The organism is Streptomyces sp. Je 1-4 4N24, from assembly GCF_026239515.1.
GTDB classification, from domain to species: Bacteria; Actinomycetota; Actinomycetes; order Streptomycetales; family Streptomycetaceae; genus Streptomyces; species Streptomyces nigrescens.
This window is the reverse complement of record NZ_CP110836.1, coordinates 6,792,065-6,849,735: the sequence shown is the minus strand read 5'-3', so window position 1 is coordinate 6,849,735 and position 57,671 is coordinate 6,792,065. Positions and strand designations below refer to the sequence as shown.

Below are 57,671 nucleotides of genomic sequence, written 5' to 3'. Positions count from 1 at the left end.
ATGGGTGCTGACGCCGAGCACCACCCGCTGGGCCTCCGCGGTGGAGAGCACCGCGGTGCACCACAGATGGGTCGACAGCAGCAGTCCGGCATAGCCGGCCGTGACCGGGCTGCGGGAGACATAGGTGCCCAGAGCTCGGGCCGCACGGCGCATCACGGGGTGATCAAAGCAGAGTGCTTTCGCAGGGAACAAGATCCATGACGCGTCGGGCGACGACCGGGGCCGGGCCCCTGCCGAACAGGCCGGTACCGGCCGCAACTCGGCGCGGTGCGGGCCGGGTTGCGGGCGGGGCGGCCGGGGGCGGCGCGGGTGCCCGCGCCGCCCCGGCCCGCTTCGCGGCTCAGTGCGCCGCCGACTCCCAGTCCTTGCCGGAGCCGACCGAGACGTCCAGCGGAGCGCTCAGTTCGACCGCTGCGGCCATTTCGCGGCGGACCAGTTCCTCGACCTTCTTGCGTTCGCCGGGGGCCACCTCGACGACGATTTCGTCATGGACCTGGAGCAGCAGCCGGGACTCCAGCTCCGCGGCCCGCAGCGCCGCGTCGACCCGCAGCATCGCGATCTTGACGATATCGGCGGCGGTGCCCTGGATCGGGGCGTTCAGCGCCATCCGCTCGGCCATTTCGCGGCGCTGACGGTTGTCGCTGTTGAGGTCGGGGAGGTAGCGGCGGCGGCCGAGCATAGTCTCCGTGTAGCCGGTGGCGCGGGCCTCCTCCACTACGCGCTGGAGGTAGTCGCGCACCCCGCCGAACCGCTCGAAGAAGTTGTCCATCAGCTTGCGGGCCTCATCGGGCTGGATGCCCAGCTGCTGGGAGAGGCCGAAGGCCGACAGACCGTACGCCAGGCCGTAGGACATCGCCTTGATCTTGCGGCGCATCTCCGGGTCGACCTTGGTCTTGTCGACCGAGAAGACATGGGAGGCGACGGTGGTGTGCAGGTCCTCACCCGAGGTGAACGCCTCGATCAGGCCCTCGTCCTCGGAGAGATGGGCCATCACGCGCAGCTCGATCTGGCTGTAGTCGGCGGTCAGCAGCGATTCGAAGCCCTCGCCGACGACGAAGCCGCGGCGGATCGCCCGGCCCTCGTCCGTGCGCACCGGGATGTTCTGCAGATTGGGGTCCGTGGAGGACAGCCGGCCGGTGGCCGCCACGGTCTGGTTGAAGGTGGTGTGGATCCGGCCGTCGGCGGCGATGGTCTTGATCAGGCCCTCGACGGTGGTGCGCAGCTTGGCCTGCTCACGGTGCCGGAGCATGATCACCGGGAGCTCGTTGTCGGTCTGCGCGGCCAGCCAGGCGAGCGCATCGGCGTCGGTGGTGTAACCCGTCTTGGTCTTCTTGGTCTTGGGCAGGCCCAGCTCGCCGAAGAGGACCTCCTGCAGCTGCTTGGGCGAGCCCAGGTTGAACTCATGGCCCGCGGCGGCGTGCGCCTCCTTGACGGCCTGCTGGACGGCGCCCGCGAACTGCTGCTCCATGCGCTCCAGCCAGCCCCGGTCCGCGGCGATCCCGGCCCGCTCCATCCGGGCCAGCAGCCGGCTGGTCGGCAGCTCCACATTCCCCAGCAGCTCGGCCGCGCCGACCTCCGCCAGCTTCGCCTCGAACGCCGTCCCCAGGTCGAGGACCGTGCGGGCCTGCGCCATCAGGGCCTCGGCCTCGGCCTGCTCGTCCGCGCCGAACGCCAGCTGGCCGTCCCCGGCCGCGGCCGGGGCGAGATCGCGCCCCAGGTACTCGATGGACAGTGCGTCCAGCGCGAAGGAGCGGCGGCCCGGCTTGACCAGATAGGCGGCCAGCGCGGTGTCCATGGTGACGCCGTCGATGCGCCAGCCGTGCTCGCCGAAGACCCGCATCAGGCCCTTGGCGTTGTGCATCACCTTGGGGCGGTCGGCGTCCGCGCTCCAGGCGGCGAAGGCCTGCTCGTCGGCCTCGTCGAGCTGGGACGGGTCGAACCAGGCCGCCGGGCCGTCGGGAGCGGCCAGCGCCACCTCGGCGACGCTGCCGCTGCCCAGCGTCCACACATCGACCGTGGCCACTCCCAGGGGGCCCGTGCCGTGTTCGGTCAGCCACGGAGCGAGTTCGCCCGTGCCGATGACCGTGCCGTCCACCTCGACACCGGCGGCGGGGGCGGCCTCGTCGGCGGCCTCCTCGGCGCCCGGGTCGACGGCGTGCAGCCGGTCCCGCAGGCCCTGGTTGCGGATCTCCAGTGCGTTGAGGAACACCGTGAGCGCCTCACGGTCGTATGCCTCGCGGGTCAGCTCCGCCGGGCCGCACGGCAGCTCGACGTCGCGCACCATCTCCGTCAGCCGGCGGTTGAGCTTCACCGCCTCCAGGTGCTCGCGGAGGTTGGCACCCGCCTTGCCCTTGACCTCGTCGGCGCGCTCCACCAGCTCCGCGAACGAACCGAACTGGTTGATCCACTTCGTGGCGGTCTTCTCGCCGACGCCGGGGATGCCGGGGAGGTTGTCGGACGGGTCACCGCGCAGCGCGGCGAAGTCGGGGTACTGGGCGGGGGTCAGGCCGTACTTCTCGAAGACCTTCTCCGGGGTGAAGCGCGTCAGCTCCGAGACGCCCTTGGTGGGGTAGAGGACCGTGACGTCGTCGGAGACCAGCTGGAAGGAGTCGCGGTCGCCGGTGACGATCGAGACCTTGAAGCCCTGGGCGGTGGCCTGCTCGGTGAGCGTGGCGATGACGTCGTCGGCCTCGAAGCCGTCGATGGCGAACCGCTTGACCCGCATCGCGTCGAGCAGCTCGCCGATCAGCTCCACCTGGCCCTTGAACTCGTCGGGCGTCTTGGAACGGTTCGCCTTGTAGTCCGCGAATTCCTCGGACCGCCAGGTCTTGCGGGAGACGTCGAACGCCACCGCGAAATGCGTGGGCGCCTCGTCGCGCAGGGTGTTCGCGAGCATCGACGCGAAGCCGTAGATCGCATTGGTCGGTTGTCCCGTGACGGTCGTGAAATTCTCCACGGGCAGGGCGAAGAACGCCCGGTATGCCATGGAATGCCCGTCCATCAGGAGCAGGCGGGGACGGCCGCCCGCCGCCGCATCGGTCCCGGTCGCTTCGCTCTTCTTCGCTGCCTTTGCTGCCACGCCCCCGATCCTGCCACGCCCCACTGACAATCCCCGCCGCGGCGGCCCCGGCCCCTCCCCGCACACGGCCCCGGCCGCCGCCCGCACCCGCCCCGGGCCGCACCGCACGCCCGGCCGCTCCCTTTGTCCACACCCGGCGATCGCCCCTACACCGCCCCGCCGCGTCCGTGACAGGATCTGATGCGCACCGCAACGATCCGCCGGATTCCGGTGGACGCACCAGCTCACGGCTCAAGGGAGAGCGCCATGGCAGGCAAGCCGCCCGCGTCGGACCCCGTCCAGGACGCGCCCCAGGTCAGCGAACCCCAGCACTCCGCCGTCGGGCTGCCGGCCATTACCCACGCCCTGCGCATCTCCCAGCAGCAGATGGGCGTGCGGCGCACCGCCCTCACCCTGCTGCGCGTCAACCAGCCGAACGGCTTCGACTGCCCCGGCTGCGCCTGGCCCGAGCCGGACAAGCCGCACACCGCCGAGTTCTGCGAGAACGGCGCCAAGGCCGTCGCCGAAGAGGCCACCCTGCGCCGCGTCACCCCGGACTTCTTCGCCGAGCACCCGGTCGCCGACCTCGCGACCCGCAGCGGCTACTGGCTCGGCCAGCAGGGCCGCCTCACCCACCCCATGTACCTCGCCGAGGGCGCCGCCCACTACGAGCCGGTGACCTGGGAGCGGGCCTTCGACATCATCGGCGAGGAGCTGACCGCCCTCGGCTCCCCCGACGAGGCCGTCTTCTACACCTCCGGCCGCACCAGCAACGAAGCCGCCTTCCTCTACCAGCTCTTCGCCCGCGAATTCGGCACCAACAACCTCCCCGACTGCTCCAACATGTGCCACGAGTCGTCGGGCTCCGCCCTGACGGAGACCATCGGCATCGGCAAGGGCAGCGTCCTCCTGGAGGACCTCTACAAGGCCGACCTGATCATCGTCGCCGGCCAGAACCCGGGCACCAACCACCCACGGATGCTCACCGCCCTGGAGAAGGCCAAGGCCGGCGGCACGAAGATCATCTCGATCAATCCGCTGCCCGAGGCCGGACTGGAGCGCTTCAAGAACCCGCAGACCCCCCGCGGGCTGGCCGGCGGCGGCACCGCGCTCACCGACCTCTTCCTCCAGGTGCGCCTCGGCGGCGACCAGGCGCTCTTCCGCGCCCTCAACCGCTGTCTCCTCGACACCGAGGGAGCCCTCGACGAGGACTTCATCCGTGAACACACCCACGGCTTCGAGGAGTTCGCGCGCACGGCCCGCGCCGATGACGACTGGGACGAGACGCTGCGCGCCACCGGCCTGACCCGCGAGGAGATCGACCGCGCGCTCGCCATGGTCCTCGGCTCGCGCCGCACCATCGTGTGCTGGGCGATGGGCCTGACACAGCACAAGCACTCCGTCCCCACCATCCAGGAAGTCGTCAACTTCCTCCTGCTGCGCGGCAACATCGGCCGCCCCGGCGCCGGCGTCTGCCCCGTCCGCGGCCACAGCAACGTCCAGGGCGACCGCACCATGGGCATCTTCGAGCGGCCCGCGCCCGCCTTCCTCGACGCCCTGGAGAAGGAGTTCGGCTTCGCCCCGCCCCGGGAGCACGGCCTCGATGTCGTGCGCGCCATCCGTGCCCTGCGCGACGGGCAGGCCAAGGTGTTCTTCGCGATGGGCGGCAACTTCGTCTCCGCCACCCCCGACACCGACGTCACCGAGGCCGCCATGCGCCGCGCCCGGCTGACCGTCCATGTCTCCACCAAGCTCAACCGCTCGCACGTGATCACCGGCGCCCGCGCGCTGATCCTGCCGACGCTGGGCCGTACGGAACGCGATGTGCAGACCGGGCCGGACGGCAGGCGCACCGAACAGTTCGTGACCGTCGAGGACTCCATGGGCATGGTGCATGCCTCCCGCGGCCGCCTGGAGCCCGCCGGCCCCCAACTGCTGTCCGAGACGGCCATCGTCGCCCGCCTGGCCCGCCGTGTCCTGGGCCCCGGCAGCCGCACCCCCTGGGAGGAGTTCGCGCGGGACTACGCGACGATCCGCGACCGTATCGCCCATGTCATCCCGGGCTTCGAGGACTTCAACACCAGGGTCGCCCGCCCGGGGGGCTTCGCCCTCCCGCACGCCCCCCGGGACAGCCGCAGCTTCCCCACCGCCACCGGGAAGGCCAACTTCACCGCCGCGCCCGTCGAGTACCCCACCGCCCCGGAAGGGCGGCTGCTGCTGCAGACGCTGCGCTCCCACGACCAGTACAACACCACGATCTACGGCCTCGACGACCGCTACCGCGGCATCAAGAACGGCCGCCGGGTGGTGCTCCTCCACCCCGACGACGCCCGCGAACGGGGCCTGGCCGACGGCGCGTACACCGACCTGGTCAGCGAATGGACGGACGGCAGCGAGCGGCGCGCGCCCGGCTTCCGCGTCGTGCACTACCCGACGGCCCGCGGCTGCGCGGCCGCCTACTACCCCGAGACCAATGTGCTCATCCCGCTGGATCACACCGCCGACACCAGCAACACCCCGGCCTCCAAGTCCGTCGTGATCCGCCTGGAGAGCCCCCGCGAGGACTGACCACCCACCGGCAGGCCGGCGGGAACAACCACCCCGCGCTGAGCGCTTGCTCAGGAGCCTGATAGGAACAGGCACGGATCGACGACGATCACGGGTGACGAACGGAGCCGTAGGCATGGGTGAGCGCAGCACGACGAAGTTTCCGCAGGAGATCCTCGACCAGTGGGCCGGCCTCGGCCTCGACCTGCCCTCGTTCTTCTCCGCCGGACACCTCGGCGAGCGGATGAGCGTGCAGGTCACCGAGGCCGCGCCCGAGCGGATCGTCGGCACCATGCCCGTCGAGGGCAACACCCAGCCCTACGGGCTGCTGCACGGCGGCGCCTCGGCCGTCCTCGCCGAGACCCTCGGCTCCGTCGGCGCCATGCTCCACGGCGGCCCCACCAAGCTCGCCGTCGGCGTCGACCTGAACTGCACCCACCACCGCGGCGTCCGCTCCGGACTGGTCACCGGCGTCGCCACCCCCGTACACCGTGGCCGCTCCACCGCCACCTACGAGATCGTGATCACCGACGAACAGGACAAGCGGGTCTGCACCGCCCGACTGACCTGCATGCTGCGCGATGTGGACACCGACGCCTACCGCGGCTGACTCACCCCGGCCGGCGCTCCGCCGGCCGCCGCCACGGCCCCGCCCCCGGTCCCGGGAGCGGGGCCGCACGCATCTCCGTAACGCTGAGTAACCCGGGCGCCCGGGGGTACCCGGCTCAACTCCCGTACCCCCCGCGGGCACCTGCACCACCACACCCGGCGCATCCGCTATCCGGACGCCGCTGCGTCACCACGCGCCCTGATACGCCCGTGGAAGTGCGAGTTCGCCCTCCGCACCGTGTTCGCCCTCCGGTGTAAGGACCATAACGGCATAACGCTCATCGAAGGTCATAACAAGAGCGTCACATCCTGGTCGGCGCCTCTGCCGGTGCGACGAACACCGGCTTAGAGTCACCGCCAGTCACCGCGGCGCCGGGTGTGCGTGCCCCAGCACGACCCCTGTACGTCTCCGTACATCCCGGCGAGCGAAACGGCCATGCGACAGTCGTGGCCGCGCCAGGGAAAGGACTGATCGTGCGTCACCGTTCCTTGCTCATCCTCACCACCGCAGTCACCACCGGCGCCCTCACGCTCTCCGCGTGCGGCTCGCGCGGCGACGACAACCAGAGCGGCGAAGGAAAGTCCACCGTCGTCATCGGCCTCGACGCCCCCACCACCGGCGAGCTCTCCGCCCTGGGCCTGGGCATCCGCAACTCCGCCCAGCTCGCCATCGACACCGCCAACAAGTCCGGCGAGGTCAAGGGCGTCACCTTCAAGCTCGAAGCCCTCGACGACAAGGCCCTCCCCAACGTCGGCCAGCAGAACGCCACCAAGCTCGCGGGCGACAAGGACGTGCTCGGCATCGTCGGCCCGCTCAACTCCGGCGTCGCCCAGTCCATGCAGCAGGTCTCCAAGCAGAACGACCTCACCCTGATCTCGCCGGCGAACACCACGCCCGACCTCACCCAGGGCAAGGACTGGAAGCAGAACAAGCGCGTCCGCCAGTTCCCCACCTACTTCCGCACCGCCACCACCGACGAGGTGCAGGGCGCCTTCGACGGCCAGTACGCGTGGGAAAAGATGAAGGTCAAGAAGGCCTATGTGATCGACGACCAGAAGACCTACGGCGTCGGCCTCGCCTCCTCCTTCAAGGACCAGTTCAGCAAGCTCGGCGGAAAGATCGTCGGCACCGAACACGTCAGCCCCGACGACCGTGACTTCAAGGCCGTCGTCTCCAAGGTCAAGTCCGCCAAGCCCGACGTGGTCTTCTACGGCGGCGAGTACCCCGCCTCCGGCCCGCTCAGCCAGCAGCTCAAGGACGGCGGCGTCACCGTCCCCCTCATGGGCGGCGACGGCATGTACAGCGGCGACTACATCAAGCTCAACAAGAAGGCCCAGGGCGACTACGCCTCCTCCGTCGGCAAGCCCGTCGAGGAGCTCCCCTCCGCCAAGAAGTTCATCGCCGACTACAAGGCAGCCGGCTTCAAGGAGTCCTACGAGGCCTACGGCGGCTCCACCTACGACTCGACCTGGGCCCTCATCCAGGCCGTGAAGAAGGTCGTCGAGGACAACGACGGCAAGCTCCCCGAGGACGCCCGCAAGAAGGTCGTCGACGCGATGAACAAGGTCACCTTCGACGGTGTCACCGGCCCCATCGCCTTCGACAAATACGGCGACACCACCAACACCATGATCACCGCCTACCAGGTGGACAAGGGGAAGTGGGCCTCCCGCTTCAGCGCCGAATTCAAGAAGTTCGACAAGAGCTGACCGACCGCACCACCGCACACCACCCCGGGCCGCGCCAGGACGCACGAACGACCCTGGCGCGGCCCGCGCACACCGGGACATCCCGGATCGCCGGGACACCCCGGACTCTTCTCACTCCCACGCAACGGAGGCCCTGCGGTGAGCGAACTGCCGCAACAGCTGGCCAACGGACTCATCCTCGGCGCGATGTACGGTCTCATCGCGATCGGCTACACGATGGTCTACGGAATCGTCCAGCTCATCAACTTCGCCCATGGCGAGATCTTCATGGTCGGCGGCTTCGGAGCGCTCAGCGTCTTCCTCGCACTGCCCGCCGGCACCTCACTCGCCCTCGCCCTGCCGGCCATGCTTCTCGGCGGCATCGCCGTATCCGTCCTCGTCGGCATAGCAGCGGAACGATTCGCCTACCGACCCTTGCGTGGCGCCCCACGCCTCGCCCCCCTCATCACCGCCATCGGCCTGTCCATCGCCCTCCAGCAAGCCGTCTGGAAGTGGTACCCCGACGGCAAACAGGCCCGCGTCTTCCCCCAGTTCAAGGGCGAGGCCTTCGACATCCTCGGCGCCACCGTCCAGCGCGGCGACGTCTTCGTCCTCGTCGCCGCCCCCGCCTGCATGATCGCCCTCGGCTTCTTCGTCGCCAAAACCCGCAGCGGCCGCGCCATGCAGGCCACCGCGCAGGACCCCGACACCGCCAAGCTCATGGGCATCAACACCGACCGCATCATCGTCCTCGCCTTCGCCATCGGCGCCGCCTTCGCCGGCGTCGCCGCCGTCGCCTACGGACTGCGCACCGGCGAGGTCCAGTTCCGCATGGGCTTCATCATGGGCCTCAAGGCCTTCACCGCGGCCGTGCTCGGCGGCATCGGCAACATCTACGGCGCCATGCTCGGCGGTGTCGTCCTCGGCGTCGCCGAAGCCCTCGCCACCGCCTACATCGAGGAAATACCCGGCATGGAGCAATTCGGCGGCGGAGCCTGGAAGGACGTCTGGGCCTTCGTCCTCCTCATCCTCGTACTCCTGTTGAGACCACAAGGCCTCCTGGGCGAACGCGTCGCGGATCGGGCGTGATACCGATGACCACCAAGACCACCACCACCCCGGCCCGCGGCCTGATCCCCCTCCCCGAGCGCACCGCGCGCCTCACCACCGCCGCAGGCGCCCTCGCCACCGCTGCCACCACCGGCCTCGCCTGGACCTGGAGCAGCGACTTCCCCGGCGACCTCACCTACTACTTCTCCCCCGCCGGACCGCAGATCGTCACCCTCGTCGGCGGCGTCCTCACCCTGCTGCTCGCCCTCGCGGCCCTCGGCGTCCGCGGCCTGCAGTGGCTCACCCCCGCAGGGCGCCACGCCCCCACCCTCCTCGCGGCCCTCGCCACCTTCGCCGCCACCTGGTTCACGCTCATCGCCATCGCCGTCCACCTCAACGGCCTGATCAACCTCGAACCGGGCGGCGCCCTCGCGGCCGTCACCTCCCTGATCACCCTCGCCGGTGCCCTCGCCCTGCCCCCCGACCAGGCCGACGGCAAACAGCCCGGCACCCCCTGGCAGCGCTTCACCGCGAGCCTCGCCGCCTCCCCCCTCAGGAGCCGCACCCGCGAACTCCCCTCCTGGGCCGAGATCCTGATCATCGCCGCCGCCTTTGCCGCCGGGCTCCTCGCCTTCACCTACGGCATCGACACCGACGACGGCGCCCCCTTCGTCGGCTACCTGATCTTCATGGTGATCGCCATCCCCGCCCTCAACCGGGCCGGACTCATCGCGCGCCTCACCGCACTCACCCGCACCCACCGCGGCGTGGCCCTCGGCGCGGCCTTCATCGCCGCCGCCTGCTTCCCCTTCACCCAGGACACCGACCAGTACACGATCATCGGGGCCAACATCCTGATCTTCGCCACCGTCGCCCTGGGCCTCAACGTCGTCGTCGGCCTCGCCGGCCTCCTCGACCTCGGCTACGTCGCCTTCCTCGGCGTCGGCGCCTACGCCGCCGCCCTCGTCTCGGGCTCCCCCGAATCCGCCTTCGGGCTCCACTTCCCCTTCTGGGCAGCCCTCCTGACCGGCGCCGCGGCCTCCCTCATCTTCGGCGTCCTCATCGGCGCCCCCACCCTGCGCCTACGCGGCGACTATCTCGCCATCGTCACGCTCGGCTTCGGTGAGATCTTCCGCATCGCCATGCTCAACCTCAACGGCACCACCGGCCCCGACGTCACCAACGGCGCCATGGGCATCCCCAACATCCCCAACCTCGAAATCTTCGGCTTCAACTTCGGCGAACCCCACGACATCCTCGGCATCCCCATCGCCACCTACGGCAACTACTACCTGCTGATGATCCTCGTGACGGCCTTCGTCGTCCTCGTCTTCCGGCGCGCCGCGGCCTCCCGCATCGGCCGCGCCTGGATCGCCATCCGCGAGGACGAAACCGCCGCCATCGCCATGGGCATCAACAGCTTCCGCCTCCGCCTCCTGGCCTTCGCCCTCGGCGCCGCCCTCGCCGGACTCGCCGGCACCGTGCACGCCCACGTCGTCACCACCGCCACCCCCGAACAGTTCCAGTTCGCCGGGCCCCAGCCGCCCAACTCCGCCTTCCTCCTCGCCGCCGTCATCCTCGGCGGCATGGGAACCCTCAGCGGACCCCTCGTCGGCGCCGCCCTCCTCTTCCTCATCCCCGCCAAACTCGACTTCCTCCAGGACTACCAACTCCTCCTCTTCGGCATCGCCCTCGTCCTCCTCATGCGCTTCCGCCCCGAAGGCCTCATCCCCGACCGCAGGAAGCAGCTCGAATTCCACGAAACCGGCCAGCTCGACGTGCCCGACCAGCGCCTCCCCGACGCAGACGCCACCCTCGGCGCCACCAAGGCAAAGGCGTGACGACCATGACCACACCAGAGACCCTCGCACCCGCCACCGGCACCGACACCGTCCTCAAGGCCGACGGCGTCACCATGCGCTTCGGCGGACTCACCGCCGTACGCGGCGTCGACCTCACCGTCGGCGCCGGCGAAATCGTCGGCCTCATCGGCCCCAACGGCGCCGGCAAAACCACCTTCTTCAACTGCCTCACCGGCCTCTACGTGCCCACCGAAGGCACCGTCAGCTACCGAGGCACCCGCCTCTCCCGCAAACCCCACCTCGTCACCCAGGCCGGCGTCGCCCGCACCTTCCAGAACATCCGGCTCTTCGCCAACATGACCGTCCTCGAAAACGTCCTCGTCGGACGGCACACGCGCACCAAGGAAGGGCTCTGGTCCGCACTGCTGCGAGGCCCCGGGTTCAAGAAGGCCGAGCGCGGCAGCGAACAACGCGCCATGGAACTCCTGGAATTCACCGGCCTCGCCCACAAACGCGACCACCTCGCCCGCAACCTCCCCTACGGCGAACAACGCAAGCTCGAAATCGCCCGCGCCCTCGCCAGCGAACCCGGACTGCTGCTGCTGGACGAACCGACCGCCGGCATGAACCCCCAGGAAACCCGCGCCACCCAGGACCTCGTCCTCGCCATCCGCGCACAGGGCATCGCCGTCCTCGTCATCGAGCACGACATGCGCTTCATCTTCAACATGTGCGACCGCGTCGCCGTCCTCGTCCAAGGACAGAAACTCGTCGAAGGCACCGCGGAAGTCGTCCAGGCGGACGAACGCGTCATCGCCGCCTACCTGGGCACCCCCGTCGAGGACGTCGCGGCACCGGACCGGGCCACCGACCCGGCAGCCGCGCCGGACCCGGACGGACCCGACGCCCCGGACACGGCAGCAGAACCCGACGCAGCAGACGGATCGGCCCCCGCAGACCGGCCGGCCCAGGGACAGACCGGAGACACCCCATGACCGCACTGCTCGAGGTCGAGGACCTCCGCGTCGCCTACGGCAAGATCGAAGCCGTCAAAGGCATCTCGTTCTCCGTCGAAGCAGGCCAGGCCGTCACCCTCATCGGCACCAACGGCGCCGGCAAAACCACCACCCTGCGCACCCTCTCCGGCCTCCTCAAGCCCCTCGCCGGCAAGATCACCTTCGATGGCGAACCGCTCAACGGCGTCCCCGCCCACAAGATCGTCGAACGCGGCCTCGCCCACTCCCCCGAAGGCCGCCGCCTCTTCCCCCGCCTCACCATCGCCGAAAACCTCAAGCTCGGCGCCTTCCTCCGCAAGGACGCCGACGGCATCGAGAGAGACATCCAGCGCGCCTACGAGCTCTTCCCCATCCTCGGCGAACGCAGCAAACAAGCCTCCGGCACCCTCTCCGGCGGCGAACAGCAAATGCTCGCCATGGGCCGCGCCCTGATGTCCCGCCCCAAACTGCTCATGCTCGACGAGCCCTCCATGGGCCTCTCCCCGATCATGATGCAGAAGATCATGGAGACCATCCGCGAACTCCGCTCCCAAGGCACCACCATCCTGCTCGTCGAACAGAACGCCCAGGCCGCGCTCTCCCTCGCCGACCAGGGACACGTCATGGAAATCGGCCGCATCGTCCACTCCGGAACCGGCGCCTCCCTCCTCCACGACGAATCCGTCCGCAAGGCCTACCTCGGCGAGGACTGACCCGCACAGCGACGCCACGCGAGCGGCCCCGCACCGGTCAACACCGGGACGGGGCCGCTCACGCGCTCGCTACGGGCCCTACTGGTCCTTCTGCTGCTTCTTCTCCTCGGCGTCCTCGATGACCGCCTCGGCCACCTGCTGCATCGACAGCCGGCGGTCCATCGACGTCTTCTGGATCCACCGGAACGCGGCCGGCTCCGTCAGCCCGTACTGCGTCTGCAGAATGCTCTTCGCCCGGTCCACCAGCTTCCGGGTCTCCAGCCGCTGCGTGAGGTCCGCGATCTCCTTCTCCAGCGTCTGCAGCTCGGTGAACCGGCTCACCGCCATCTCGATCGCCGGAACCACATCGCTCTTCGAGAACGGCTTCACCAGATACGCCATCGCGCCCGCGTCCCGCGCCCGCTCCACCAGCTCACGCTGCGAGAACGCGGTCAGCATCAGCACCGGCGCGATGCTCTCCTCGGCGATCTTCTCGGCCGCCGAGATACCGTCCAGCACCGGCATCTTCACGTCCAGGATCACCAGGTCGGGACGGTGCTCCCGGGCCAGCTCCACGGCGGTCTGGCCGTCCCCGGCCTCGCCGACGACGGTGTAGCCCTCCTCCTCCAGCATCTCTTTGAGATCGAGACGGATGAGGGCCTCGTCCTCGGCGATCACGACGCGCGTGGTCAGCGGCGGGACGTGCGACTGATCGTCATCGGCGGCGGGCTGCTCGGGCTCGGCGGCGCTCACGGGACTCCTCATTCCAGGCAGGTGGTGCCATTGCAGCCTACCTAGAGGCGACCGTGGAGCTGCACACGGTAGGGTGTCTCTCGCAACCGGCCCGGTTGGTGGAACTGGTCAGACACGCGGCTCTCAAACAGCCGTGCCCTTGGGCATGTGGGTTCGAATCCCACACCGGGCACTCTTGGACAAGCGGAACTTCACCTTCGCGTGGTTCGCACGCACTTTCGCCCCGCACTCATGATGTGTCACGCACAGTGATGTCATGAACCTCTACGACACAGGTGTGCGACACAAGGCAATCGCCCAGCTCCGCGCGGGGGCCAAGAACGCAGACGTGGCCCGCGCCCTGGGCGTCCCCCTCGGCACCGTCGGCTACTGGCTGCACATGGACCGCGCGAAGCGCGGAGAGTGCCCGGGCGCCCACCACCCGAAGTGCCCACGCTGCGACGGACGCGACCTCGATGCCGCGGCATACGCCTACCTCCTGGCCCTCTACCTCGGCGACGGCCACATCATCCAGTACTCGGCCCATCGCGTACCGAGCCTCATGATCGCGTGCGGTGACGACTGGCCGGGCCTCATGGATGCCTGCGAAGCCGCCATGCGCGCGGTCTTCCCCGACAACTCCGTGTGCCGGGTGCGCAGGACCGGCTGCCACAACGTGAAGGTCTACTCGAAGCACTTATGGTGCATGTTCCCTCAGCACGGCCCCGGCAAGAAGCACGAGCGGCCGATCGTGCTCGAAGTCTGGCAGCAGCAGATCGTGGACGCGCATCCCTGGGAGTTCCTCCGCGGACTCATCCACTCCGACGGCTGCCGCATCACCAACTGGACGACCAGGATGGTGGGCGGCGAGCGCAAACGCTACGAGTACCCGCGGTACTTCTTCACCAACAAGTCCGATGACATCCGGCGGCTCTTCTCGGACACCCTCACCAAGGTCGGCGTCGAGTGGACCGCCCTCGCCCGCGGCAGCGACCCGTTCAACATCTCCGTGGCCCGCAAAAGCTCCGTCGCCCTCATGGACCGACACATCGGGCCGAAGTACTGACAGGGACGGCAGTCAGATACCTCGGCCCAGCGGGAGCGCGGTGCGGGTGGGGCTACTTCGGGGAGTCGTCCTCGCCGATGTGGTGGACGCGGACGAGGTTGGTGGAGCCGGGGACGCCGGGCGGGGAGCCGGCGGTGATGATGACGACGTCGCCCTTCTGGCAGCGGCCGAGCCTCAGGAGCTGCTCGTCGACCTGGGCGACCATCTCGTCGGTGGAGTTGACGGTCGGGCCGAGGAAGGTTTCCACGCCCCAGCTGACGTTGAGCTGGGAGCGGGTGGCCGGGTCGGGGGTGAAGGCCAGGAGCGGGATGGGTGAGCGGTAGCGGGAGAGGCGGCGGACGGTGTCGCCGGACTGGGTGAAGGCGACGAGGAACTTGGCCCCCAGGAAGTCGCCCATGTCGGCGGCGGCGCGGGCGACGGCGCCACCCTGGGTGCGGGGCTTGTTGGCCTCGGTGAGCGGCGGGAGTCCCTTGGCGAGGAGGTCTTCCTCGGCGGCCTCGACGATGCGGCTCATGGTTTTGACGGTCTCGGTGGGGTACTTCCCGACGCTGGTTTCGCCCGAGAGCATGACGGCGTCGGTGCCGTCGATGACGGCGTTGGCGACGTCGGAGGCCTCGGCGCGGGTGGGGCGGGAGTTGTCGATCATCGAGTCGAGCATCTGGGTGGCGACGATGACCGGTTTGGCGTTGCGCTTGGCCAGTTTGATGGCGCGCTTCTGGACGATCGGGACGGTTTCGAGGGGCATTTCGACGCCGAGGTCGCCGCGGGCGACCATGATGCCGTCGAAGGCGGCGACGATGTCGTCGATGTTGTCGACGGCCTGGGGCTTTTCGACCTTGGCGATGACGGGCAGGAAGCGGTTTTCCTCGCGCATGATGCGGTGGACGTCTTCGATGTCGCGGCCGCTGCGGACGAAGGAGAGGGCGATGATGTCGGCGCCGTAGCGCAGGGCCCAGCGGAGGTCGTCCCGGTCCTTTTCGGAGAGGGCGGGGACGGAGACGGCGACGCCGGGGAGGTTGAGGCCCTTGTGGTCGGAGACCATGCCGCCTTCGATGACCTTGGTGTGGACGTGGGGTCCGTCGACACCGGTGACTTCGAGGGTGACCTTGCCGTCGTCGACGAGGATGCATTCGCCGGTGGTGACGTCGGCGGCGAGGCCGTGGTAGGTGGTGCCGCAGATCTGGCGGTCGCCTTCTACCTCGGGTTCCACGGTGATGGTGAACTCGTCGTCGCGTTCGAGAAGTACAGGGCCTTCGCGGAATCGACCGAGGCGGATCTTCGGGCCTTGAAGATCGGCGAGGATGCCGACGCTGCGGCGGGTTTCTTCGGATGCTTTGCGGACCCGGTCGAATCGTGCCTCGTGGTCGGCGTAGGTGCCGTGGCTGAGGTTGAAGCGGGCGATGTCCATTCCGGCGTCGACGAGGGCTTTGATCTGCTCGTACGAGTCGGTGGCGGGTCCCAGAGTGCAGACGATCTTTGCTCGGCGCATGTTTCGACTCTATGACTTACCGGGCGGTAGGGAACTGTAAGAAAGTGACTGCTCAACGAGCGCTTGGTGAAAGGCTGTTGACAAGTAATGGAATGCGCGCGAAGGCGCTCCGATGAGCGGAATATAGCCTCGCGCGCAGTGGTCTCACAGTACGGGACGGGTCATCGTAAAGCGTGCGTTGACATTGGCGTAGACGGCCTGGCGCTGGGGTTCGAGATCGAGGGCAGGGGCGGATTCCTGGGTGGCGCCGCCGTAGCCGGCGAAGGAGCGCATGGCGGGGGCGGCCGTGGGGGCGGTGTTCTCGGCGCCGAGGTCGGCGATTTCGAGGAGGGCGTCGAGGCGGGCGCCGAGGGCTTCGGCGTATTCGCGGGCGCGCTGGACGGCTTCGTGGACGGCCTGGGTGCGGGCGGCCCGGTGGGCGGGTGAGTCGGGGCGCAGGGCCCACCAGGGGCCGTCGACGCTGGTGAGGTCGAGGTCGGCGAGGCGGGTGGTGAGTTCGCCGAGGAGGGTGAAGTCGTTGAGGGTGGCGGTGTGGGTGACCCGTCCGTGGTAGGCGCGGATGCGTTCGTGGCGGCCTTTTTCGGTGAGCTCGGGGGTGAGGCTGAAGGTGCCGGTTTCGAGTTTTTCGATGGCGTCGCCGTAGCTCTTGATGAGGGTGAGGGCGGTTTCGTTGCGGCGGGTGAGGTCGGTGAGGGCGGCGGTGCGGTCGGTGCCGCGGGCGCTGACGGTGAGGGCGATGCGGGCGATTTCGGGGTCGACTTCGAGGCGGGCTTCGCCGCGTACGGCGAGGCGGGGGGTGTCGGGGGTGCCGTAGGGAAGGGCGGTGGGGGCGGTGCCGGTGGGGACGGCGGGGGTGGGGGTGGTGTCGGCGGGGTCGGTCATGGGTGGCTCCCGGGGCGCGAGGTCGGTGGGTGGGGGTGGGGTGTGGGTGGTGAAGGGTCGCATATCGGGGTGGCCGGTGGCGGGTCATCCGACCGCCGGGTGTGAGGGGTGTTCCGGTAGGGGCTGCTGCGCCAGAATCTACGCGCGTCGTCGCCCTGTGTGGCGGCGTTCGTCCGTGTGTTTCCGCGTATGTCCGAGGGAGTTGGCATGTCGCTCGACCGTAGGGAGTTCTTGGGAAGTTCTGTGGTGACGGGGGCGGGTGTGGCCCTTGCGGGCGGGGCGCCGGCGGCGGAGGCGGTGGAGGTCCGGGAGCAGGGCGGGCGCGGGCACGGTCATCGCCGGGAGCGCTATGCGTTCACGGTCATGGGCACGACGGACCTGCACGGCAATGTCTTCAACTGGGACTACGCCATGGACGCGGAGTTCGACGATGCGGCGCACAACGATGTGGGACTGGCGAAGATTTCGACGCTGGTGACGCAGGTGCGGCAGGAGAAGGGCCGGCACAACACCCTGCTGATCGATGCCGGTGACACCATTCAGGGGACGCAGCTGGCGTATTACTACGCCAAGGTGGATCCGATCACGGATCCGGACGGTCCGGTGCATCCGATGGCGCGGGCGATGAATGCGGTCGGCTATGACGCGGCGGCGCTGGGAATCATGAGTTCAATTACGGCATTCCGGTGCTGCGGAAGTTCGAGGAGAGCTGCGATTTTCCGCTGGTGGGCGCGAATGCGGTGGATGCGAGGTCACTGCGTCCGGCGTTCCGGCCGTATGTGCTGAAGCGGTTGCGGTCGCCGCGCGGGCGGGTGGTGACGGTGGCGGTGCTGGGGCTGACGAATCCGGGGATCGCGATCTGGGACAAGGCGCATGTGCAGGGGAAGCTGGCGTTTCCTGGGCTGGTGGAGCAGGCGGCGAAGTGGGTGCCGAAGCTGCGGTCGATGGGCGCGGATGTGGTGTTCGTCGCGGCACATTCCGGGATGAGCGGTACGTCGTCGTACGGGGATCAGCTGCCGTATGTGGAGAATGCGGCGGTGCTGGTGGCGGAGCAGGCGCCGGTGAAGGACACGCCGATTCTGGATTTCATCGCGTGGGTGCAGGCGGAGGTGGTGCGCAAGGCACTGGCGGGGTCGGCGTTTGCGTCGTTGCCGGTGTTGGCGCAGGCGTCGTGCTTTTCGCGTACCGCGCGGGTGCCGGAGGGGGATGTGACGATCCGGTCGATGGCGGCGCTTTATCCGTTCGACAACGCTCTGGAGGCACGGGTGTTGACGGGTGCTCAGCTGCGGGCGTATTTGGAGTTCTCGGCGCGGTATTACGTGCGGACGCCGGCCGGTGGGGGCCCGGTGGATCCGTCGAAGGTGACGAATGCGGACGGTATCCCGGATTACCACTACGACATGGTGTACGGGGTGTCGTACGAGGTCGATATCGCGAAGCCGGCGGGGCAGCGGATCGGGAAGCTGATGTTCGACGGGAAGCCGTTGGACGATGCGGCGCGGTTCGTGCTGGCGGTGAACAATTACCGGGCGAGTGGTGGCGGTAATTTCCCACATGTGGCGGCTGCTGAGCAGGTGTGGTCGACGTCGGACGAGATCCGGAACGTGATGATCGGGTGGGTGCAGGAGACCGGGGAGATCGATCCGGCGGCATTTGCCGCGGCGGACTGGAAGTTGACGCGGGACGGGGTGCCGGTGATCTGAGCCCGGCCGGGGGCGGGGTGCTGTCGGGAGGCGCGGGTGCGGGTCAGCGGCGCGGGACGAGGGTGGAGCCCTGCCGGGGGACCGTGCCCGTGCGGCCCGTCGAGGGCTGTGGGAGGCCGAAGCTGGTGAAGGCGGTGCGGGTGGGGAGGGGGTAAGGGGCGCTGTCGGTGAGGGAGTTGAGGATGGTGGCGCTGCGCCAGGCGGCGAGGCCGAGGTCGGGGGCGCCGACGCCGTGGGTGTGGGTTTCGGCGTTCTGGACGTAGACCGAGCCGGTGATGGCGGGGTCGAGGACCAGCCGGTGGTGTGCGTCGACGCGGGGGCGGGCGCCGGAGTCGCGGCGTACATAGGGGTCGAGGGCGGCGAGCAGGGTGTCCATGCGGCGTTCGCGGTAGCCGGTGGCGAGGACGACGGCGTCAGTGGTGAGGCGGGAGCGGGTGCCTTGCTGGATGTGGTCGAGGTGGAGTTCGACCTTGGTGGTGCCGACGCGGCCCGCGGTGCGGACGAAGACTCCGGGGGTGAGGGTGGTGTCGGGCCAGCCGCCGTCGAGGGTGCGGCGGTAGAGCTCGTCGTGGATGGCGGCGAGGGTGGCGTGGTCGATGCCCTTGTGGAGCTGCCATTGGCCGGGGACGAGGTCGTCGCGGACGCGTTCGGGGAGGGCGTGGAAGTAGCGGGTGTAGTCGGGGGTGAAGTGTTCGAGGCCGAGCTTGCTGTACTCCATGGGGGCGAAGGCGGGGGTGCGGGCGAGCCAGTGGAGGCCTTCGCGGCCGGCGGGGCGGGCGCGGAGCTGGTCGAGGAAGATTTCGGCGCCCGACTGGCCGGCGCCGATGACGGTGAGGTGGTCGGCGGCGAGCAGGCGTTCGCGGTGGTCGAGGTAGTCGGCGGAGTGGATGACGGGAACGGCGGGGGCGTCGGCCAGGGGGCGTAGCGGGACGGGGATGTGGGGGGTGGTGCCGATGCCGAGGACGAGGTTGCGGGCGTAGGTGCGGCCGAGGGCTTCGGCTTCGCCGTCGGTGTCGAGCTGGGTGAAGTCGACTTCGAAGAGTTCGCGTTCGGGGTTCCAGCGGATGGCGTCGATCTGGTGGCCGAAGTGGAGGGTGGGGAGTTTTTCGCTGACCCAGCGGCAGTAGGCGTCGTATTCGGCGCGGTGGATGTGGAAGCGCTCGGCGAAGTAGAAGGGGAAGAGGCGTTCGCGGGTCTTGAGGTAGTTGAGGAAGGTCCAGGGGCTGGCGGGGTCGACGAGGGTGACGAGGTCGGCGAGGAAGGGGACTTGGAGGGTGGCGCCGTCGATGAGGAGACCGGGGTGCCAGTGGAAGGCGGGGCGCTGGTCGTAGAAGGCGGTGCGGAGCTGGGTGAGGGGGTGGGCGAGGGCGGCGAGGGAGAGGTTGAAGGGGCCGACGCCGATGCCGGCGAGGTCGAGGGGTTCGTCGGGGCTCGTGGTGTCGGTGGTGAGGGGCGCTTCGGGAGTGCTGCTCATCTGGGGGTGTGGCCTTCCACGAGTTTGAGGAGGGTGGTGAGGTCTCCGGGTTGGGTGTGGGGGTTGAGGAGGGTGGCTTTGAGCCAGAGGCCGGTGGGGGTGGTGGCGCGGCCGAGGACGGCCTGTCCGTCGGTGAGGAGGGTGCGGCGGATGGTGGCGAGGGTGGTGTGGTCGGCGCCGGTGAGGCGGAAGAGGACGGTGCTGAGGGTGGGGCGGGAGTGGAGTTCGTAGCGGGGGTGGGCCTCGATGAGGTCGGCGAGGATCTGGGCGGCGGCGAGGGTGCGGTCGACGAGTTCGCCGAGGCCGTGGCGGCCGAGGGCCTTGAGGGTGACGGCGATTTTGAGGATGTCGGGGCGGCGGGTGGTGCGCAGTGAGCGGCTGAGCAGGTCGGGGAGGCCGGCTTCGGTGTCGTCGTCGGCGTTGAGGTAGTCGGCCTGGTGGGCGAGGGGGGTCAGGGTGGCGGGCCCGGGGACGGCGAGGAGGCCGGCCGCGACGGGTTGCCAGCCGAGTTTGTGCAGGTCGAGGGCGACGGTGTGGGCGCGGGCGAGGCCGTGCAGGGCCGCGCGGTGGGTGTCGCTGAAGAGGAGGGCTCCGCCGTAGGCGGCGTCGACGTGGAAGCGGGCGCCGTGCTGTTCGGCGAGGTCGGCGAGGGCGGGGAGGGGGTCGATGGCGCCGGTGTCGGTGGTGCCTGCGGTGGCGACGAGGAGGACGGGGCCGGTGCGTCCGGCGAGGTTGGCCAGGCAGCTGTGGACGGTGTCGGGGGTGAGGATGCCGTCGGGGGTGGGGAGGGTGAGGGGTTCAGGGAGGCCCAGGAGCCAGGCGGAGCGGTGGATGCTGTGGTGGGCGTTGGCGCCGCAGACGATCCGGAGGGGGCGGGCCGGCCGGTGGGGGTCGGTCGCGGTGCCGTGGGTTGCGGCGGCTTCGCGGGCGAGGAGGAGGGCGAGCTGGTTGGATTCGGTGCCGCCGGTGGTGACCAGGGCGTCGGGGTCGGTGGCCTGGGGGTAGACCAGCGCGGCGAGTGCGCGGCTGGTGAGGGCTTCGAGGGCGGAGGCGGCGGGGGCCTGGTCCCAGGAGTCCATGGAGGGGTTGAGGGCGGCGGCGGCGAGGTCGGCGGCGGTGGCGAGGGCCAGCGGCGGGCAGTGCAGGTGGGCGGCGCAGTGCGGGTCGGCGGGGTCGGCGGCGCCGGCGGCGAGGGTGTGGACGAGGGTGCGCAGGGCGGCGTGCGGGCCGCTGCCATGGTCGGGGAGCAGGGGGTGGCAGGCGTCGCGTACGGTGCGGGCGACCGTCTCGGGGCCGCCGGGCGGCAGGGGGCCGGCGCGGTCCTCGGCGCCGGTGGTGAGGGCGTCGAGGACGGTGTCGAGGAGGGGGCGGAGTGCGCGGGGGCCGTTGGTGCCGCCTGCGAGGGCGGTGCCGGCAGGGGGCACAGGCATCAATGTGCTCTTCTGTCAGGGGAGTTCGGGCCGCGGTCCGGTGCGGACGAGCCCTGAGGCGGCCCTAAGTTACTTTCCCTGTACGGCGCATATCCACTGGTCGCGGTCATACCACCCGTAAGTGGTACGGGTGTACCGCAGGTGTTCGGGTGCCGCCGGCCGCCGGCCCGGCGGCGCCCGGTGCGTCGGGTGGTGTGTCAGGCGCTGCCCGCCGCGGCGCGTACCCGCAGGGCCCGCCGCAGGTCGTCGAGCTGGTCGAGGAGCTTACGGCGCAGGGCGGGGCTCGGGTCGCCGTCGGTGAGGCAGGCCTCGCCGAGCCGGAGGGTGTCGTCCTCGACGAAGGTGCCGGGGAAGGCGTAGCGGCCGGCGGCCGCGGCGAGGGCCGGGCCGCGGGCGGCGGCGAGGGCGGGGACGTCGGTGAAGTAGCGGGCGACGTAGGGGCGGAGCAGCTCGTGCTGTTCGGGGGCCCAGAAGCCGGTGGCGGTGGCGGTGAAGAGGTAGTTGGAGAGGGCGGCCTCGGCGTCGGTGGTGAACAGGGCGTCCCAGGCGGCTTGTTTGGCGGCCGGGTCGGGGAGCGCGGCGTGGCAGCGGGCGGCGCCCTCGCGGCCGGTGGCGCTGGGGTCGCGGGCGAGTTCGGCGTCGATGGCGTCGGGGGTCGTGGCGCCGAGGGTGGCGAGCCGGCGGAGGATGCGCCAGCGCAGTTCGGGGTCGAGGCGGGGGCCGCCGGGGACGCTGCCGTCGTCGAGCCAGTCCTGGATGCCCTCCGGGGTGGTGGCGCTGTCGATGAAGGCGCGTACGGCGGTGAGCCGCAGCCCTGCTTCGGTGCCGTGTTCGGGGCCTTCGGTGCGCCGGAGTATGTCGCGGCTGAGGGCGGTGAGGGTGGCGAGGGCGGTGTGGCGGTCGATGGGGGTACCTCCCTGCTCGAGCGGGGTCGAGAGCTTGGGGGAGGGAAGGTAGTGGTCGGCGATCTGGGTGCGGGCGAAGGCGAGGACGCCCTGGACGAGGGCCAGGTCGGTTTCGAGCGGGAGGTGGGCGCGGGCGGCGTCCAGGTAGGCGGTGGGGGCGAGTTCGCCGTCGCGGACCATGTCGCGGGCGGCGTTCCACACGACGGCGCGGGTCAGCGGGCCGGGGAGGCCGGACAGGGCGCCGAGGACGGTGTCCCAGGAGACGGGGTCGAGGCGGACCTTGGCGTAGGTGAGGTCCTGGTCGTTGAGGAGGAGCAGGGCGGGGCGGCCGCCGGTGCCCGCGTGGACGCCGTCGTCGGGCACGTCCCAGGACAGCGGTTCGCGCGGCACGAGGCGGCCCGTGGTGGTGCGGTCGTGGTCGTAGAGCCCGATGGTGAGCCGGTGCGGGCGGGTGCCGTCCTGGCTTCCGGTCTGTTCGACGGACACGCTCCAGTGGCCGTCCGCGGCTTCCCGTACGACGGGGGTGAGGGTGTCGGCTCCGGTGGTGCGCAGCCAGCGTGCGGCCCAGGCGTGGACATCGCGGTCGGTGGCGCGGGCGAGGGAGTCGATGAAGTCGGCGAGGGTGGCGTTGCCGAAGCGGTGCCGGGCGAAGTGCTCGTTGATGCCGGTGAGGAAGTCCTTCTCCCCCATCCAGGCGACGAGTTGGCGCAGTGCGGAGGCGCCCTTGGCGTAGGAGATGCCGTCGAAGTTGAGGAGCGCGGAGGCGGTGTCGGGGACGTCTTCGGGGGTGGGGGCGACGGGGTGGGTGGAGGGCCGCTGGTCGGCGTCGTAGCCCCAGCCCTTGCGGGCGACGGCGAAGTCGGTCCAGGTGTCGGTGCCCCATTTCCTGGTGGGAGTCCCTCCAGGTCCCCCAAGGCCGGCTTCGGCCAGGACCTGGTACCCCATGTATTCGGCGAAGGACTCGTTCAGCCAGATGTCGTCCCACCACTGGAGGGTGACCAGGTCGCCGAACCACATGTGGGCCATTTCGTGGGCGATCGTGACGCCGCGGGTCTGGCGTTCGGTGTCGGTGACGGCGGAGCGGTAGACGTATTCGTCGCGGAAGGTGACCAGGCCGGGGTTCTCCATGGCGCCGGCGTTGAATTCGGGGACGAAGGCCTGGTCGTAGGAGTCGAAGGGGTAGGGCTCCGTGAAGATCTCGTGGAAGCGGTCGAAGCAGCGGCGGGTGAGGTCGAGGATTTCCTCGGCGTCGGCGTCGAGGTGGGGGGCCAGCGAACGGCGGCAGTGGATGCCGAAGGGCAGTCCGGCGTGTTCGGTGCGGATCGAGTGCCAGGGGCCGGCGGCGACCGCGACGAGGTAGCTGCTGATGAGCGGGGTCGGGGCGAGGGTCCAGTGGCCGGGGTCGCGCTGGGTGGCGATGCCGTTGCCGAGGACGGACCAGTCCGTGGGGGCGGTGACGGTGACCGCGAACACGGCTTTGAGGTCGGGCTGGTCGAAGGCGGCGAAGACGCGCTGGACGTCGTCGAGGAACAGCTGGGTGTAGACGTAGCTCTCGCCGTCGGCGGGGTCGGTGAAGCGGTGCATGCCTTCGCCGGTGCGGGAGTAGCTCATGGTGGCGTCCACGCGCAGTTCGTGGGCGCCGGGGGTGAGGCCGGTGAGCGGGAGCCGGTTGTCGTCGAGGGCGGCCGGGTCGACGGTGGCGCCGTCGAGGGTGACGGAGTGCAGCTCGGCGGGTTTGAGCTCGACGAAGGTGTCGCCGCCGGCTCGCGCGGTGAACTGGATGACCGTGCGGGAGCCGAACCGGTCCTCGCCTTGGGTGAGGTCGAGGGCGATGTCGTAGCGGTGGACGTCGATGAGTCGGGCTCGGGTCTGCGCCTCGTCGCGCTGCAGTGCGGGCATGGAGTCATGCTGCCGTACGGTCGGTGGGCGGTGCACGGGGGTTTGGCAGGTGTGGGGGCTGGGGGGGCGGTTTGCCGTTCCCCTTCGTGGCGCGGCCGATCCGTCACGTGACTTCTGGGCCTGTGCGGGTTGGTGGGGGCTGAGGTTTTGCGGGTTGCGTGGTTGCCGCGGGGGTCGGAGGGGACGCACCGGGACCCGTCCTCGGCGCGGGCGACGCGGCTACGTGCGATTGATTGCCCCGGCGTTCGCTCCGGTCCTGCGGGCGGGCCCCGGTACATCCCCTCCAACCATCCAGCGTTGCCGACTGCCGCCCGGTGACACCGCCCGTCACAGCCCAGACCCTGGCCGCCGCCCAACGAGCGGCGGCCCGGCCAGGTCCCTGCCAAGACCTGCCGCGCGTGGTCGTGACGGTGATCGGTACGGCGGGAGAGCCGCGCACGTACGGCGGTCGGAGGGGATGTCCGGTGAGCCGCGGGCAGGACCGGAGCGAACAACGGGGCTCCCAACCTCCGGGACCAGGGCCGCCCGCGCCGATGGGGGCACCTCCCGGCCGAAGGCTGGGGGAGGATTACCGGGCGTCCCCTCCGACCCCCCACCCACACCGCGTAGGCGAAACGGCCCCAGCCAACGGCAACCCGCACAGGCGCCCAGCCCACGGCTACCCGCTCACCAGCGGTGGATCGTCCGGGTCCGGGATCTGGGTGGACCAGCCGCCCGGGACGTTGTGGACCTGGCGGTCGCGGAAGCGTACGGGGGCGGTGCCGACCCGGCGGGTGAACAGGCGGCTGAAGTAGGCGGGGTCGTCGTAGCCGACGCGGCGGGCCACCGCGGCGACCGGGAGTTCGGTGCCCACCAGGAGTTCCTTGGCCCGGCCCAGGCGTATCGCCAGCAGGTAGTCCTTGGGGCTGCAGCCGGCGCCGCGCCGTACGGCGGTGCGGAGTTCGGCGGGGGTCATGCCGTGCCGGGCGGCGTGCTCGGCGACCGAGAGCGGGAGGAAGGCGTCGCGGGCCAGGGACTGCAGGACGGGGTCGCCGTCGGCGTCGGTGTCGGCGCGGGCGCGGCGCAGGGCGACCAGGAGTTCGTGGACGGCGGCGGAAGTCTCCACCTCCAGCAGGGGGTTGCCGCGCCGGGCCGCCCGCGCGATCCGGCCGATGGCGGTCCGTGCCGGGCCGGTGTCCGCGAGCGGTACGAGCGGGCGGTCCGGCTCGATGTAGCCCAGTTCGGTGTAGGTCGCGGCGGCGGGCCCGGTGAAGTCGACGAAGCTCTCGTCCCAGCCGGTCTCGGGGTCGGCCCCGTAGTGGTGCGGTACGCCGGGGACGAGCCACAGCAGTGCGGGGGCGGTGACAGGGCGGCGGCGGCCGTCGGGGGCGGTGTACCAGCCGCGGCCGGCGCTGATGACGAGGGCGACGTGGTGGTCGAGGGTGCGCGGGCCGACCGTGGGGAGGGTGCCGTGCTGGAGTCCGACGCCCAGGCACACCAGGCCGAGCCGGTGGTGGACCGGGCTCGGAGTGAAGTACCGCATCCAGGTGTGGTACACGCCGGGCCTCCCGTCGCTCCGTCCAAACACCGCCGATCTTTGTCCATGGACCGTCACGCCGCCAGAGGGCAAGGGTGACCGGTGACCGTGAGCGCCCGGCCGGTGGCGCGCGGCGACTACTCAAGGCGGGGTGACGTGACGCGGTTCGAGGTGGGTGAGCGGGACTTCTTGCTGGACGGGCGGCCGGTGCGGCTGCTGTCCGGGGCGTTGCACTACTTCCGGGTGCACGAGGCGCAGTGGGACCACCGCCTGGCGATGCTGCGGGCGATGGGCCTGAACTGTGTGGAGACGTATGTGCCGTGGAATCTGCACGAGCCGCGGCCCGGTGAGTTCCGGGACCCGGAGGCGCTGGGGCGGTTCCTGGACGCGGCGCGGGCGGCGGGGCTGTGGGCGATCGTCCGGCCGGGCCCGTACATCTGCGCGGAGTGGGAGAACGGCGGGCTGCCGGAGTGGCTGACCGGGCCGCTGGGACGGCGGGTGCGGACCCGGGACGCGGAGTATCTGCGCGCCGTGGACGCCTGGTTCGGGCGGCTGCTGCCGCAGGTCGTGGCGCGGCAGTGTGACGCGGGCGGTCCGGTGGTCATGGTGCAGGCGGAGAACGAGTACGGCTCGTACGGCAGCGACAGCACGTATCTGGCGTGGCTCGTGGACCGGCTGCGGGCGCTGGGGGTGCGGGTGCCGCTGTGCACGTCGGACGGACCCGAGGACCACATGCTCAGTGGTGGCGGGGTTCCGGGGGCGCTCGCGACCGTCAACTTCGGTTCCGGGGCGCGGGAGGCGCTGGCGGCTCTGCGGCGCCATCAGGCGGGTGGGCCGCTGATGTGCATGGAGTTCTGGTGCGGCTGGTTCACGCACTGGGGGCGGGCGGAGGAGCCGCGGGCGCCGGAGGACGCGGCGGGGGCGCTGCGGGAGATTCTGGAGTGCGGGGCGTCGGTCAACATCTACATGGCGCACGGCGGGACGAGCTTCGGCGGGTGGGCGGGCGCGAACCGCGCGGGTGAGCTGCAGGACGGGGCGCTGCGGTCGACGGTCACTTCGTACGACTACGGGGCGCCGGTCGATGAACGCGGGCGGCCCACGGAGAAGTTCTGGCGGTTCCGGGAGGTGCTCGCCGCGTATGCGGACGGGCCGCTGCCCCCGGTGCCGGAGCCGCCGCGGGTGCTGGCGGACCCGGTGCGGGCGGTGGTCGAGGAGTGGGCGCCCGCGGAGGACGTGATGGCGGCGCTGGGTGGTGCGGAGGTGGAGGGGGGCGGTCCGGCGACGTTCGAGGAGCTGGGCGTGGACCGGGGGGTGGTGCGCTACCGGGTGGGGGTGCCGGGGCCGCGGGGCCGGTATCCGTTGCGGGTGCGCGGGCTGCGGGACCGGGCGGTGGTGTGTGTCGACGGGGAGCTGCGGGCCGTGGTGGACACCGAGGACGCCGTGGTCGGGGAGGTGGCCGGGCCGGCGTCGGTGGAGGTGTGGGTGGCGTCCCTGGGGCGGGTCAACTACGGTCCGCGGCTCGGCGAGTCCAAGGGGATCGTGGGCGGGCTGCTGCACGAGCGGCAGTTTCTGCACGGCGTACGGTCGCGGGGGCTGCGGCTGGACGCGATGGAGGGGGCCGGGGCGTTGGCGCGGGTGCCGTTCCGGGCGGTGGAGGGGGCCGGTGGCGGCGCGGGGCTGTACCGGGGGACGCTGACGGTGGCGGGGCGGCCCGGTGACGCCGGTCTCTCGCTGCCGGGGTGGCGGCACGGGTTCGCCTGGATCAACGGGTTCTGTCTGGGGCGCTATTGGGACGAGGGGCCGCAGCGCACGCTGTATGTGCCGGGTCCGGTGCTGCGCGAGGGCGCCAACGAGCTGCTGGTGTGGGAGTGGGAGGGCGCCCCGGCCCCGGTGGGGGAAGAGGCGGGGGCGCCCGGTCTGTATCCCTGCGCGGCGGGACGCTGAGGATTCGTGGGAGCGGGCGGCCGCCCCCACGGTCGTCACACCTCGCGGACCTCGAAGGTGTCCAGGACGAACTCCGCGGTCCCGTCGTCGCCCGTCTTGCGCAGCCCCACCCAGGCCTCGCCGTCGTTGGGCGCGGTGAACTCGTAGGTGTGGGTGGCCGGCCGCGTCGCGACGGGCAGCGGGGTGCGGGTCAGTTCGCGGGGTGCGGGCTCGTCGACGGCGGTGATCCAGGCGTACTGGGCGGCCTTCTCGTTCGCGTAGCGGAAGGTGACCCGGTAGCGGCGGCCGGGGGTGAAGCGGACGGTGTGCGGGACCGTCCGGTAGACGAGCCCGGTGTTCTCGCCGCGTGACTTGAGCGACTGGCCGCCGTCGAGGACGTCGTCGACGGCCTTGCCGTTCCATCCGCGCTGGGTGAACGGGGCGTGCCGCTGGGCGATATGGGTGCGGGGGTCGGTACTGCCGCCCGCGTCGCCCTTGACGAAGACGCCCCAGCCCTGGGGTACGTGCTCGAAGTCCTCGTAGGCCAGGGCGCCTTTCCTGGTGGTGGGCCGGGCGGGCACGACCCGGAGGTTGTCGAACCGCACGCGGGCCCGGCCGGCCGCCGCGGTCAGGGTGAGGGTGACCGGGCCGCCGCCCTCGGGGACGGTGAAGTGGGTGAAGAGACGCTGGAAGCGGGTGCCGGATTTGCTGTCGGCGGCGACGTAGTTGCCGGCGGTGGAGGTGTCGGTCCAGTTGGTGGTGGTGAGGCCGTCGGCGGTGCGGATCTCCAGGCCGGCCCGTCGCCGTTCGCCCGCCGTGGCGCCGACCTCGACCTGGACCGAGGCGGCGTAGCTGCCGGGGGCGAGCCGGGCGAGTTTCTGGGCGACGGTGGCGGCGGCGCCCGCGCCGATGACCAGCTCGTAGTCGCCCAGCTTGCTGAGCTGGACCGAGGCCGGACCGGTGACCTGCCGGCCGTCGAGGGTTCCGGAGTGGAAGCCGGGGTCGGTGAGCGGGGTGCCCTCGCCCCAGTGGGGGTCACCCTGGGCGGGGGCCTTGGTGCGGTGGACCACATAGGCCACCCCGGGCCGGGCGGTGAGGGTGATCCGGCCGCCGCTGACGGGGACCCGGGTTTCCTGGGTACGGCCCTGGTCGGTGAGCCGGTAGGCGTAAACGGCTCCGCTGCCCCGCCAGCCGCGGGGCAGGGACCAGGTGGTGGTGCCGCCTCGGGGGTTGTAGTGGTAGAGCCGGTCCGGGTCGGTGGCCCGGCGGGGCTCCCAGGGGAGCAGATAGGTGCCGTCGTCGTAGACGAGCCGGCCGTCGGTGGTGATCTTGCGGGCGCCCTCCGCGTCGCTGACGGAGGTCCTGGTGGGGCCCTCGAAGGTGATCTCGTGTGCGCCCCAGGTCCTGATCGGGTACGCCTGCAGGTATTTGGCGGGCAGCGCGTCGGTCCAGATGAGGGTGTGGAAGGTGTGCCAGTCGGTCTTGCCGACCCAGCCCTCGAAGTTGCCCATCCGGGGGTTGCCGAGCAGCGTGGGCCACTTGTCGGCGAAGACGTCCTTGTGGTGGTTGCGCAGGAAGCGGATCAGCCGGGAGTTGATACCGCGCGAGGTGTCGGGCCCGTAGTCGGTCTCCGTCGCCCAGTGCGACCACAGGGCGGAGCGTTCCAGGCCGTGGCCCCATTCGGTGGTGACCTGCCAGCCCTGGTCGCGCAGATGGCGCTGGAGGCGGTCGGAGTTCCAGCCGGACTCGCGGAAGACGTCGATGTAGAGGGTGTTCAGCGCCGGGTCGGTCTCCTTGCGCAGCTGGGCGAAGCGCCGGGCGATGTCGCCGGAGACCAGATCGCGGCGGGCGTCGATGCGGTAGGACTGGTCGAGCCAGTCCCACTGCTTGTCGTCCTTGTTGACGAGGCGCTCGGAGAAGGCGTGGGCGACGGGGTAGGACTCGGTGGCGTTGACGTGCACCGCGAAGTCGCTGTGCCACTTCTTTCCGGCGCGCAGCAGGGTGTTGAGGTCGGTGAGGCCGCCGGCCCGTTCGTTGTAGTTGCCGCCGTAGTCGGGGTGTGCGGAGTCGTGGCCCTCGGACTGGTAGCCCTTGAGCAGGGTGAACTGCCGCAGTCCGTCGGTGGCCAGCGCGATCCGTTTGACGTTGTCGAGGGTGGCGAGAAACGGGTTGGTGGCCTGGCTGGCAAAGTTGAACGGGATGTGCGGGACGACCCGCAGATGCTGTTCGTCGGCGCCCAGCGGCATCACCATGATGTCGCGCAGCGCGATGGCGGCGTCCTGCCAGTCGGCCGTGCCGTCACCGTTGCGGTCGCGGGTGACGATGACGGTCGCGTACGGCAGCGGGTCGGTGGCGAGGGGGGCACCTCCCGCGCGTGGGGGTCCCCCCGCGCATGGGGGTCCCCCCGCTCGAGCGGAGTCGAGAGTGGGGGAGGAGTCGAGAGTGGGGGAGGAGCCGAGAGTGGGGGACCGCTGCCCGGCCGCCCGGTAGGTCCACTGGCCGCAGCCCAGCCGCGCCCTGACGAAGCCGTCGCCCTTGGTGGTCTGCCGCCACAGCCGGCCGTTCTCCCAGGTGGTGGCACCGGCGGGCCGGTCGTAGGAGGTGTTGGTCTCGATGCCGGCGGCCAGCTGACCGGTGGCGACGACGGCGTAGGCGCAGCCGGTGGGGGTGGCCTCGGCCGGGGTGTCGTCGGTGACCTGTACGAGGGTGTCGCCGCTCTTGGCCTTGTCGAGTTCGATGCGGGCGGCCAGCAGGGTGGCGCCGGGCTGGTCGCTGCGGACGCCGATCAGCGCGAGACCGGGGATCTCCAGGGTGCCGATGCGCAGCGCCGGGGTGTCGGCGATGCCGGTGACCCGCCAGGTGATCTGCCGGCCGTGGACGGCGATCTCGACGGTGATCCTGGTGCCGCCGTCGAGGCCGAGGGTGTAGGTGGCGCGGCCGGCGCGGGTGCGGTGGGTGACCCGTGGGGTGTGGGCGGTGCCGTCGATGAGGAGCTGGGTGACCGGGGTGTCCTGGCCGTGCAGGACGGCGCCGGTGCCGCGGTCGGTGTAGGAGACGATGCGCGGGAAGGCGGTGTCGACGCGGACCTCCAGTGCGTCGGACCGCAGCACCGTCTCCGCCGCGCGGGGTGCGGCCGTGGCGGTCCGCGGGGCGAGCGGGAGGGTGCCGGCGACCCCGGCGAGCGCGGTGGCGGCGACGACCTTCCGGCGGCTGGGCCCGGTCGGGGCACCTGTCTGTTCGTTCACGCGCGCGGTCCTCCTTCGTGCTGCACTGCCTGTCGGCGGACAGCGTGCTGCCGGTGCGGGGCGTGCGCCTATGGACAAAGGAGGGGCAGGTGTTGGACAGATGTGCGGCGGGCGGGGAGGGCGCGGGTCAGGCCGTCGCCCCGCCGTCGAGGGGCAGGACGGCGGTGAGCTCCCAGCCGCCCTCCGGCGCCGGGCCAGCGGTGAGCCGGCCGCCCATCGCCTCGGCCCGTTCGGTGAGTCCGGCCAGGCCGAAGCCTCCGCCGCGGGCCTGTTCGGAGAGGCGGGCGGGGGCGCCGCCGTCGTTGGCGACGCGCAGCTCCACCCCGCGGGGTACGGACCGCAGGCCGATGCGTACCGCGGTGGCGTCGGCCGCATGTTTGCGGATGTTGGTGAGTGCCTCGCGCACGATGCGGTGGACCGCCGCGGCCACCTCGGCCGGCAGTGCGTTCGCCGCGTCGGTTTCGAGGGCGAGGACGACCGGCGGGCCGGTGCGGGCGAAGGCGTCGGTCATCGCCCGGACCTCGGCCAGCCCGGCGAGCGGGTGGGCCCGTGCCCCGTCCTCGCGCAGGACCCGCACCAGCCGGCGCATCGCGCCCAGCGCCTCGCTGCCGGCGGTCTCGATCCGTTCGAAGGTGGCGCCGGCCGGCGGTCCGTCGAGGGCTGTGCAGCGGGCGGCGCGGGCCTGGACGACGATGCCGGTGACGTGGTGGGCGACCAGGTCGTGCAGTTCCCGTGCCAGTTCCAGGCGCTCGGCGGCCCGGACCGCCGCGAGGTCGCGCAGCCGTTGGGCGTCCTGCCGGCGCAGGGTCAGCGAGTAGGCGGCGACGACCACGGTGAGCACCGCCTGGACGACGGTGAAGATACCCGGCCGGAGGTCCCGCAGCGGGGTGAGGACGCAGGCCAGGCCCAGCAGCGGGCCGAGGACGGCGGCGGTGCGGCCGGGCGCCCGGCGGACCACGGCGGCGAGCAGCAGGAGCAGGGCGAGGCCCTCGCCCAGGCCCCATACCTGCGTGGGGCGCGGTCCGGCGAGCAGCACCGCCGATCCCGTCAGCGAGATCACGGCCGCGCCGGCGGCCCGGACGGTCAGCGGGATCCGGGCGGAGGGCACCGCGCACAGACAGACCGCGACGGCGATGGCCGCCATGGTCGCGTGCGGCCGGGCGGGCTGGTGGGCCATCCCCACGGTCTCCAGCCCGACGAGGAGCAGCACGAGCAGCGCCGGGCCGGCCGTGGCCACGGCGCGGTACCGCGGCAGGTTCGTCGGCCACCCGCTGCGCGGGGCCCGCGGCGTGCGCGCAGGGGCCGCCGGGGCCGGTCCGGTGGACCGTCGCCGGGTGAGGCGGTGCGGTTCAGCCCCGGGCCGCGTTCGAGGGGGCATCGTCCGGCGACTCGACGAGGTCGTGATGTCCGCCGAGCAGGACATAGGCGAGGGCCGCGGCGGAGGCGGCGAGGAGCAGTGCGGCGAAGACGGTCGTGCGGCGGTGGCGGTCGGGCGCCGGGGGACGGCGGCGGGGCTCGGTGGTCATGCCGTTCACGCTAGGGAGGCCGGGCGGGGCCGCCCAGGGGCCGTCCGGTCATCCGTGACGGCACAAGACCCGGCCGGGAGGCGGTACTTGGTCCCGGGGCGGCGGGACCGAAGTCCCAGGCGCGGGGGGACCGAGGTCCGGGACCTTGGTCCCCCGGCGAAGGGCCCGGGGAGCGGCTCCCCGGGCCCCCGGCGTGCGGGGGACGGTCAGCCGCCCAGTTCGCCCGCGGCCTTCTTGATGTCGGCGGCGAAGGCGCTCACCTCGCTGTAGACACCGGGCTTGCCGGGTCGTGCGCAGCCCTCGCCCCAGGAGACGATGCCGACCTGGAGCCACTGGCCGCCGTCGTCCTTGCGGAACATCGGGCCACCGGAGTCGCCCTGGCAGGTGTCGGTGCCGCCGGTGTCCAGCTTGCCGGCGCAGATCTCGTCACCGGGGGTCAGCTGGTCGCCGTAGGCCTTCTGGCAGGCGGCGTCGTCGACGAACGGCACGGTCGCCTTGAGGAGGTAGCGCTGCTGCTCGCCGCCTTCCTTGTCGGCGCCCCAGCCGGCGATGGTGAAGTCGCCGCTGTTGAGCTTGTCGTCCTCGGCGATCTTCAGTGTGGGCTGGTCTATCGGCTTGGCGAGCTTGATCAGCGCCCAGTCCTTGCCCTTGCCGTTGTAGCCGGGGGCCTGCAGGACCTTGGTGGAGTTGACCTTGACGGCGCCCGCGTCCTCCAGGTCGACCACGCCCGCGGTGGCGGTGATGGAGGTGTTGTCGCCGCTCCCGTCGACGCAGTGCGCCGCGGTGAGCACGATGTCCTTGGCGTAGAGGGCGCCGCCACAGCCCATCGACAGCCGGACCATGAAGGGGAATTCACCCTGGTCGGCCTTGGTGCCGCCGACGACCTTGGTGGAGGGTTCCGGGGCGGGCGCGGCCGAGGCCGAGCCGGGCTGGAGGCTGAAGGCGGCCAGGGCGACCGCGCCGACGGCGGTGGCTCTCTTGAGGTGCTTCCGGTAGGTGCGCAACGGGCTTCCTTTCGTGGGGGGTTGCACGTCGATGACGAGCCCATGCCAACACCGGAGCCGGACGTGGCCGTCGCACACAGCACGTGGAGGACGACAGCACGCCGTGAGGCGTCCGGACCCAGTGGGGGATGAGTCCGTAGAGCGCCCTGCGATTATGTGGAGTGGCCGATCAGGGTGACAAGGGTGCGCATCCGGCCAACTCCCGTACGCGCCACGCCCCGTACGGTTCATACCGGACTTTCCCGGCCCCCCGTACAGTGGCCGGGTGACCACGGGCGGCAGAGAGATCGAGCACGGATACCCCCACCTCGACACGGTGCGTGCGGCCGTCCATGCGCTGTTCAAACGCCTTTCGTACGACACGGTGAGCACCTTCGGCACCAGCGTGCTGCCGGTCGATGTGGCCTTCGACGAGACCGAGGACCTGCATCTGGGCGCGCAGCGGGTGGCCCGCGCCTTGGTCCGGCAGTTGCGTCTGCCGGACGCGCGGGTGGTCATCACCTTCCGCGAGATGGAGCATGCCGCGAATGTCGAACTCACCGCGGGGCCGGAGTACTTCATCGAGCTCAACGAGCGCTTCACCAAGCACCGCAAGGACATCGGCGCCGCGCTGGCCCATGAGGTGATGCATGTCTCTCTGCACCGTCTGGACCTGGCGTTCCCCGGCACCCGCGACAACGAGATCCTCACCGACACCGCCGCCGCCTATCTCGGCGCGGGCTGGCTGCTGCTGGACGCCTACCGCGAGCACGGCCCGTTCTCGCAGAAGCTGGGCTATCTGACGCCGGAGGAGTTCGGCTATGTCCTCGCCAAGCGGGCCCGGTTCTTCGGGGAGGACCCGGCGCCGTGGTTCACCAGCCCGCAGGCGTACGACGCGTACACGGCGGGCGCGGCACGAGCCCGCCAGGACCTGCGCCGGCCGCCGCTCGCCGAGGCCGGGTGGGCCGCCCGGCTGCGCTACGCCAAGGACCGCCGGGCGGCGCAGGATCCGCGCCGCGCGGGCCGGCCGCCCGCCGCTGGTGAGGGCTATGCCTTCGAGGGCCCGTCGCCCCTGCGGGTGTCGTTCCCCTGCCCCGCCTGCCATCAGCGGATCCGGGTCCCGGTCCGCGGCCGGCTCCAGGCGCGCTGCGGGCTGTGCAAGACGCTGCTGGACTGCGACACCTGACGGAAAGCCGACTTGTTTCCAAGGCTGCCGGTCCGGTTCCTGGGGGCGTCTTCCCCCTAGACCCAGCCCTCCAGGCCCGCCATGAAGCCGTCGAAGTCGTCGCGGTGGATGGTGTGTCCCGTGCGGGGCACCGTACGCACCTCGAAGCCCCGCTCGGTCAGCTCGGCCGCCGCCCGCTCGGAGAAGAGGAACCCCTCCCCCGCGAACTGCACCAGGGACGGCACGACCGGCTTCTCGGGCGTGTGGTCCTGCAGATGGACGGCGGACAGCGCGAGGGCGGTCCCGGCGTCCCAGTCCGCGACCGTGGCCAGTTCGAGATCGACATCGGCGTCGCTCCAGCGCGGATTGAAGGTCCGCACCATCTCCCGGTCGGCCCTCTTGAACGCGATGAACAGGGCCGGGTCGACGGGCTGTCCGAGCCTGGCGAGCGACCAGGCCGGATCGCAGTACACCGCCCGCCGTGGCTGCAGTCGCTCCACCGCCAGGGACAGCGCCAGCCCGCCCAGTGAATGCCCGATGACGACCTCGGGGGCGGCGGGCAGGGTCTCCACGAGGTCCTCGGCGAACAGCTCGGCGCCGTACTCACCACGGGGGCTGCGGCCGTGGCCGCGCAGATCGACGGCGAGCACCCGGTAGCCCCGGCCGGCGAGCGCCGGACCGACCCGGTTCCAGGTGCGGTGATCGGACATCAGACCGTGGACCAGCACCGCGACGCGTTCGCCGGCGCCCCATTCGTGGGTGTGCAGCTGCATGCCCCTGCCTCTCTTCGGTTCCCGCGCTCTCCGACTCCCGACGGTCCGGTCCCGTTCCCCGGGCCGGTTCACACCGGCCAGACGTTACACGTGTCAGTTGAGCCGGGAAGTGCGCTCCGCCCCGACCCGCCGGACAATTCCGCTGTGCGAGGATGCCCGGCAGGATGACTGACCGAGCCGGCCCACGGGCCACCCCAACACCCCCGACCAGCACGGCGGTTGCCCGTCGCGCCGGGGTCTCGCGCGCGACGGTCTCCTACGTCCTGAACGGGCAGGCCGCCGGGCGGGTCGGCGAGCGCACCCAGGCCAGGGTCCGGGCCGCCGCCGAGGAACTGGGGTATGTGCCGCACGCCGCCGCCCGCAGCTTGCGGGCCGGCCGGGGCAGCATCGTGCTGCTGGCCGCCCCCGCCGACGCTGCCGAGGTCTTCGGGCCCCTCTTCACCCGTTTCCTGGCCGGTTTCCAGACCGCACTGCACCGCCTCGGCTACACCGGTGTGCTGCACGGTGCGCCCGCGCGCTCCCCCATGGCGGCCGCCCGCGCCTGGGCCGAACTGCGGCCCGCCGCCGTACTGAACCTGTACGGACCGCCGCTGGACGCGCCCGCCGTCGAGCTGCTGCACCGCGCCGGCACCACCGCGGTCCTGGTCCTCGGCCGGTCGGCGCCGCCCGGCGCCCACACCCTCCTCCTCGACCAGCAGGAGGCCGGACTCCGGGCCGGTGAACACCTCCTGGCCCGCGGCCGCCGGCGGATCGGGGTGGTCCGCCCGGCCGAGCCGGGGCCGGCGGACTGCGCGGAGCTCCGGCTGGCGGGCGTACGGGCCGCGGCCGCCGCGCACACCGGCGCACAGGTGCGCCCGCTCGGCCTCGCCCGCACCGAGGAGTCCGCGGCGGGACTGGCCGCCGTCTGGCCGGAGCTGGGCCTGGACGCGGTGTTCGGGTACAACGACGAGTACGCGATGCTGCTGATGCGCGCCCTCCAGGACGCCGGCCACACCGTCGGCGCCGACGGCCCGGACCGTCTCGCGGTGGTCGGCGCGGACGATCTGCTGCCGGCGCGGCTGCTGCGCCCCCGGCTGACCAGTGTCCGCGCCGAGATCACACCCCCGGAGCGGATCGCCGGTCTGGTCGCCGACCTGCTCCTCGATCCGGCCGCACCACCCGAGACCCACCGGCTGGGCACCTTCCACGTCGTGGCACGCGAGTCGGGCTGACACAACGGCCGCGGCGCCGCTACAGCTCCTTGCGCATCAGCGTGCACATCGTCTCGTACCGGAGCACCACCCCGTCCGGCCCCTGCGCGTCCCAGGCCTCGGGCTGCCGCCCGTACGCCCTATAGCCCAGCCGCTCGTAGAGGGCGCGCGCCCGCGGATTGTCCTCCTCCACGGCGAGTTCGGCACGGTGCACCCCGCGGCCGCGTATGCGCTCCTCCGCCGCGGCGATCAGAACGCTGCCGATACCGCACGACTGAAGGGCGGGCAGCACCGCGAGCTGCCACAGCAGGCCCGCGTGTGGCCGTGCGCGGTGGTCGACCCCGCCGATCGCGACCGGTTCGCCGGAGGGCGGGCAGACCGCGAGGTAGTCCACTTCGCCGAGCCGCGCCCTCACCAACTCCCGCTCCACATGCGCCAGATGAAGGGGCGGACCGGACCAGCCGCAGGCCGGCAGATCGGCGGGCGTCAGATCGCGCACGGTCAGCGGCACGGTGACGGCCCGAGCGCCGGGCGGTGTGCCGTGGCCGTCCGGCGCCCTCATTGCCAGTCCTTCTCGGGGGTGGCCGCGGCCAGGACGTCCCGGGCGCCGGTGCGCAGCGGGACGCCGTGCGGGATGCACACCGTGTCGACCTCGTCGAGGGCGGCGAGCCGGCGGAAGGAGGCGATGGCCTCCTCGCGTGCGACGTTGCCGGGGCCGAGGACCGCCCGGCCGCCGTCGGGGGTGGTGCCGATGATGTCGCCGGGGAAGAGCAGCCGGCTCTCGGGGAGGTGCAGCGCGATCCCACCGGGTGTGTGGCCGGGGACGTGCAGCACCCGCACCGGCTCCGGCCAGCCGTCGAGGGTATCCCCGTCGTGCAGGGCGACATCGACCTCGACAGGGCGCAGCGGCGGGATCCCGGCGGCCGCGAAATCGGCCATGATCCCCTCGAACAGCGACCGCTCCGCGGGGCTGAACACCGGCGCGGGTTCGGGTGCGGTGCCTTGGATGTACGGGGCGTCCAGCGCGCCGGCCAGTACGCGGGCGCCGGTGGCGTCGACCAGGTCGGCGGCGGAGCCCATGTGGTCGATGTGGGAGTGGGTGAGCACGATCTGCCGCAGCTGGTCCGGCCGGCCGCCGAGCCGGGCCAGTGCGCCGAGGACAGCGGGGGCCGATCCGGGGATGCCGGTGTCGATGGCGGCGTATCCGTCGTCGGGAAGGCCGACGAGGTACACATGCCCGACGGGGAAGGCGAGTTGCCAGACGGTGGGGCTGATCTCGGTGAGTGCGTCCATGACCTGGACGCTAGCGAACGCGGAGCCGGTGGCCACCGCCTTTGCGCCGTGGGCGGATTGAGCGCAGAGCGGAGGCGCCCCGGCGTACGAAGGCCGGAACCTGTCTTGCCTTCGGTGCGTCTCATCGCCGAACCAAGGAGGCATGTCATGCGAGGATCCCACCTCTCCCGCACCCGTACCCTCACCACCGTGCTCGCCCTGGCGGTGTCCGGCACCGCCGTACTGTCCGGCTGCGGCCAGAAGCAGCAGACCGTGGGCAGCGCGCCGCCGCCGAAGAAGCCGGACGCCTTCGAGCAGCGCGCGGGCCAGATCGTGCGGCACTGGCCGAAGGTCGACCCGGTCTCCGGGCGGAAGCAGGCGCTGCTGCCGCTGGCCGGCGCGGACCGGCCCAAGAACACGGGAGTACGGGAGATCACCGTCACCGTCGGGCACAGCGCCTGCGATGTCCGCTTCGGCGCCCGCAGCCATGAGTCGAAGGACCTGGTGGTGATCACCGGCTGGGGCAAGCGGAAGAGCTCCAAGGGGATGTGCACCGAGCAGCTGGCCACCGACAAGGTGAAGGTGCGGCTCAAGAGCCCGCTGGGCGACCGCAAGGTCGTGGACGCGGCCACCGGCAAGGACCTCTTCAAGGGCTGACCGCCGGTCCGCCGTGGCGGCCGGTTCGGGGAGACGCACCCTAGGGGGTGTCTCCCCGGTCTCCGTGGGAGACACCCCCTAGGCTCGCCCGCATGAGCCCTTCCACCGCCACCAACACCCGTGTCGACCTGCCCGAGCTGCTGGAGTTCGTCCGCCCCCGGCACCGTGCGATCCTGCTCACCCGCCGTTCCGACGGCACCCCGCAGGGCTCGCCGCTGACCTGCGGGGTGGACGACTCCGGGCGGCTGGTGATGGCGACGTACCCGGAGCGCGCCAAGGTCCGTAACGCCCGCCGGGTCTCCTCGGTCAGCGTCATCGTGCTGTCGGACGAGTGGAACGGTCCGTGGGTGCAGATCGACGGCGAGGCCGAGATCATCGACGCCCCGGATTCGATCGAGCCGCTCGTCGAGTACTACCGCAACATCGCCGGTGAGCACCCGGACTGGGACCAGTACCGGGAGGCGATGCGCAAGCAGGGCAAGTCGCTGATCCGGGTGACGCCGCTGCGCTGGGGGCCGGTCGCGACCGGCGGTTTCCCGGCCCGGCTCACGGAGGGCGGCGGCGCGTAGGGCGCACCGCCACGCCCGTACCGGGCGGGCGTCAACGGGTGGTGCGGGTCCCGCCGTTGACGTTCAGAACCTGGCCGGTGAGGTGCCGGGCCGCCGGTGACGCCAGGAAGGCCACCGTTCCCGCTATGTCGTCCGGGCTCCCCGCACGGCGCACCGCCGCGTTGGCCACCAGCTGGTCGCGGCGTTCGTCGGTGAGCCGGTCGCGGAAGAACTCGGTGTCGGCGATATAGCCCGGTGCGACGACGTTGGCGGTGATGTCGCGGGGGCCGAGGGTCCGGGACAGTTCGACGTTCCAGGAGGCGAGGCCGGCCTTGGCCGCCCCGTAGGAGCCGGCACCCTGGTCGGCGGCGATCGACCCGATGTGGACGACCGCCCCGCCGGCCGCCAGCCGTCCGTCCAGCGCCCGGGTGGTCAGGGCGGCGCTGACCAGGTTCGCGTCGAGGTTGGCGCGGAAGTCCCGGGCCCAGGAGGCCAGATCGGTGGCCTCGTCGGTGTCGAAGTCGGTGTTGCCGCCGGCGTTGTTGACCAGGACGTCGATCCGCTCGGGGAGCCGGTCGAGCAGCTCGGTGAGCGATGAGGGGTCGGTGTGGTCGCACACCAGCGGGCGCACGGTTCCCCGGCCGGCCGCGGTCTCCTCCAGAGGGGCGAGGCGCCGGCCGGTGACGAGGACGTCATCGCCACGGTTCGCGAAGTGGTGGGCGACGGCGCGTCCGATGCCGGTTCCGCCGCCGGTGACCAGGAGGGTGCGTGACATAGGCTGAGCTCCGTCCATTACGTTCAGGTCTAAATTTAGAGCTGAACATAACATCGCCGGGAGGGCCCGTGGCAAGACAATTCGAGGCGGAGGACGGCGACGGCCGCCCGGGGGGCGATGCCTCCCCCTACCCCGTGGAGGAGATCGCCGCCGCCTGGGAGCGCGAGCGCCCCGGCACCCCGGTCTCCTCGATCGGGATCGTGACGCCGATCTGGCAGCTGGCGAAGCTGCTGGGCGACGACCGGCGCCGGGTGCTGACCCGCGCCGGGATGGACCCGGCCACCCTCGATCTGCTCAGCGTGCTGCGCCGCAGCGGCGAGCCGTACACCCTGACGACCCGTGAGCTCGGCCGTCGCTCCATGGTCACCGCGGGAGCGGTCTCCCAGCGGGTGGCCCGCGCCGAGCGCGAGGGGCTGGTGACCCGCCGGCCCGGCGAGGGCCGCCCGCGGACGGTCCTGGTCGAGCTGACCCCGGCCGGCCACGAGCTGATCGAGGCCACCGTCGACCAAGTACTGCACCGCGAGGCGGAGTTGATCGACGGCCTCACCCCCGAGCAGCAGGAACAGCTCGCCGGTCTGCTGCGGATCCTGCTCCAGGACACCCAGCGCAAGCTCGGCGACGACCGGATCGGCCAGGTCGGCGAGGCCTGAGGGAGGCCCTCGCCGGTCAGGTGCGGGGCGACGGGAGGGCGAGGGAGGGGAAGAGCGCCTCGTCGGGCAGTCCGAGCTGCGCCCGGAAGGCGGCACGGCCCGCCGCGGTGAGGGTGAGGATGCGGGTGGCGACGGCCTTGACGACCCAGTCGCGCTCCAGGGCGTACCGGTAGAGCGCGGCGCCGACCGCGCCGGAGAGATGCTGGCGGCGCACCGTCCAGTCGAGGCAGGTACGGACATGGGCCCGGTGGGCGACCGGCGGCGCGGCGTCGGGGATGCCGAGGGCGGCGAGCCAGTCGGCGCCGGCGGCGGTCAGCACCAGGCCGTAGTCCCGTGCCAGCAGGCCGCGTTCGGTCATCGCCTCGGCGATGGCGACGCCGAGGGCACCGGCGATGTGGTCGTAGCACGTCCGGGCGTGGTGCAGGGCCCGGCGGTGGTTGGCCTCGGCCAGGGAGCGGATCGGAACCTGGCGGTAGGGGGCCAGACCGGCGAGGTTCTCCAGGGTCTCCGCCGTCTCCGGCCCGGCCAGCCGTACGTAGCGCCGTCGCCCCTGGCGCTCCTCGGCGAGCAGTCCGCCGGAGACCAGGAGGTTGAGGTGCTCGGTGGTGGTGGACGGCGCCACCGCGGCGTACTCGGCCAGTTCGCCCGCGGTCCAGGTGCCGCCGTCGAGCAGGGCCATACAGATCGCGGCACGGGTGCGGTCCGCGAGCAGCGCCGCGAGGGCGGCCAGATCGGGGGTTTCCGCGACGCTTTCCTGATCGGCGTCCCATCGTTTCATGTACACAGAGTAACCTCTGATAACATTTCGGTGAGCACCGAATCAACCGGCTTCTATCCTCGGCACCATGAAAGGCGCGCTGGAGAAAAGCAGTTCGGTCGCCCCGGCGCTGCTGTCCACGGAGAACGACGACGGGACATTTGTGCTGGTCGAGCTGCGCATCCGGTGGGAGCTCGGACCGGTCGTCAGCGTCTGGCTGCCGGCTCGCGGCCGGACCGCGCAGAACCTCGCGGTACGCCCGGACGTGGTCTTCAATCTGCCGCCGGACGGGACGGGCACCGAGGAGGGGGCGAGCGGTATGCCGCACTCCACGGACGCCCCGTGGACGGAGCCGTCCGAGCTGGTCCGGCCGCCCCGACTGGTGCACTGTCCGGTGCAGTTGGAGGCTCGGCGGGTCGGCGAGCGGACGGTCACCGACGGCGCGTGGACACAGGTCGAGGCGCAGGTGCTGCGGGTGCATGCCGATCCTCGGTGGGTGCTGCCGCTGGGCGACGGGCGGATCGACCTGGGGGCGTGGCATCCGCCGGTGCACGACTTCCGGCCGCCGGGCACTCCCCCGCCGCAGGCCGTACCGGCGTCCGCACAGGAGATGGCACGGCAGTTGGGGCGGCGCTTCCCCGCCGCACGCGGCGGCTCGTAGGGCAGCGGCCGCGGCGCACCGGCCCCGGCAGCACAAACGCCGCGGCGCCTGTCCTCCGGTCGGGGGAGGAGGCAGGCGCCGCGGTTGTTCCGCACGACGTTGTACGGGACATCGGGGGACGGTCGGTCACACGGTCAGTGCCCGGTCCGTCGGCTTGATGGGAGCCGGCAGGGCGCTGGCTCCGGTGAGGAAGCGGTCCACGCCCTTGGCCGCGGAACGGCCCTCGGCGATGGCCCACACGATCAGGGACTGGCCGCGCCCGGCGTCACCGGCGACATACACACCGGGGACGTTGGTGGCGAAGTCCGCGTCGCGCGCGACATTGCCGCGCTCGTCGAGCTCCAGGCCGAACTGCTCGACCAGGCCGTTCTCCTGGTCGGTGCCGGTGAAGCCCATCGCGAGGGTGACCAGCTGGGCCGGGATCTTCCGCTCGGTGCCGGGCTTCGGCGTCGGCCGGCCGTCCTTGAACTCCACCTCGGTCAGGTGCAGCCACTGGACGTTGCCGTCCTCGTCGCCCTCGAAGTGGGTGGTGGAGACGGAGTAGACCCGCTCGCCGCCCTCCTCGTGCGCGGAGGTGACCTTGTAGAGCATCGGGAAGGTCGGCCAGGGCTGGTTGGCGTTCCGCTCCTCGCCCGGCTGGGGCATGATCTCCAGCTGGGTGACGGAGGCCGCGCCCTGGCGGTGGGCGGTGCCGACGCAGTCCGCGCCGGTGTCGCCGCCGCCGATGACCACGACGTGCTTGCCCTCGGCGGTGATCGGGGCGACGGTCAGGTCGCCCTCCTGCACCTTGTTGGCGAGCGGGAGGTACTCCATCGCGAAGTGGATGCCGTTCAGCTCACGGCCGGGCACCGGCAGATCGCGGGAGGTGGTGGAACCGGCGGCGATGACGACGGCGTCGTAGCGCTTGCGCAGCTTCTTGGCGTCGAGGTCGCGGCCGATCTCCACCTCGGTGCGGAACTTGGTGCCCTCCGCGCGCATCTGCTCGATGCGGCGGTTGATGTGGCGCTTCTCCATCTTGAACTCGGGGATGCCGTAGCGGAGGAGACCACCGATACGGTCCGCGCGCTCGTAGACGGCGACGGTGTGGCCGGCCCGGGTCAGCTGCTGGGCGGCGGCCAGTCCGGCCGGGCCGGAGCCGATGACGGCGACGGTCTTGCCGGAGAGGCGCTCGGGCGGCTGCGGGGTGACGTCCCCGTTGTCCCACGCCTTGTCGATGATGGAGACCTCGACGTTCTTGATGGTCACCGGCGGCTGGTTGATGCCCAGCACACAGGCGGCCTCACAGGGCGCGGGGCAGAGGCGACCGGTGAACTCCGGGAAGTTGTTGGTCGCGTGCAGCCGCTCGCTGGCCTCGGTCCAGTCCTCGCGGTAGGCGTAGTCGTTCCACTCGGGGATGAGGTTTCCGAGCGGGCAGCCGTTGTGGCAGAACGGGATACCGCAGTCCATACAGCGCGACGCCTGCTTGCTGATGATCGGCAGCAGGGAGCCGGGCTGGTAGACCTCGTTCCAGTCCTTGACGCGCTCCTCGACGGGGCGGGTCTTGGCGATCTCGCGCTCGTGGTTCAGGAAGCCCTTGGGGTCAGCCATTGGTCGCCGCCTCCATCATCTTCTCGTGGGTCTCGGACTCGGAGAGTCCGGCCTGCTCAGCGGCGTCCTTGGCGACGAGCACTGCCTGGTACGTGGGCGGGATGACCTTGCTGAAGCGCGCGGCTGCGGCATCCCAGTCGGCGAGGAGCTTGGCGGCGACGGTGGAGCCGGTCTCCTCCTGGTGGCGGCGCACGACGTCGTGCAGCCACTGCTTGTCGGCGTCGTCCAGCGGGTTCACCGCGTCGACGAGCTCCTTGTTGACGTTGGCCTTGTCGAGGTCGATGACGTAGGCGAAGCCGCCGGACATACCGGCCGCGAAGTTGCGGCCCGTCTCGCCCAGCACGACCGCGTTGCCGCCGGTCATGTACTCACAGCCGTGGTCACCGACACCCTCGGAGACCACCGTGGCACCGGAGTTACGGACGCAGAAGCGTTCGCCGACCCGGCCGCGCAGGAACAGCTCGCCGCCGGTGGCGCCGTAGGCGAGGGTGTTGCCCGCGATGGTCGAGTACTCGGCGAGGTGGTCGGCGCCGCGGTCCGGGCGGACGACGACCCGGCCGCCCGACAGGCCCTTGCCGACGTAGTCGTTGGCGTCGCCCTCCAGGCGCAGCGTGATGCCGCGCGGCAGGAACGCGCCGAAGGACTGGCCGGCCGAGCCGGTGAAGGTGATGTCGATGGTGTCGTCGGGCAGACCGGCACCGCCGAACTTCTTGGTGACCTCGTGGCCGAGCATGGTGCCGACGGTCCGGTTGATGTTCCGGATCGCGACCTGGGCCCGCACCGGCTGGGCGTCCTCGGCGGTGTCCGCGGCCAGGGCGTCGGCGGCGAGCTTGATCAGCTCGTTGTCGAGCGCCTTCGCCAGGCCGTGGTCCTGCTCGATGACCTGGTGGCGCACGGCGCCCTCGGCCAGCTCGGGGACGTGCAGCAGCGGGGCCAGGTCCAGGCCCTGCGCCTTCCAGTGGTCCACCGCGCGGGAGGTGTTCAGCAGCTCGGCGTGGCCGATGGCCTCGTCGAGGCTGCGGAAGCCCAGCTCGGCGAGGAGCTCACGGACCTCCTCGGCGATGAACTGGAAGAAGTTGACGACGTACTCGGCCTTGCCGTTGAACCGCTCGCGCAGCGCCGGGTTCTGGGTGGCGATACCGACCGGGCAGGTGTCCAGGTGGCAGACGCGCATCATGACGCAGCCGGAGACGACCAGCGGTGCGGTCGCGAAGCCGTACTCCTCGGCGCCCAGCAGGGCGGCGATGACGACATCGCGGCCGGTCTTGAGCTGACCGTCGGTCTGCACCACGATGCGGTCGCGCAGGCCGTTGAGCAGCAGCGTCTGCTGGGTCTCGGCCAGGCCCAGCTCCCAGGGGCCGCCCGCGTGCTTGAGCGAGGTGAGCGGGGAGGCACCCGTACCGCCGTCGTGGCCGGAGATCAGGACCACGTCCGCGTGTGCCTTGGAGACACCCGCGGCGACGGTGCCGACGCCGACCTCGGAGACCAGCTTCACGTGGATGCGGGCCTGCGGGTTGGCGTTCTTGAGGTCATGGATCAGCTGAGCCAGGTCCTCGATGGAGTAGATGTCGTGGTGCGGCGGCGGGGAGATCAGGCCGACGCCCGGGGTGGAGTGCCGGGTCTTGGCGACCCACGGGTAGACCTTGTGGCCGGGCAGCTGGCCGCCCTCGCCGGGCTTGGCGCCCTGGGCCATCTTGATCTGGATGTCGTCGGAGTTGACGAGGTACTCGCTGGTCACACCGAAGCGGCCGGAGGCGACCTGCTTGATGGAGGAGCGGCGCGCCGGGTCGTAGAGACGCTCGGGGTCCTCGCCGCCCTCACCGGTGTTGGACTTGCCGCCCAACTGGTTCATGGCGATGGCGAGGGTCTCGTGCGCCTCCTGGGAGATGGAGCCGTACGACATCGCGCCGGTGGAGAAGCGCTTGACGATCTCGGACGCCGGCTCGACCTCCTCGATCGGGATCGAGGGGCGCTCGGTGGCGAAGGAGAACAGACCGCGCAGCGTCATCAGCCGCTCGGACTGCTCGTTCACCCGCTCGGTGTACTGCTTGAAGATGTCGTAGCGGCGCGAGCGGGTGGAGTGCTGGAGCCGGAAGACGGTGTCCGGGTCGAAGAGGTGCGGCTCGCCCTCGCGGCGCCACTGGTACTCGCCGCCGATGTCCAGCGCGCGGTGCGTGGCGGCGATGCCGGAGGCCGGGTATGCCTTGGCGTGCCGGGCGGCGACCTCCTTGGCGATGATGTCCAGACCGGCGCCGCCGATCTTGGTGGCGGTGCCGTGGAAGTACTTCTCGACGAACGCCTCGTCCAGGCCGACGGCCTCGAAGACCTGCGCGCCGCGGTAGGAGGCGACGGTCGAGATGCCCATCTTGGACATGACCTTCAGGACGCCCTTGCCGAGCGCCTTGATGAGGTTCTTGATGGCGGCCTCGGCCTCGATGCCGGGCAGGAAGGTGCCGGCGCGGACGAGGTCCTCGACCGACTCCATGGCCAGGTACGGGTTGACGGCCGCGGCACCGAAGCCGATGAGCAGCGCGACATGGTGCACCTCGCGCACATCGCCGGCCTCGACGAGCAGGCCGACCTGGGTGCGCTCCTTGGTGCCGATGAGGTGGTGGTGGACCGCGGCGGTGAGCAGCAGCGACGGGATCGGCGCGTGCTCGGCGTCCGAGTGGCGGTCGGAGAGCACGATCAGCCGGGCGCCGTCGTCGATGGCGGCGTCCGCCTCGGCGCAGATCTCCTCGATCCGGGCGGCCAGCGACTCGCCGCCGCCGGAGACCCGGTAGAGGCCGGAGAGGGTCACGGCCTTCATGCCGGGCATGTCGCCGTCGGCGTTGATGTGGACGAGCTTGGCGAGCTCGTCGTTGTCGATGACCGGGAAGGGCAGGGTCACGCTGCGGCAGGAGGACGGGGTCGGCTCCAGGAGGTTGCCCTGGGGGCCGAGGGAGGAGATCAGCGAGGTGACGAGCTCCTCGCGGATGGCGTCCAGCGGCGGGTTGGTGACCTGCGCGAAGAGCTGGGTGAAGTAGTCGAAGAGCAGCCGGGGGCGCTCGGAGAGCGCGGCGATCGGCGAGTCGGTGCCCATCGACCCGATGGGCTCGGCGCCGGCCTTGGCCATCGGGGCGAGGATGACGCGCAGCTCTTCCTCGGTGTAGCCGAAGGTCTGCTGGCGGCGGGTGACCGAGGCGTGGGTGTGCACGATGTGCTCACGCTCGGGCAGGTCCGCGAGCTCGATCAGACCGGAGTCCAGCCACTCCTGGTAGGGCTGCTCGCCGGCGAGCTGCGCCTTGATCTCGTCGTCCTCGATGATGCGGTGCTCGGCGGTGTCCACGAGGAACATCCGGCCGGGCTGCAGGCGGCCCTTGCGGACGACCTTCGCGGGGTCGATGTCCAGGACGCCGACCTCGGAGGAGAGCACGACCAGGCCGTCGTCGGTGACCCAGTAGCGGCCGGGGCGCAGACCGTTGCGGTCGAGGACCGCGCCGACCTGGGTGCCGTCGGTGAAGGTGACACAGGCCGGGCCGTCCCAGGGCTCCATCATCGTGGAGTGGTACTGGTAGAAGGCCCGCCGGGCCGGGTCCATGGAGGGGGAGTTCTCCCACGCCTCGGGGACCATCATCAGCACGGAGTGCGGCAGCGAGCGGCCGCCGAGGTGGAGCAGCTCCAGGACCTCGTCGAAGGAGGCGGAGTCGGAGGCGTCCGGGGTGCAGACCGGGAACAGCCGGTCCAGCTGCTCGGCGTTGTCCGCGCCGAAGAGCTTCGAGGCGAGCTGTGACTCACGGGCGCGCATCCAGTTGCGGTTGCCCTTGACCGTGTTGATCTCGCCGTTGTGCGCGACGAAGCGGTACGGGTGGGCCAGCGGCCAGCTCGGGAAGGTGTTGGTGGAGAACCGCGAGTGGACCAGCGCGATGGCGGTGGCGAAGCGGCGGTCGGACAGGTCCGGGAAGAACGGCTCCAGCTGTCCGGTGGTGAGCATGCCCTTGTAGACGATCGTCCGGGCGGACAGCGAGGGGAAGTAGACCCCGGCCTCCCGCTCGGCGCGCTTGCGCAGCGCGAAGGCCTTGCGGTCCAGCGCCAGGCCGGTGTTCTTCCCTCCCCCAGACTCCGTCTGGGAGGTGCCCCCAGCGACGAAGATCTGGGAGAAGGCGGGCATGGTGGAGCGTGCGCCGTTGCCCAGCAGCTGCGGGGCGACCGGGACCACGCGCCAGCCGATGACGTCCAGGCCCTCTTCACCGGCGATCGTCTCGATGCGCGAGACGGCGTCGGCCGCTTCCTGGGCGTCGGACGGGAGGAAGGCGATACCGACGGCGTAGGCGCCGGCCTCGGGGAGCTCGAAGGTGACGTTCTCGCGAAGGAACGCGTCCGGCACCTGGAGCAGGATGCCGGCGCCGTCGCCCGAGTCGGGCTCGGAGCCGGTGGCACCGCGGTGCTCCAGATTCGTCAGGACGGTGAGCGCCTGCTCGACCAGTGCGTGGCTGGCCTCGCCGGTGAGGGTGGCCACAAAGCCGACGCCACAGGCGTCGTGCTCATTGCGGGGGTCGTACATCCCCTGCTGGGCGGGGCGGCCGTCCATGGGCGACCAGGCGGCGGCGTCGCTGCTGCTGGTGGTCGCGGAGTGCGTGGACGCGAAACGCATCGGCTCTCCCAACGTCGTCGTGGCATAGGCATTGCCGAGGGACGACGTTGGCCCTCCGCGAAATTTCGTGCAGGTTACAGGATGACTCCCTTCTCAAAAAGCGAAAAGGGGCTTCCAACATGCGGACACCGCATCTGCGGTGAGTCAGTACGCGGACGGAAACGGGGCCGTCCCACAAGGCGGCGTTCGGCGAGCGACATTGCCCGCGACGCCTGGGCCTTATGCCCGGCCGCCAACAAACCGAAACCGCTGGGTAACGCTGTAATTATGCAGTCACCCGTATGACACATCAGCCTACGACGGATCCGAACAGTGCGCCCAGGACGTACGTCACACCCGCGGCGGCGCCACCCAGGGCGAGTTGGCGCAGCCCGCTGAACCACCAGGAGCGCGCCGTCACCCGCGCCACGACCGCCCCGCAGGCAAACAGCCCGACCAGGGCGAGCAGCACCGCGGGCCAGACCGCCGAAGCCCCCAGCAGGTAAGGAAGGACAGGCATCAGCGCGCCCAGCGCAAACGATCCGAAGGAGGAAATCGCGGCCACGGCGGGCGAAGGAAGGTCGGACGGGTCGATGCCCAATTCTTCGCGGGCATGGATCTCCAGGGCCTGCTCCGGGTCCTTGGAGAGCTGTGCGGCGACCTGCCGGGCGAGCGCCGGCTCGACCCCGCGCGAGGCATAGAGGGCCGCCAGCTCCTCCAGCTCGTCCTTCGGGTGCTTGCGCAGCTCGGCCCGCTCGACATCCAGCTCGGCCTGCACCAGCTCACGCTGGGAGGCGACCGAGGTGTACTCCCCCGCCGCCATCGAGAAGGCGCCGGCCGCCAGGCCCGCGAGGCCGGTGATGATGATCGCCTGCTGCGACAGCGCGCCGCCGGCGGCGCCCGTCATCAGGGCGACGTTCGAGACCAGCCCGTCCATCGCACCGAAGACGGCGGGGCGCAGCCAGCCACCGTTCACATCGCGGTGGGTGTGGTTGTCGCGGTGGGCCACATGCGTCGGCGCCGCGGCATCCATGATCTCCATGACGGACATATCGGTACCTACTCCCTGCAAGCGAGGTGTGGGCCGATGGCGGCACTTCCCCCTCCAACGCTTCGAAGTTATGCGGGAATTACCCTCCGCCGCTAGCAAGGAAGGCCGAACTTACCGCGCTGACCTGCGGCTTTTCCGCGAAGGCGGGGATGAGATCCGGGTCACACGCCCCTACGGAGCCCGCCGGACACCCCGCTCCGGGACCGTCCGGGGGAGTCGACCGGGTGACCCTGCCGCCCAGGACAGGAGAGCCGGGCCGTCGCGTGGCACGGATACAGCGCAGCGGTCCGAAGCCGGGCGGCGCCCCGCAGTCCCCGGCGGCGGTCCGGCCCGTACGACAGAACGGCACGCACATGAGCGCAGCGCACCCTCCGCCCGCGGATCCGGCCGGGACCGGCGCGGGCGACGCCGTCCGCGACCGGGCCCGGGGCGCGCTGCTCGGGCTCGCCGTCGGTGATGCGCTCGGAGCCCCCGCGGAGAACATGAAGCCCTCGCAGATCCGCCGCCGCTGGGGCCGGATCGAGGGCTATGTCGAGGACGACCCGGCCGGCACCGACGACACCGAGTACGCCATCTTCTCGGGGCTGCTGCTCGCCGCGCACGGCTCGGCGCTGACCGTCGCCCATGTCGAGGCCGCCTGGCACCGGTGGATCGCCGACCGTGACGAGGGGCCGTTCCGCGGTGCGGGCTTCAGTGAGCGCGGCACCCTGGAGAACCTGCGCCGGGGCCTGGCCGCGCCCATCTCCGCCCAGCACCGGCACGCCTGGAGCGACGGGCTGGCGATGCGCGCCGCACCGTTCGGGGTGTTCGCCGCCGGACGGCCCGCCGAGGCCGCCCGGCTGGTCGCCATCGACGGCACGGTCAGCCACGACGGCGAGGGGATCTACGGCGGCCGGGCGGTGGCCGCCGGGGTCGCCACCGCCATGGTCGCCGCTTCCACCGACGCGGTGATCGCCGCCGCGCTGTCCGTCGTGCCGGAGGACTCCTGGACCGCCCGCTCGCTGCGCCGGGCGGTCGGCGCCGCCCAGCGCTCCCGGCACGACCCGGGCATCACCCGGCTCGGCACCGAGCGCGCGGTGCGCTCCGCCGTCGTGGTCGGCGGCTACCCCTGGACGGATCTGGCGCCGGAGGCCGTCGGCCTGGCCTTCGGTGCGTTCGAGGCGGCCCGCGGTGACTTCTCCGCCTCGGTGCTGACCGCGGTCAACATGGGGCGCGACGCCGACACCACGGCGGCCGTCGCGGGGGCGCTGGCCGGTGCGCTGTGCGGCGCCGCCGCGATCCCCGGGGCCTGGGCCGCCGCCATCGGCCCGGCGCGCGGCAGCTGTCTGCCGTCGATGGCGGGCTATCACGTCCTGGACATCGCGGAGCTGCTGACCTCGCAGGGGGCGGACCCGGCTGCCCGTGCCACGGCGGGGCCCGCGGCCGGGACGGGCGTCGAGGCCGTGGTGGGGGCCGGATGAACGGCCGGGAAGCGGTGGGGAGCGCCCCCGGCCCCGGCGGCACCGCCGGTGCGCGGAGCCGTATCGAGGGGCTGCTGCTCGGGGTGGCCTCGGGGGACGCCGCCGGGTGGCCGGCGGCCCGGCACCGGGCGGCGCGGATGCCGGAGTGGACCCGGCGGCTGACCCGTGAGCTGGACACCTTCGCCGAGCAGAACGCGACCACCACGCTGCCCGTGCCGATCGCCCTCAACCAGCCGCCCGAACCACTGCGGCTGGGGCCCTCCGACGACGCCGAGTGGGCGGCCTTCACCGCCGAATCGGTGCTCACCGCGGCCGGCGCACCCCTCAGCGACCTGGGCCTGGACCGGCGGATGCGGGCCGCCCTCGATCTCGCCTGGAACGCGCTCGCCAACGAGGTCGCCGCGGCCGCCGACCGGGCGCCCGAGGTCGAGTCCGCCGTCCTGCCGCTGCGCGCCCGGATCTCCGTACGGGCCGGGCTCGGCAACCTCGCCGCCGGGCTGCGGCCGCCCGCCACCGGCCATGACAACCCGCACTACTTCGACGACGCGGCCTGCGTACGCGCCGCCGTCCTGGCCGTGGTGCACCCGGGCGAGCCGTCCGCCGCGGCCGAGCTGGCCGAGTACGACGCGCGCTACACCCAGGACGGCGACGGGGTGCACGGCGCGCGGGCGATGGCCGCCGCGGTCGCCGCCGCGCTCGGCGGCACGGCGGCCGCCGGCTGTGTGGAGGCGGCACTGGACCAGCTCCCCGAAGGCACCGAGATCCGCCGCAACGCCCTGCACGCGGTCCGCCTCGCCCGGTCCTTCGCCACCGACGGCCCCGGCGCCGCCGGCCGCCCCGGCACGGCCTTCGCCCTGGTGCCCGTGCTGGAGCACGAGATCGTCGACCACGTCTACAGCTACGGCATCGCCGCGGCCGAGACCGTCCCGGTGGCGCTGGCACTGGCCCTCGCGACGGACGGGCGGGTCGCCGAGGCGGTACCGGCCGCCGCCTGTCTCTCCCGGGTCGCCGACTCCGCACCGGCCCTCGCCGGGGCGCTGACCGGTGCGCTCGGCGGCGCGCCCGCGCTGCCCCGCACCTGGCGCGACGCCTGCCGGGTGCTGTCCGGCTGTGCGCTGCCACGGCTGGCCGGCACGGATCTGGTCGAGCTGGCCGGACTGCTCGCCCGTACGGAGCTGACCGCGCCCGAGGCCGCCGCGGCTCCCCCTCCGGCCCGTCCGGAAGCCGTCTCCCGTGCCCTTCTGGCTCCCGCCCCCTCCCCCACCGTGGAAGGACTCACCCGCACATGACCTACGCAAGCGAGCAGACACCGGCCGCGGCGGACGCCCCCGACGCACAGGCCACCCGGATCCTGCCGGTCACCCCCGTCACCGCGGTCGCACAGCCGTCGCCCGTGCCCCCGGTGCCCCCCGTCGCCCCCGTCCCGCCGTCCCTGGAGGACCGGGCGACCGGCGCGCTGGTCGGCGCCGCCGTCGGCGATGCGCTCGGCGGGCCGGTGGAGGGCCGGACACCGGAGGAGATCGTGAAGCGGCACGGCGGCCGGGTCGAGGGCATCGTCGGCCCGTTCCACGACGACTGGCGCACCGCCCGCCCGCTCGCGCCGTTCCACAAGGGCGACGGCCATGTCACCGACGACACCCTGATGACCCATGCGCTGGTGCGGGTCTACGAGGCGGTGCGCGACCACCTCGACGCCTATGACATCGCCGACCACCTGGTACCGGATCTGATCGGCACCCCGCGCTGGATCCCGGAGCTGGAGGCCGAGGCGCTGCCGGTGCAGCGGATCTTCCTCGCCGAGAAGTGGATCGTGGCGCGGCTGCACTACGGGCACGCGGACCCGCGCGAGGCGGGCGTCGGCAACATCGTCAACTGCGGTGCGGCGATGTACATGGCGCCGGTCGGCATCGTCAACGCCGGCAATCCGGACCGGGCCTACGCCGAGGCGCTGGACATCGCCGGTGCCCATCAGTCCTCCTACGGGCGGGAGGCGGCGGGGGTGTTCGCCGCGGCCGTGGCCGCCGCGTTCGTCCCGGACGCCACCCCCTCCTCGGTCGTCGTCCAGGCGCTGCGGCTCGCCAAGGACGGCACCCGGGCCGCGATCGAGGCGGTCTGCGAGGCCGCGTCCTCGGTCGCCGGCCCCGAGTCGGCGGCGGCCCCGCTGCGCGCGGCCGTCGCCCCCTTCGACACGGTGGGTCCGGACTACCGCAACCCGTCACTCGGCGCCCGGCGGCCCTCCCGGCTGCACGCCATCGAGGAACTCCCCATCGCCCTGGGCATGTTGCTGATCGGTGGCGGCGACTTCCGGTCCACCGTCCTCGGCTCGGTCAACTACGGCCGTGACAGCGACTCGATCGCCACGATGAGCGGTGCGCTGGTCGGCGCTTTGCGCGGCGCGGAGGCGGTGCCGGCCGAGTGGAGCACGGAGGTCGCCCGCGCCAGCCGCCTCGATCTGCAGGCGCCCGGGGCCGCGCTGGCCACCGTCGCGCGCGAGATCTTCACCCGCGACCGGGCCCGCGCGCGCACCCACGAGCAGGCCTTCACCGCGATCTCGGCCATCCCCGCGATGACGGAGGCGGTCGGACGGTGACGGCCACGGCGGCCGCGCTCGCCCGGCCCGCTCCTCCCCCGGCGCCGCTCCGGGTGACCTGGGTGCAGCCCGAGGATCTGGTCGGGCATGAGCTGCGGCAGGCGGCGGAGGACGGCCGGGACGCCGCCGGTATCGCGCGGCGGTGGCGGGCGGCGGGCGGTACGGCGGCGCCGGGACGGGCGGGCGCCTCCCCCGGCCCGGCCGGTCCGGCCCTGCGGGCGCTCGCCGGGACCCTGCTCGATGAACTCGCGCTGCTGCCCTGCCCGTCGGAGGCCGACGAGCCCACCGGGCTGACGGCGATCCAGGAGGAGTGGGCGCCGTGGCCCGTGGACGGTGGTCCGCGGCCGGAGGGCGGGGCGCCGGCCGCCCGGCTGGAGGCGGCCTGGCTCGGGCGGGCGGCCGGCTGTCTGCTCGGCAAGCCGGTCGAGAAGCTGCCGCTCAGCGGGGTCAGGGAACTCGCCCGCGCCACCGGCAACTGGCCGCTCGCCGGGTACTTCACCGAGGCCGGACTCGACCCGGCGGTGGCCGCGCGACACCCCTGGAACCGCCGCAGCCGCGCCACCTCGCTCGCCGGGAACATCGACGGTATGCCCGAGGACGACGACCTCAACTACCCACTGCTCGGTCTGCTGCTCCTCGAACGCCACGGGCCCGGCTTCACCACGGCCGAGGTGGCGCGCCTGTGGCTGGACGAGCTGCCGGCCGGCCGGACCTTCACCGCCGAGCGCCTGGCGTACCGCAATCTGCTGGACGGCATCGAACCGCCGCACACCGCGCGGTACCGCAACCCGTTCCGGGAGTGGATCGGCGCCCAGATCCGCGCCGACATCCACGGCTGGACCCACCCCGGCGACCCGGCCGCCGCCGCGGCCCAGGCCTGGCGGGACGCGACGCTCAGCCATACCGCGAACGGGGTGTACGGCGCGATGTTCGTGGCGGCCGCGCTCGCCGCGGCGGGCGGCGGCGGCACCGATGTGCACGGTGCGCTGCGGGCCGGGCTGGCCGTGATCCCCGCGCGGTCCCGGCTCGCGCGGGCGGTCCGCCGCGGTATCGCGCTGGCGCACGACGAGCCCACCGGCACCCCGGCCGCCTTCGCCGGCGTCGTCGACCGGCTGCATACCGCGTACGGCCACCACCACTGGGTGCACGCCGTACCGAACGCGGCGCTGCTGGCCGCCGCGCTCACCCATGCCGACGGTGACTTCACCGGCTCCATCTGCCGTGCGGTGTCGGGGGGTTGGGACACCGACTCGAACGGTGCCACCGCCGGTTCGCTGGCCGGACTGCTCGCCGGGTCGCCCGCCGCGCTGCCCGCCCACTGGACGGCACCGCTGCGCAACCGGCTGGCCACCGGCGTCCGCGGAATGGACGGCATCGGCTTCGACGCCCTCGCGGAACGTACCGCCGCGCTGGTCGTGCCCGGTATCCCCGTCATGCCCGGCGACCCCGCCATGCCCGGCAACCCCGTCGTTCCCGGTATCCCCTCCGACCGAACAGAGGCCCCCGCACCATGACCGACCCGTCCCTGTCCGGGGCACCCCGGCCCGCCGCCGACGAGCACACCTCCCCCGATGCCCCCGCCCCCGGGGCCCCCGGCCCCGGTCCGCTCGCCGGGCTGCGGGTACTCGATCTCGCCACCCTGTTCGCCGGTCCGCTCGCCGCCACCCTGCTGGGGGACTTCGGCGCCGAGGTGATCAAGGTGGAGCATCCGCACCGGCCCGACCCCTCGCGCGGCCACGGGCCCGCCAAGGACGGCATCGGACTGTGGTGGAAGCTGCTGGGCCGCAACAAGAGGACCATGACACTCGATCTGTCCCACCCGGGCGGCCGGGACGTGCTGCTGCGGCTCGCCGCCGGGACGGATGTCATCGTGGAGAACTTCCGGCCCGGGACCCTGGAGAGATGGGGCCTGGGCTGGGACGAGCTGTCCGCCGTCAACCCGCGCCTGGTACTGGCCCGGGTCACCGGCTTCGGGCAGTTCGGCCCGTACGCCCGGCGCCCCGGGTTCGGCACCCTCGCCGAGGCGATGAGCGGCTTCGCCGCCCTCACCGGTGAACCGGACGGTCCGCCGACCCTGCCGCCGTTCGGTCTCGCCGACGCGATCGCCGCGCTGACCACGTCGTACGCCGTGCTGGCCGCGCTGCGCGGACGGGAGACCACCGGCCGCGGCCAGGTCATCGACCTGGCCCTGATCGAACCGATCCTGACGGCCCTCGGTCCGCAGCCGCTCTGGTACGACCAGCTCGGCCACGTCCAGCCGCGGACCGGCAACCGCTCCCCGAACGTCGCCCCGCGCAACACCTACCGCACCGCCGACGGCTCCTGGGTGGCGGTCTCCACCTCGACCGAGTCGGTCGCCGGGCGGGTGATGCGGCTGGTCGGCCGGCCCGAGGTGATCGACGAGCCCTGGTTCGCGACCGGCGCGGGGCGGGCCCGGCACGCCGATGAGCTGGATGCCGCGGTCGGCGGCTGGATCGCCCGGCACGACCGGGCCGAGGTGCTGGCCGCCTTCGAGAAGGCCGAGGCGGCGGTGGCACCCATCTACGACATCCGCGAGGTGATGGCGGACCCGCAGTACGCGGCACTGGGATCGATCACCGAGGTCCCGGACGACGAACTCGGCACGGTCCGGATGCAGAACGTCCTCTTCCGGCTCTCCGAGACACCGGGCGCCATCCACTGGGCGGGCCGCCCGCACGGCGCGGACACGGATGAGCTGCTGGCCGGGCTCGGGCTGACCGACGCGGAGATCGACGGGCTGCGCACGGCGGGTGCGCTGTGAGCCCGGCCCCGCACACCCCCGGGCAGGCCCCCGCTCCCACCCCGCTGACCTGGCTCTATGTACCCGGGGACCGCCCGGAAGTGGTCGCCAAGGCGCTCGGCTGCGGGGCCGATGTGGTCGTGGTCGATCTGGAGGACGCGGTCGCCCCGGACCGCAAGGACCATGCCCTGCGGGCCACCGCCGAGCTGCTGAGCGGCCCGGTGCCGGTGCCGGTCCATGTCCGGGTCAACGCGCTGGACGGCCCGCTCGCCGAGAACGAGATCCGCACCCTGGCCCCACTGCCCGGCCTGGCCGGTCTCCGGCTGCCCAAGGTGCAGGGCCCGGCCGATGTCCACCGCGCCGCCGGCTGGGCGACGACGGCCGCGGAGTTGCCCGAGCACCTCCCGTACGCCGCGGAAGCCCCCGTACGGCCGGCCGGGCACGCCGTCGCGGGACCTGCCGCCCCGGTCCGTACGCCCCCCGGCACCACCGCCACCCTCGCCCCCGCGGCCCCGCCCGCCCCGACGGCCCTGCCCGCCACCCCGGCCCTGTACGCGCTGCTCGAATCCGCGCTGGGCATCGAGCACGCCTTCGCCATCGCCACCGCACATCCGGCACTGCGGGGGATCGCCCTGGGCGAGGCCGATCTGTGCGGGGAGCTGGGGGTGCGGGACGACAGGGGGCTGGCCTGGCCGCGCAGCCGGACCGTGGTCGCCGCCCGCGCGGCCGGTCTGGCCCCGCCGCCGCAGTCGGTCCACCCGGACGTCCATGATCTCGACGGGCTGGCCCGGTCCTGCACCCGCGGCCGGGCGCTGGGGTTCCTGGGCCGGGCGGCGATCCACCCCCGCCAGCTCCCGGTCATCGAAGCGGCGTATCTCCCCTCGGCGGAGGAGATCGCGGCGGCACAGGAGATCGTGCGGGCCGCCACGGCGGAGGGCGGGGCGCTGGCGCTGCCGGACGGCCGGTTCGTCGACGCTGCGGTGGTCGCGGGCGCCCGGCGGGTGCTGGATCTGGCCGGGCGCCGGCGCTGACCGCCCGACCGCCGCGTCCGGACAGCACAGCGCCGGGCGGACCCGGTGTGTCGGGTCCGCCCGGCGCGTTCGGCGACCGGTGGCCGCCTCAGGACTTCTTGGTGCTGCCGCTGCCGGCGGGCTTGGCATCCGCGGCGGATGCGTCCGCCGCGTCCCCGGACTTCTTGTCGCCGGGCTCGTCCTCCGTGGACGTTCCGGCCTCTTCGGCGCCGGACTCCGTCGCGCCGTCGTCGGCCGCCGTCTTCGCCGCAGGCTTCTCGACCGAGACCTTGCCCTCCTCGGCGCCGTCACCGTCCGTGCCACTGTCGGCGGTCTCGCCGTCCGCGTCCTGCGCGGGATGCGCGCCCGGTTCGACGACCGCTTCCCTGCCGGGTGCCTTCTTGGCGGAGATCACGAAGTAGGCGACGGCCAGGACCAGGACGATCAGCGCGGTCCAGACGTTCAGCCGCAGGCCCAGGATGTGGTGCGCCTCGTCGACCCGCATGTACTCGATCCAGGCGCGGCCGGCGCAGTAGGCGGCGACATACAGCGCGAAGGCCCGTCCGTGGCCGAGCCGGAAGCGCTTGTCGGCCCACATCACCAGCGCAGCGACGCCGATGCACCACAGGCACTCGTAGAGGAAGGTCGGGTGGTAGGTGCCGCCGATGCGTCCGATGGCCGGGTCGGAGCTGATCTCCAGCGCCCACGGCACATCGGTCGGCTTGCCGTACAGCTCCTGGTTGAACCAGTTGCCCCAGCGGCCGATCGCCTGCCCGAGGGCCAGACCGGGCGCCAGCGCATCGGCGTACGCGGGGAGCGGGATACCGCGCCGGCGGCAGCCGATCCAGGCGCCGACCGCGCCGAGCGCCACCGCGCCCCAGATGCCGAGGCCGCCCTCCCACACCTTGAAGGCGTCGAGCGGGTGGCCGTTCGGGCC

General features: G+C 72.0%; 43 protein-coding genes, 1 tRNA gene and 1 pseudogene (2 of these 45 running past the window's edge). 23 read left to right on the top strand and 22 right to left on the bottom strand.

Annotation, left to right across the window (positions count from 1 at the left end; all coding sequences use genetic code 11):
• Positions 1-153 carry the beginning of a rhomboid-like protein gene (locus tag SLV14N_RS29860; RefSeq protein ID WP_263273324.1) on the bottom strand. Its footprint begins 546 nt before the window's first position, so only the first 153 of its 699 coding nucleotides appear in the window; the start codon lies at positions 151-153; its stop codon lies off the left edge, out of view.
• A 187-nt stretch (positions 154-340) separates the two neighbouring features.
• Positions 341-3,079 carry a DNA polymerase I gene (gene polA, locus SLV14N_RS29855; protein WP_263271785.1) on the bottom strand — a complete coding sequence of 913 codons (2,739 nt, stop codon included), beginning with the start codon at positions 3,077-3,079 and terminating at the stop codon, positions 341-343.
• Between the two features lie 246 nt (positions 3,080-3,325).
• On the opposite strand from polA, the gene SLV14N_RS29850 reads away from it, so the two are divergent.
• The 7 genes from SLV14N_RS29850 (at position 3,326) to SLV14N_RS29820 (ending at position 12,463) form a co-directional block, all read left to right on the top strand.
• Entirely contained in the window at positions 3,326-5,626 is a 2,301-nt protein-coding gene (locus SLV14N_RS29850) for an FdhF/YdeP family oxidoreductase (RefSeq protein ID WP_263271784.1), read from the top strand.
• A gap of 115 nt (positions 5,627-5,741) precedes the next feature.
• Positions 5,742-6,215 carry a PaaI family thioesterase gene (locus tag SLV14N_RS29845; RefSeq protein WP_208685105.1) on the top strand — a complete coding sequence of 158 codons (474 nt, stop codon included), beginning with the start codon at positions 5,742-5,744 and terminating at the stop codon, positions 6,213-6,215.
• Positions 6,216-6,703: 488 nt separating this feature from the next.
• Complete coding sequence (locus SLV14N_RS29840; RefSeq protein WP_263273323.1) at positions 6,704-7,924, top strand: branched-chain amino acid ABC transporter substrate-binding protein; 1,221 nt, start codon at positions 6,704-6,706, stop codon at positions 7,922-7,924.
• A gap of 138 nt (positions 7,925-8,062) precedes the next feature.
• A complete protein-coding gene (locus tag SLV14N_RS29835) occupies positions 8,063-8,992 on the top strand; it encodes a branched-chain amino acid ABC transporter permease (RefSeq protein WP_208685103.1) in 930 nt (309 codons plus the stop codon).
• 5 nt (positions 8,993-8,997) lie between these two features.
• Entirely contained in the window at positions 8,998-10,794 is a 1,797-nt protein-coding gene (locus SLV14N_RS29830; protein WP_263271783.1) for a branched-chain amino acid ABC transporter permease, read from the top strand.
• 5 nt (positions 10,795-10,799) lie between these two features.
• Positions 10,800-11,750: an ABC transporter ATP-binding protein gene (locus SLV14N_RS29825; protein WP_208685099.1), complete on the top strand. Its 951-nt coding sequence runs from the start codon at positions 10,800-10,802 to the stop codon at positions 11,748-11,750.
• Positions 11,747-12,463, top strand: a complete 717-nt coding sequence (locus SLV14N_RS29820) for an ABC transporter ATP-binding protein (RefSeq protein WP_208685097.1) — start codon at positions 11,747-11,749, stop codon at positions 12,461-12,463. The genes SLV14N_RS29825 and SLV14N_RS29820 overlap by 4 nt, the downstream gene beginning before the upstream one ends.
• 78 nt (positions 12,464-12,541) lie before the next feature.
• Here the strand turns inward: SLV14N_RS29820 and SLV14N_RS29815 are convergent, their stop codons facing one another.
• The gene (locus tag SLV14N_RS29815) at positions 12,542-13,195 is read right to left on the bottom strand and encodes an ANTAR domain-containing response regulator (protein ID WP_208685095.1); all 654 of its coding nucleotides are present in this window, start codon (positions 13,193-13,195) and stop codon (positions 12,542-12,544) included.
• Between the two features lie 89 nt (positions 13,196-13,284).
• Between SLV14N_RS29815 and SLV14N_RS29810 the strand changes: the two genes are divergently transcribed.
• Together SLV14N_RS29810 and SLV14N_RS29805 are read left to right on the top strand one after the other, a co-directional pair.
• Positions 13,285-13,367: transfer RNA gene (locus SLV14N_RS29810), tRNA-Leu, on the top strand.
• 84 nt (positions 13,368-13,451) lie between these two features.
• Positions 13,452-14,240 carry a helix-turn-helix domain-containing protein gene (locus tag SLV14N_RS29805; protein ID WP_263271782.1) on the top strand — a complete coding sequence of 263 codons (789 nt, stop codon included), beginning with the start codon at positions 13,452-13,454 and terminating at the stop codon, positions 14,238-14,240.
• A 52-nt stretch (positions 14,241-14,292) separates the two neighbouring features.
• On the opposite strand, the gene pyk is transcribed toward SLV14N_RS29805, so the two are convergent.
• Both pyk and SLV14N_RS29795 read right to left on the bottom strand, forming a co-directional pair.
• Positions 14,293-15,729: a pyruvate kinase gene (gene pyk, locus SLV14N_RS29800; RefSeq protein WP_208685091.1), complete on the bottom strand. Its 1,437-nt coding sequence runs from the start codon at positions 15,727-15,729 to the stop codon at positions 14,293-14,295.
• Positions 15,730-15,873: 144 nt separating this feature from the next.
• Positions 15,874-16,611, bottom strand: coding sequence for an SIMPL domain-containing protein (locus SLV14N_RS29795; protein WP_263271781.1), 738 nt, complete (start codon positions 16,609-16,611; stop codon positions 15,874-15,876).
• 207 nt (positions 16,612-16,818) lie between these two features.
• Between SLV14N_RS29795 and SLV14N_RS29790 the strand changes: the two are divergent.
• Positions 16,819-18,314: pseudogene (locus tag SLV14N_RS29790) on the top strand (bifunctional UDP-sugar hydrolase/5'-nucleotidase).
• 43 nt (positions 18,315-18,357) lie between these two features.
• Here the strand turns inward: SLV14N_RS29790 and SLV14N_RS29785 are convergent.
• The 4 genes from SLV14N_RS29785 to SLV14N_RS29770 form a co-directional block, all read right to left on the bottom strand.
• Entirely contained in the window at positions 18,358-19,788 is a 1,431-nt protein-coding gene (locus SLV14N_RS29785) for a lysine N(6)-hydroxylase/L-ornithine N(5)-oxygenase family protein (RefSeq protein ID WP_263271780.1), read from the bottom strand.
• A complete protein-coding gene (locus SLV14N_RS29780) occupies positions 19,785-21,218 on the bottom strand; it encodes a pyridoxal-dependent decarboxylase (protein ID WP_263271779.1) in 1,434 nt (477 codons plus the stop codon). The genes SLV14N_RS29785 and SLV14N_RS29780 overlap by 4 nt, the downstream gene beginning before the upstream one ends.
• 197 nt (positions 21,219-21,415) lie before the next feature.
• Complete coding sequence (pepN, locus tag SLV14N_RS29775) at positions 21,416-24,022, bottom strand: aminopeptidase N (RefSeq protein ID WP_263271778.1); 2,607 nt, start codon at positions 24,020-24,022, stop codon at positions 21,416-21,418.
• A gap of 658 nt (positions 24,023-24,680) precedes the next feature.
• Positions 24,681-25,559 carry an AraC family transcriptional regulator gene (locus tag SLV14N_RS29770; protein ID WP_208685081.1) on the bottom strand — a complete coding sequence of 293 codons (879 nt, stop codon included), beginning with the start codon at positions 25,557-25,559 and terminating at the stop codon, positions 24,681-24,683.
• A 135-nt stretch (positions 25,560-25,694) separates the two neighbouring features.
• On the opposite strand from SLV14N_RS29770, the gene SLV14N_RS29765 reads away from it, so the two are divergent.
• A complete protein-coding gene (locus SLV14N_RS29765) occupies positions 25,695-27,482 on the top strand; it encodes a beta-galactosidase family protein (RefSeq protein WP_263271777.1) in 1,788 nt (595 codons plus the stop codon).
• A gap of 35 nt (positions 27,483-27,517) precedes the next feature.
• On the opposite strand, the gene SLV14N_RS29760 is transcribed toward SLV14N_RS29765, so the two are convergent.
• From SLV14N_RS29760 to SLV14N_RS29745, 4 genes are all read right to left on the bottom strand, one after another.
• Entirely contained in the window at positions 27,518-30,706 is a 3,189-nt protein-coding gene (locus SLV14N_RS29760; RefSeq protein ID WP_263271776.1) for an endo-alpha-N-acetylgalactosaminidase family protein, read from the bottom strand.
• A gap of 127 nt (positions 30,707-30,833) precedes the next feature.
• The gene (locus tag SLV14N_RS29755; RefSeq protein ID WP_263273322.1) at positions 30,834-31,883 is read right to left on the bottom strand and encodes a sensor histidine kinase; all 1,050 of its coding nucleotides are present in this window, start codon (positions 31,881-31,883) and stop codon (positions 30,834-30,836) included.
• Positions 31,884-32,055: 172 nt separating this feature from the next.
• Complete coding sequence (locus SLV14N_RS29750) at positions 32,056-32,232, bottom strand: hypothetical protein (protein WP_208685076.1); 177 nt, start codon at positions 32,230-32,232, stop codon at positions 32,056-32,058.
• A 206-nt stretch (positions 32,233-32,438) separates the two neighbouring features.
• Positions 32,439-33,236: a trypsin-like serine protease gene (locus tag SLV14N_RS29745; protein WP_208685074.1), complete on the bottom strand. Its 798-nt coding sequence runs from the start codon at positions 33,234-33,236 to the stop codon at positions 32,439-32,441.
• 265 nt (positions 33,237-33,501) lie between these two features.
• Here SLV14N_RS29745 and SLV14N_RS29740 point away from each other — a divergent pair, with 265 nt between their 5' ends.
• Positions 33,502-34,401 carry a hypothetical protein gene (locus SLV14N_RS29740; RefSeq protein ID WP_263271775.1) on the top strand — a complete coding sequence of 300 codons (900 nt, stop codon included), beginning with the start codon at positions 33,502-33,504 and terminating at the stop codon, positions 34,399-34,401.
• 56 nt (positions 34,402-34,457) lie between these two features.
• Here SLV14N_RS29740 and SLV14N_RS29735 read toward each other — a convergent pair whose 3' ends face one another.
• A complete protein-coding gene (locus SLV14N_RS29735; RefSeq protein ID WP_263271774.1) occupies positions 34,458-35,153 on the bottom strand; it encodes an alpha/beta fold hydrolase in 696 nt (231 codons plus the stop codon).
• A gap of 164 nt (positions 35,154-35,317) precedes the next feature.
• Here SLV14N_RS29735 and SLV14N_RS29730 point away from each other — a divergent pair, with 164 nt between their 5' ends.
• Positions 35,318-36,364 (top strand): LacI family DNA-binding transcriptional regulator, encoded by a 1,047-nt coding sequence (locus tag SLV14N_RS29730; RefSeq protein ID WP_263271773.1) that lies wholly within the window; start codon positions 35,318-35,320, stop codon positions 36,362-36,364.
• Positions 36,365-36,383: 19 nt separating this feature from the next.
• Here SLV14N_RS29730 and SLV14N_RS29725 read toward each other — a convergent pair whose 3' ends face one another.
• Both SLV14N_RS29725 and SLV14N_RS29720 read right to left on the bottom strand, forming a co-directional pair.
• Complete coding sequence (locus tag SLV14N_RS29725; protein ID WP_263271772.1) at positions 36,384-36,905, bottom strand: N-acetyltransferase; 522 nt, start codon at positions 36,903-36,905, stop codon at positions 36,384-36,386.
• Positions 36,902-37,636, bottom strand: coding sequence for an MBL fold metallo-hydrolase (locus SLV14N_RS29720; protein ID WP_263271771.1), 735 nt, complete (start codon positions 37,634-37,636; stop codon positions 36,902-36,904). The genes SLV14N_RS29725 and SLV14N_RS29720 overlap by 4 nt, the downstream gene beginning before the upstream one ends.
• A 147-nt stretch (positions 37,637-37,783) precedes the next feature.
• On the opposite strand from SLV14N_RS29720, the gene SLV14N_RS29715 reads away from it, so the two are divergent.
• Positions 37,784-38,272 (top strand): hypothetical protein, encoded by a 489-nt coding sequence (locus tag SLV14N_RS29715; RefSeq protein ID WP_263271770.1) that lies wholly within the window; start codon positions 37,784-37,786, stop codon positions 38,270-38,272.
• Between the two features lie 92 nt (positions 38,273-38,364).
• Positions 38,365-38,841: a PPOX class F420-dependent oxidoreductase gene (locus SLV14N_RS29710; RefSeq protein WP_208685064.1), complete on the top strand. Its 477-nt coding sequence runs from the start codon at positions 38,365-38,367 to the stop codon at positions 38,839-38,841.
• A gap of 31 nt (positions 38,842-38,872) precedes the next feature.
• On the opposite strand, the gene SLV14N_RS29705 is transcribed toward SLV14N_RS29710, so the two are convergent.
• A complete protein-coding gene (locus tag SLV14N_RS29705) occupies positions 38,873-39,595 on the bottom strand; it encodes an SDR family NAD(P)-dependent oxidoreductase (RefSeq protein WP_263271769.1) in 723 nt (240 codons plus the stop codon).
• A 68-nt stretch (positions 39,596-39,663) separates the two neighbouring features.
• Between SLV14N_RS29705 and SLV14N_RS29700 the strand changes: the two genes are divergently transcribed.
• Positions 39,664-40,245, top strand: coding sequence for a MarR family winged helix-turn-helix transcriptional regulator (locus SLV14N_RS29700; protein WP_263271768.1), 582 nt, complete (start codon positions 39,664-39,666; stop codon positions 40,243-40,245).
• 16 nt (positions 40,246-40,261) lie between these two features.
• Here the strand turns inward: SLV14N_RS29700 and SLV14N_RS29695 are convergent, their stop codons facing one another.
• Positions 40,262-41,023: a helix-turn-helix transcriptional regulator gene (locus SLV14N_RS29695; protein ID WP_208685061.1), complete on the bottom strand. Its 762-nt coding sequence runs from the start codon at positions 41,021-41,023 to the stop codon at positions 40,262-40,264.
• A 67-nt stretch (positions 41,024-41,090) separates the two neighbouring features.
• On the opposite strand from SLV14N_RS29695, the gene SLV14N_RS29690 reads away from it, so the two are divergent.
• Positions 41,091-41,663: a hypothetical protein gene (locus SLV14N_RS29690; RefSeq protein ID WP_263271767.1), complete on the top strand. Its 573-nt coding sequence runs from the start codon at positions 41,091-41,093 to the stop codon at positions 41,661-41,663.
• Positions 41,664-41,789: 126 nt separating this feature from the next.
• On the opposite strand, the gene SLV14N_RS29685 is transcribed toward SLV14N_RS29690, so the two are convergent.
• The 3 genes from SLV14N_RS29685 to SLV14N_RS29675 form a co-directional block, all read right to left on the bottom strand.
• Positions 41,790-43,250 carry a glutamate synthase subunit beta gene (locus tag SLV14N_RS29685; RefSeq protein ID WP_127150365.1) on the bottom strand — a complete coding sequence of 487 codons (1,461 nt, stop codon included), beginning with the start codon at positions 43,248-43,250 and terminating at the stop codon, positions 41,790-41,792.
• Positions 43,243-47,883 (bottom strand): glutamate synthase large subunit, encoded by a 4,641-nt coding sequence (gene gltB / locus SLV14N_RS29680; RefSeq protein WP_208685059.1) that lies wholly within the window; start codon positions 47,881-47,883, stop codon positions 43,243-43,245. The genes SLV14N_RS29685 and gltB overlap by 8 nt, the downstream gene beginning before the upstream one ends.
• Before the next feature lie 289 nt (positions 47,884-48,172).
• On the bottom strand, positions 48,173-48,904 hold the full coding sequence (locus tag SLV14N_RS29675; RefSeq protein ID WP_208688162.1) for a VIT1/CCC1 transporter family protein: 732 nt from the start codon (positions 48,902-48,904) through the stop codon (positions 48,173-48,175).
• A 362-nt stretch (positions 48,905-49,266) separates the two neighbouring features.
• Between SLV14N_RS29675 and SLV14N_RS29670 the strand changes: the two genes are divergently transcribed.
• From SLV14N_RS29670 to SLV14N_RS29645, 6 genes are read left to right on the top strand one after another with little or no spacing between them, the layout of a single operon-like run.
• Positions 49,267-50,373, top strand: coding sequence for an ADP-ribosylglycohydrolase family protein (locus SLV14N_RS29670; RefSeq protein ID WP_263271766.1), 1,107 nt, complete (start codon positions 49,267-49,269; stop codon positions 50,371-50,373).
• Positions 50,370-51,662: an ADP-ribosylglycohydrolase family protein gene (locus SLV14N_RS29665; protein WP_263271765.1), complete on the top strand. Its 1,293-nt coding sequence runs from the start codon at positions 50,370-50,372 to the stop codon at positions 51,660-51,662. The genes SLV14N_RS29670 and SLV14N_RS29665 overlap by 4 nt, the downstream gene beginning before the upstream one ends.
• Positions 51,659-52,963 carry an ADP-ribosylglycohydrolase family protein gene (locus tag SLV14N_RS29660; RefSeq protein WP_263271764.1) on the top strand — a complete coding sequence of 435 codons (1,305 nt, stop codon included), beginning with the start codon at positions 51,659-51,661 and terminating at the stop codon, positions 52,961-52,963. The genes SLV14N_RS29665 and SLV14N_RS29660 overlap by 4 nt, the downstream gene beginning before the upstream one ends.
• A complete protein-coding gene (locus SLV14N_RS29655; RefSeq protein WP_263271763.1) occupies positions 52,960-54,477 on the top strand; it encodes an ADP-ribosylglycohydrolase family protein in 1,518 nt (505 codons plus the stop codon). Before SLV14N_RS29660 ends, SLV14N_RS29655 begins: the two co-directional genes overlap by 4 nt.
• On the top strand, positions 54,474-55,745 hold the full coding sequence (locus SLV14N_RS29650) for a CaiB/BaiF CoA-transferase family protein (RefSeq protein ID WP_263271762.1): 1,272 nt from the start codon (positions 54,474-54,476) through the stop codon (positions 55,743-55,745). The genes SLV14N_RS29655 and SLV14N_RS29650 overlap by 4 nt, the downstream gene beginning before the upstream one ends.
• Complete coding sequence (locus SLV14N_RS29645; protein WP_263271761.1) at positions 55,742-56,755, top strand: CoA ester lyase; 1,014 nt, start codon at positions 55,742-55,744, stop codon at positions 56,753-56,755. Before SLV14N_RS29650 ends, SLV14N_RS29645 begins: the two co-directional genes overlap by 4 nt.
• 88 nt (positions 56,756-56,843) lie before the next feature.
• Here the strand turns inward: SLV14N_RS29645 and lgt are convergent, their stop codons facing one another.
• On the bottom strand, positions 56,844-57,671 hold the 3' portion of the coding sequence (lgt, locus tag SLV14N_RS29640) for a prolipoprotein diacylglyceryl transferase (protein WP_263271760.1). 243 nt of this gene lie beyond the right edge of the window; only the last 828 of its 1,071 coding nucleotides appear in the window; its start codon lies off the right edge, out of view; the stop codon is at positions 56,844-56,846.

Excerpts from the sequence above, each read along its gene's own strand:
- SLV14N_RS29850 (WP_263271784.1), top strand. The coding sequence starts at position 3,326 with ATGGCAGGCAAGCCGCCCGCGTCGGACCCCGTCCAGGACGCGCCCCAG.
- SLV14N_RS29845 (WP_208685105.1), top strand. The coding sequence starts at position 5,742 with ATGGGTGAGCGCAGCACGACGAAGTTTCCGCAGGAGATCCTCGACCAG.
- SLV14N_RS29830 (WP_263271783.1), top strand. The coding sequence starts at position 8,998 with ATGACCACCAAGACCACCACCACCCCGGCCCGCGGCCTGATCCCCCTC.
- SLV14N_RS29825 (WP_208685099.1), top strand. The coding sequence starts at position 10,800 with ATGACCACACCAGAGACCCTCGCACCCGCCACCGGCACCGACACCGTC.
- SLV14N_RS29820 (WP_208685097.1), top strand. The coding sequence starts at position 11,747 with ATGACCGCACTGCTCGAGGTCGAGGACCTCCGCGTCGCCTACGGCAAG.
- SLV14N_RS29805 (WP_263271782.1), top strand. The coding sequence starts at position 13,452 with ATGAACCTCTACGACACAGGTGTGCGACACAAGGCAATCGCCCAGCTC.
- pyk (WP_208685091.1), bottom strand. The coding sequence starts at position 15,729 with ATGCGCCGAGCAAAGATCGTCTGCACTCTGGGACCCGCCACCGACTCG.
- SLV14N_RS29795 (WP_263271781.1), bottom strand. The coding sequence starts at position 16,611 with ATGACCGACCCCGCCGACACCACCCCCACCCCCGCCGTCCCCACCGGC.
- SLV14N_RS29785 (WP_263271780.1), bottom strand. The coding sequence starts at position 19,788 with ATGAGCAGCACTCCCGAAGCGCCCCTCACCACCGACACCACGAGCCCC.
- SLV14N_RS29780 (WP_263271779.1), bottom strand. The coding sequence starts at position 21,218 with ATGCCTGTGCCCCCTGCCGGCACCGCCCTCGCAGGCGGCACCAACGGC.
- pepN (WP_263271778.1), bottom strand. The coding sequence starts at position 24,022 with ATGCCCGCACTGCAGCGCGACGAGGCGCAGACCCGAGCCCGACTCATC.
- SLV14N_RS29755 (WP_263273322.1), bottom strand. The coding sequence starts at position 31,883 with ATGGCCCACCAGCCCGCCCGGCCGCACGCGACCATGGCGGCCATCGCC.
- SLV14N_RS29750 (WP_208685076.1), bottom strand. The coding sequence starts at position 32,232 with ATGACCACCGAGCCCCGCCGCCGTCCCCCGGCGCCCGACCGCCACCGC.
- SLV14N_RS29735 (WP_263271774.1), bottom strand. The coding sequence starts at position 35,153 with ATGCAGCTGCACACCCACGAATGGGGCGCCGGCGAACGCGTCGCGGTG.
- SLV14N_RS29730 (WP_263271773.1), top strand. The coding sequence starts at position 35,318 with ATGACTGACCGAGCCGGCCCACGGGCCACCCCAACACCCCCGACCAGC.
- SLV14N_RS29725 (WP_263271772.1), bottom strand. The coding sequence starts at position 36,905 with ATGAGGGCGCCGGACGGCCACGGCACACCGCCCGGCGCTCGGGCCGTC.
- SLV14N_RS29720 (WP_263271771.1), bottom strand. The coding sequence starts at position 37,636 with ATGGACGCACTCACCGAGATCAGCCCCACCGTCTGGCAACTCGCCTTC.
- SLV14N_RS29715 (WP_263271770.1), top strand. The coding sequence starts at position 37,784 with ATGCGAGGATCCCACCTCTCCCGCACCCGTACCCTCACCACCGTGCTC.
- SLV14N_RS29710 (WP_208685064.1), top strand. The coding sequence starts at position 38,365 with ATGAGCCCTTCCACCGCCACCAACACCCGTGTCGACCTGCCCGAGCTG.
- SLV14N_RS29705 (WP_263271769.1), bottom strand. The coding sequence starts at position 39,595 with ATGTCACGCACCCTCCTGGTCACCGGCGGCGGAACCGGCATCGGACGC.
- SLV14N_RS29695 (WP_208685061.1), bottom strand. The coding sequence starts at position 41,023 with ATGAAACGATGGGACGCCGATCAGGAAAGCGTCGCGGAAACCCCCGAT.
- SLV14N_RS29690 (WP_263271767.1), top strand. The coding sequence starts at position 41,091 with ATGAAAGGCGCGCTGGAGAAAAGCAGTTCGGTCGCCCCGGCGCTGCTG.
- SLV14N_RS29685 (WP_127150365.1), bottom strand. The coding sequence starts at position 43,250 with ATGGCTGACCCCAAGGGCTTCCTGAACCACGAGCGCGAGATCGCCAAG.
- gltB (WP_208685059.1), bottom strand. The coding sequence starts at position 47,883 with ATGCGTTTCGCGTCCACGCACTCCGCGACCACCAGCAGCAGCGACGCC.
- SLV14N_RS29675 (WP_208688162.1), bottom strand. The coding sequence starts at position 48,904 with ATGGAGATCATGGATGCCGCGGCGCCGACGCATGTGGCCCACCGCGAC.
- SLV14N_RS29670 (WP_263271766.1), top strand. The coding sequence starts at position 49,267 with ATGAGCGCAGCGCACCCTCCGCCCGCGGATCCGGCCGGGACCGGCGCG.
- SLV14N_RS29665 (WP_263271765.1), top strand. The coding sequence starts at position 50,370 with ATGAACGGCCGGGAAGCGGTGGGGAGCGCCCCCGGCCCCGGCGGCACC.
- SLV14N_RS29660 (WP_263271764.1), top strand. The coding sequence starts at position 51,659 with ATGACCTACGCAAGCGAGCAGACACCGGCCGCGGCGGACGCCCCCGAC.
- SLV14N_RS29650 (WP_263271762.1), top strand. The coding sequence starts at position 54,474 with ATGACCGACCCGTCCCTGTCCGGGGCACCCCGGCCCGCCGCCGACGAG.